Genomic DNA, 57,671 nt, shown 5'->3' on the forward strand with positions numbered 1-57,671 from the left:
GTTGTTGAAATGAAATATGGCGACAGCGAAAATCTTCCTTTTGAGGATGAGTCTTACGATGCTATCACAGTTGCCTTTGGCGTGAGAAACTTTGAAAATCTCGAAAAAGGATTGGCTGAAATGCATCGGGTTCTGACCAAAAAAGGGAAAACAGTAATCATCGAATTTTCTAAACCCCAGCATTTTCCCATCAAGCAACTCTACAATTTTTACTTCAAGTCTATTTTACCAAACCTGGGGAAATGGGTTTCTAAGGATCAACGCGCTTATACTTATTTGCCTGAATCAGTTGAAGCGTTTCCTTACGGACAAAAATTCCTCGATGTAATGGAAAGTGTGGGCTACACAAATACTAAGTGTATCCCGCTTACGTTTGGTATTGCGAGTATTTACACAGGTGAAAAATAATTCGTTATAGGTTGATAGTTAAGCTGTTAAAATACGGACTCCTTTTGTCTATTGCAATTCTTTTCAGCAGAGTTGTGCAGGCTCAACTGGAAAGACCCAAAAATTTGCGCTTTTTTGACGAAAAGAAAGTCCACTTTGGTTTTACACTCGGGATCAATACCATGGGCTACAACCTCAATACCGATCTCACCAAAAACGATACGCTCGTATCAGTTGAAACAAACAGGCAAAGCGGATTCAACATTGGGATTGTGAGTTCCTGGCACATCACTCGTAAATTCAGCTTGCGTTTTCTGCCCACACTCGCCTTTGGACAACGAAACCTCGACTACCTGTTTCAGGGTGAAAATGACAACTCCCTCGAAACGAAACAGGTTGAATCTACATACCTGCAATTTCCATTGAATTTCAAATACAGGTCAGAGCGCCTCAATAATTTCGCTGCATACGTTGTTGGTGGTGCCAACTACAGCCTCGATCTCGCCTCACAGTTCGATACCGATAATAAAGTCCCCGTTTCTGAACAAGTAATAAGGCTCAAACGACACAATGTTATGTATGAATTTGGAGTGGGCTTTGACTTTTTCCTCGAGTACTTCAAATTCTCACCGGAGATCAAAGTTTCACAGGGAATCAACGGAGTATTAATTCAGGACAACACATTATGGAGCGATCCCATTGAAAAGCTCACTCCAAGAATGGTTTCCATCTCACTTCACTTTGAGGGCTAAACCCAGTAACTCAAAATTATTCCGGTCGCTACAGCCACGTTCAGTGACTCAGCTCCTCCCCTTTTTTCAATGGTTACCGAGAAATCGAGTAGTTTTTGAATTTCAGAACTTATCCCGTGAGATTCGCTTCCCATAACCAAAACTGCTTTTTGAGGAATTACATCGCGGTTGAGTTTATCACCCCTCATCTCAGCGCCAACAATTGAGTAGCCCGTTTTCTTTAGTTTCTCAATTTTTTCGGTCAGATCCACTCTAGCTAACCGAGTTCGGAATATCGAGCCCATTGACGATTGAATGACTTTAGGATTGAACTCGTCAACAGTTTCTTCAGAGCACAAAACTGTTTCGATTCCAAACCAATCGGCAATACGGAGAATCGTGCCCAAATTTCCCGGATCGTTAATATTTTCTACAGCCAAAATTTTATCTGAAGAAATTTCAAATGATTCATCGGGAATTTTGACCAGTGCCATGATCCCGGGCGGATTTTTCATCGATGATATTTGCGACAACTCGTTCTGTGAAACCTCTTGTACAGCAAAGGAACCCGATATTGGCGGAATTTGGCTCTGACCGTGATAAACGGCTTCAACTTCAAAGTCACTATCAATCGCTTCCTGAACCAATTTTGTGCCTTCAACAAGGAATTCACCGTGTTCGTTCCTGAACTTTTTTTGACGCAAAGACCGCAAAAACTTTAATTCCCTTTTTGAAAGCATATCACCACGGTTTAATCATTAGTTTTGCAAATCTATCACATGGGCTTGAAATACTACGTAAAATATACCCTTTTGGCGATTGCTCTAACAATTGCGTTAGGAGCCTGTAACAGCACTAAGTACGTTCCTCAAGACAAGTATTTGCTCGTTAAAAACGAATTAAAGAACAATGCAAAAACACTTGATGAGGACGAAATAAAGGCTGTGATCAAACAAAAACCGAATAAAAAAATATTCGAGCTGTTTCGTTTCAACCTATTCGTTTACAATCTTTTTGATTCTGCCAAAATAGCTGAGCGAAATGAAAAGAAACGCGAAAGACTGAAAAACCGAAACGACAGAAGAGTTGAAAAAGGGAAGGAGCCCAAAGAGTTTAACCCGGTTATTACTCACCGTATTAAACATAAAATCGGTAATCCGCCCACAGTTTTCGATTCCATCCTTATGAACAAATCAGTTACGGATTTGAAACTCTTCCTCAAAAACAATGGCTATTTCAACAACCGCGTATCGGCAAAACCGGTTAGAGATACGAGTGACAGAAAAGTGAAAGTTGTTTATGAAATAAAAGCAGGCAGGCCTTACAAAATCAAAGAAGTTGCCTACTCGATAGACGATAAGGACTTGTTGCCGGCAATCAAAAAAGCAACAAAAGAAACGTCACTGCGAAACGGAGCTGTTTTTAGTTTGGAAGAAATTGATGACGAAAGGCAACGACTCACAAAATCAATGAAAGACCAGGGCTATTTCTACTTCAATCAAAATTTTGTCACCTATGAAGTTGATTCAACCTTGGGTGATCATCGTGTTTACATCAGGCAAAAAGTCAACAATCCCGTTACAGAGGAAACACTTCCATCAGGAGAAGATACTTTGGTAGAAAAAACGCATAAAAAATACCGGATAAAGGATGTTTACATCAACTCCAATTACTCTACAGAGTTTCAAACTGTAAGCAATGATACGGTCAGGTACGATGACGTCTATTTTATCAATACCAAAAAGAGCAACTACAATCCAAAAGTACTGGCTGATGCTATTTACATAGCTCCAAATGAGTTTTATTCGCAATCAAGGCAGGAATACACCTATGACCGACTCTCATCTTTGAAAAACTTTAGGTTCATCAATATACAATTTGAAGAAGCGAGCAATGATACAACCTTACTCAACTGTTACATTAATCTGACGCCTATTTTAAGGCAATCCGTTTCAGCTGAAGCTGAAGGGACAAATACAGGCGGCAACCTGGGTGTATCGGGTAATCTCGGCTACACGAACAGAAACCTATTTAAAGGAGCTGAGTTGTTTCGCATTAGGCTGAGAGGTGGTGTGGAAGCACAGCAAACGAACAACCCTATTGAAGGTGACCAGGAAACTCAAGGATCAAATTTAGAACGCATTTCGCCATTCAACACTACCGAATACGGTATAGAGACTTCACTCAACTTACCAGATCTACTGATACCCAAAAACGTTTATCGCTACGAACTGCCTAACTACAAGAACCCTAAAACCAATGTCAACCTCAACTTCAACTACCAAAGACGACCAGATTTTACACGTAATTTAATCAACACTTCATACGCTTATTTCTGGTCAGGTAACACCAAAAACAGCAATGATTACGCTTTTTATCCTCTCAACTTATCGATAATTAGAATTGACAAACGCGACTACTTTGATCAGCGACTGCGGGATCTTCAAAACCCGTTTTTGTTGAACACTTACAGTGACCACTTAATTGCCGGAAGCAAATTCAACTACACCTGGACAAATCAAAACCTGCGCAAAAATCAAAATGCTATTTGGAACCGCGTAACGGTAGAAACGGCAGGGAACTTACTTGCCCAGAGCAGTGATTGGCTCGGACTAAATAAAACAAACGGAGAATATTACGAGCTTTTTGGTATTCGATACGCACAATTTGTAAAACTTGCTAATGACTTTAGGGTCTATAACAACCTCACCAAGAACAGTAAAATGGCCTATCGTTTTCATGCCGGAGTTGGTGTACCTTATGGCAACCGGGATGTACTTCCATACGATAAGAGCTTTTTTGCAGGAGGCGCCAACGACATAAGAGCCTGGACAGCCCGTTCATTAGGACCCGGTTCAACACCAGATTCAGTAACAGCAGGCATTGATCAGGTCGGTGACATCCTGCTTGAAGCAAATGTCGAGTATCGAGCTCAATTGACCGACATGTTTGAAATTGCCTTCTTTGCTGACATGGGAAATATTTGGGTGATGGAAAGAGATCAACAGGTAGAATCTTCAATTTTTAGATTTGATCGTTTTTATAAAGAAATAGCGGTCGGAACCGGAGTTGGCTTTCGTTTCGATTTCAGCTTCCTGTTACTCCGCCTTGATTGGGGTGTTCAAATGCGAGACCCCGCTCTTGCTGAAGGAGAAAGATGGATCTTTCAATCCAAAGACCTCTACAACGAAGCCAATCAAAACGACTACAAAATGCGGAGTACATTTAACTTAGGAATTGGGTATCCTTTTTAGTCTGTTCCACATCTTTCTCATGATTTTAAATTTGCAAACACCTTAACAATTTATTTTTAGCTTTGTCGGCTCAAAGCAAATCAACAAAGATATACCTAACATATGTCAGCGATTAATAAAATTCAGGAGCTCCTTGGTGACAAGGCCGATAACCTTTTGAGCCACGTTTCAAAAACAATCTCAAAAGAACAACTTCACCTACCGGGAAGCGACTTTGTTGACCGCGTTTTTACAAACAGCGATCGCAATCCCCAAGTACTAAAAAGTCTTCAATCTCTATATAATCACGGTAGACTTGCAGGTACAGGCTACCTTTCTATTCTACCGGTAGATCAGGGTATTGAGCACTCAGCAGCCGCATCATTTGCGCCAAACCCAATTTACTTCGATCCCGAAAATATCGTGAAACTCGCAATTGAAGCAGACTGTAATGCAGTTGCCTCAACTTATGATGTGTTGGCATCTACAGCGAGAAAATACGCTCACAAAATACCGTACATAGTAAAAATCAACCACAACGAATTATTGACTTACCCGAGTACTTTCGATCAAATCCAGTTTGGTACAGTTGAGCGTGCCTGGGAGATGGGTGCAACAGCCGTTGGTGCCACGATCTATTTCGGATCTGAACAAAGTGATCGCCAAATTCAGGAAATCGCACTTGCATTTGAACGCGCACACGAACTTGGAATGGCCACTATACTTTGGTGCTACCTCCGCAACAGCGACTTCAAAAAAGATGGTACAGATTATCACACCTCAGCCGATCTAACTGGTCAGGCGAATCACATTGGTGTATCAATTGGTGCTGATATCATCAAGCAAAAGCTCGCGACAAACAACGGAGGCTACAAAGCGCTCAACTTTGGTAAAACACATGACAAAGTTTACAGCGAATTGACATCAGACAACCCAATTGACCTTTGCCGTTACCAGTTAGCAAACTGCTACATGGGGCGCAGAGGACTTATCAACTCCGGAGGTGCTTCAGGAGGCGACTCAGATTTAGCAAATGCTGTTGAAACTGCTGTTGTCAATAAAAGAGCCGGTGGATCAGGATTAATTCTCGGTCGTAAAGCTTTCCAAAAGCCGATGAAAGAAGGAGTTGAAATCATCCGCACTGTACAGGATGTTTACCTTGAAAGCGAAGTAACAATCGCGTAAAGAAATCATTTCGGTGATTCATGTATCACTTAAAATACACTCAAAATGAGTTGGTTTAAGCGAATAAAAAAGGGTATTACTACCCCGACAAAAGATAAAAAAGAAACACCTGACGGTCTTTGGTTCAAGTCACCAAAAGGACACATCATTGAAACGTCAGAACTCGAGAAGCACGCTTATGTTGTTCCGGCAGACGGTTACCACAAGCGAATAGGATCTGACGAGTATTTCAATCTCATTTTTGATGAGGGAACCATGAAAGAGATCAATAAATCGCTCTCTTCAGCTGATCCGCTCAAGTTTGAGGATACGAAGAAATACACTGACAGAGTTAAAGCCTCTCAGCAAAAGACAGGCCTTAAAGATGCTATCAGAACCGCACACGGAAAAGTTGACGGACAGCCGTTGATGATTGCCTGCATGGATTTTAAATTCATAGGTGGTTCAATGGGATCAGTAGTTGGTGAAAAGATTTCCCGAAGCATCGATTACTGCATCAAACACAAAACACCATTGATGATTATTTCAAAATCAGGTGGTGCTCGTATGATGGAAGCTGCATTTTCACTCATGCAAATGGCGAAAACATCAGCTAAACTGACGCTTTTGTCTCAACACAAAATTCCGTACATCAGCTATTTAACTGATCCAACAACCGGAGGTGTTACAGCGTCTTTTGCTATGTTGGGCGATATCAACATAGCTGAACCAGGTGCACTCATCGGCTTTGCCGGACCAAGAGTAATTAAGGAGACAATCGGTAAGGATTTACCTGAAGGTTTTCAAACATCTGAATTTTTGCTCGAACACGGCTTCCTCGACTTTATAGTGGACAGGCGTGAATTGCGTGATAAACTCTCTCAAACACTGAGATTGTTTAAAAATTAAGAAATCACAAAACAGTCGCTTTAAATTATCTATATTTGCAGCTTCGATTACGGTCGAAATACATAAAAATCATTTAAAATAATATTGGCATGTATTTAACAAGCGAAAAGAAAAAAGAAATTTTCAAAGAGTTCGGTGGCTCTGAAAGCAACACCGGTTCAGCTGAAGGTCAAATTGCGTTGTTCACTCACCGCATTGACCATTTGACAAAGCACCTTAAAGAAAACAAAAAAGATGCTTCAACTCGTAGAGCGCTTATCGCACTCGTTGGTAAAAGACGCTCACTTCTCGATTACCTAAAGGCGAAAGACATCGAAAGGTATCGTGCCATTATCAAGAAATTGAAGCTTCGTAAATAATTTTACAGGAAAGGCAATTGCAAAATTGCCTTTCTTTTTTAAAAGATACTACGCATAATGAAAATCGGATTAGAACATACCTTTACAACAGCAGGTCAGGAAATTACTATTGAAACGGGCAAATTAGCCAAACAGGCTGATGGCTCAGTTGTTATCAAGCAGGGGAACACCATGCTTTTAGCTACAGTTGTTTCGAGAAAAGAAGCTTCTGAGGGAATTGATTTTTTACCGCTTACAGTAGAGTACCGTGAAAAGTTTGCCTCTACCGGTAAGTTCCCTGGTGGTTTTATCAAGCGCGAAGCGAGACCAACAGAAAATGAAATTTTAACAGCTCGTTTAATCGACAGAGCTCTACGTCCATTATTCCCTGATGATTACCACGCTGAAACACAGGTATTTGTTCAATTGATCTCATCCGATAAAGATACAATGCCTGATGCACTTGCGTGTTTCGCAGCTTCATCGGCTATTGCGATGAGCGATCTTCCTTTCAACGGACCAGTTTCTGAAGTTCGTGTTGGTAGAATAGATGGAAACTTTGTGATCAATCCAAAACTTTCAGAACTCGAATCGAGCGACATCGACATGATGGTTGCCGGTACATCTGACAACATCGTGATGGTTGAAGGTGAAATGGAAGAGATCTCAGAGCAGGAAATGATCGAGGCAATCATGTTTGGTCACGATGGCATCAAAGAGCAATGCCAGGCACAAAAAGATTTAGCTTCTCAGGTTGAGAAATCTCACACCAAAAGAGAATACGAACACGAGACTCACGACAAAGATCTCGAAGAAAAAGTTAAAAACGACCTCTACGATAAAGCTCACGAAATTGCAAAAACGCCTACCTCCAAGCAGGAACGCAGCGAGCAGTTTGATAAGGTTCTGACCGAATACAAAGAGCAATTCTCAGAAGAAGAGCTCGAAGAAAAAGAAGGACTCATCAACACTTACTTTGGTAAGGTGAAAAAAGCAGCAGTACGTGCTGTGGTTCTCGATAACGGTATTCGCCTTGACGGTCGTAAAACGGATGAAATCCGCGATATTTGGACTGAAGTAGGATACCTACCCGGAACTCACGGAAGTTCGATCTTTACTCGTGGTGAAACGCAGTCTTTAACTACTGTAACACTCGGAACCAAACTTGACGAGCAAAGCATTGATGGCGCATTCCTTACAGATAGCCAACGTTTTATTCTGCATTACAACTTCCCTCCTTTCTCAACCGGTGAAGCAAGACCTGTTAGAGGTACTTCACGAAGAGAAGTTGGACACGGAAATCTCGCTATGCGTGCATTGAAAGACATGGTTCCTTCAGATTACAACTATACTGTTCGCGTAGTTTCTGACATCCTTGAATCGAATGGTTCTTCATCAATGGCAACTGTTTGCGCAGGTTCATTAGCTATGATGGATGCCGGTATTCCGGTTAAGAAACCTGTATCGGGAATTGCAATGGGATTGATCTCTGAAGGTGATCGTTACGCAGTACTTTCTGATATCCTTGGTGATGAAGATTTCCTCGGTGACATGGACTTTAAAGTTGCCGGTACAGTTGACGGAATTACTGCCTGTCAAATGGATATCAAAGTTGATGGATTGAACGAAGAGATTTTGACGAAGGCTCTAGAGCAGTCTAAAGAAGGCCGCTTGTACATTCTCAACAAAATGAATGAGACTATCAGCGAGCCTAACAAAGAACTCAAGCCAAATGCTCCGCGCATTGTTCAATTGACAATTCCGGGAGACCTTATTGGTGCCGTGATTGGACCAGGCGGTAAAATCATTCAGGAAATCCAGAAAGAAACTGAAACAACTATCGTTATCGAAGAAGTTGACGGTAAAGGTGTAATCGATGTAATGGCAACAAATGGCGACCAAATGGATCAGGCGTTGTCACGCATCAAGTCTATTACTCAGGTACCTGAAGTAGGTGACGAATTCATGGGCAAAGTAAAAGCTTTAGCTCCTTACGGTGCTTTCGTTGAAGTAACTCCCGGAAAAGATGGATTGCTTCACATCTCTGAAATCGACTGGAAGCGCATTGATAAAGTAGAAGATGTGTTGAAAGAAGGTGATGAAGTGAAAGTGAAAATCATCGATAAAGACAAAAAAACAGGAAAATTAAAACTTTCAAGAAAGGTACTTATCCCACGCCCAGAAAAGAAAGACTAAGGATTTTCCAAATACTTTTTCTTAATTTTTTGTAAAAAGCCCCAAACTTCTTTGGGGCTTTTTGCGTCTATTATAATGCGAGCCTTTCCCGGCTTTCTTACCCTGAAAGCCAGCTCAAAAGAATTAGCGTGAGTAAAAGGAAAGGATTATGAGACAGTTAAGGATTACAAAGCAAATCACGAACCGCGAGTCGGTTTCGCTTGATAAGTACCTACAGGAAATTTCAAAAGAAACCATGTTGAGTGCTGATCAGGAAGTTGAGTTAGCTCAACGCATTCAGAATGGTGACGCAACAGCACTCGAAAAACTCACGAAAGCAAATCTCAGGTTTGTCGTATCCGTTGCCAAGCAATACCAAAATCAGGGATTGACATTACCCGACTTGATCAACGAGGGAAACCTGGGACTCATTAAAGCTGCAAAACGTTTTGACCAAACAAGAGGCTTTAAGTTTATCTCTTATGCCGTTTGGTGGATCAGGCAATCAATCCTGAAAGCACTTGCTGAACAATCGAGAATGGTTCGCCTGCCCCTGAATAAAATAGGGTCAATAAGTAAAGTCAATAAGGCGTATTCAGAACTCGAGCAACTTCACCAAAGAAAACCTTCTACGAGTGAAATTGCTGATATGCTCGAAATATCAGAAGCTGAAGTAAAACAGTCACAACGAATCAACAATCGTCACATTTCAATGGATGCACCTATTTTAGGTGATGACAGTGATGATCGAGATATGTATGCCAGAATGGAAGCTAAAGATGGCAGCCCTGATAAACAACTCCTTGCCGATTCGCTGAAAGAAGAAGTTGCGTATTCTCTAAATTTCCTTGCAGCACGTGAATCTCAGGTCATTAAACTTTACTTTGGTATTGGGTATGAAGAATCTCTTACACTCGAGGAAGTGGGAGATAAATTAGCGCTTACCCGCGAACGTGTTCGTCAAATTAAAGAGCGAGCTTTAAGAAGATTGAAAGTGATGTCGAGAAATGCACACTTAAAATCGTTTTTGGGATAAGTAAATTAACCTTTGATCAACGTTACTATGACGATTAAGTATGAAATAAACCCAATGGAACTGTAGATAATTTTTGTCGCATTCATTTTAATTTTATCAGTCTTGTAAACGGCATAAAGACCAATTGGAAAAATTAAAAAAAGTAAGAGATCAACTAATATCTCATTATTGTACCATTCACTTTTTTCCATAAAGTATGATTCGTTTGACTGACTAAGTTAGTGATTTTTGAACTAATAAATCCGTTTTAAGTAATCTAACTTAAAATCGTTTTTAGGATAAGTTTTGCGGCAATGCGTATTTTTGCCGCAAAATTGACAACATGAAAACTCCAATCATTGCTCCTTCAATTCTCGCAGCCGATTTCGCTAATCTCCAGGACGCTGCTGAAATGCTCAATGAAAGCCAGGCCGACTGGTTTCACATTGACGTGATGGACGGAGTTTTTGTACCTAACATCTCTTTTGGGATGCCGGTGATGAAAGCCATTAAGAAGCACGCAAAAAAAACCTTTGATGTGCACTTGATGATCACTCAACCCGAGCGCTACATTGAAGATTTCAAAAATGCAGGAGCTGATATATTGACCGTACATTTAGAGGCCTCTCCTCACCTACACCGTACTGTCCAGGAAATCAAGAACCACGGTATGAAAGCCGGAGTTTCAATCAATCCGCATACTTCTGTAGAACTACTCCGCGACATTCTGCCCGAACTCGATTTGGTTCTCATCATGAGTGTAAACCCCGGTTTTGGAGGTCAACAATTCATTGAAAACACTTACAAAAAGGTGAGAACACTCAGAGCCATGGCCGGGGAACTCAACCCAAACCTCATCATTGAAATTGACGGAGGCGTGAACGATAAAAATGCACCTGACCTTGTAAAAGCAGGAGCTAATGCACTGGTTGCAGGGAGTTTTGTGTTCAAATCTGACAATCCAAAAGAAACCATTGCTAAACTGAAGAACCAGTAATTACAATATTTGAACAATACCTTCCGGCTCTCCGTTAGTACTGAAATTGTCACAATATCAATAGTTCAGTTTAATTCTTTATATTGAAGTTTAGAATTCTCACACATCATGAAACATATTATCTCCTTTTTCATCTTTTTTTCTTCAATCCTTTCTACATCAGTTGCCCAGGAACGTGTAGTAAAAGTCGATTTTGAATCTGGTTCTTTTGTCAATTCTCCATCAGTTCCATACGATAAGCCTTTTCTTGTAGAGGGAGAAGTTTTGCAAAACGTGGAATATGTTGAAGTTGCAATTTTCCCAACCGAATCAGAAACTGAGCTCCATCGCTATAGCTGGAATCGCTACGATCAGAACCAAACAGAGACATTCAGCATTAAAGTTCCGGCTGTGTTGAAATCAAACAGTAAATACGATTTTAAAGTCATCACATACAAGCGGTTAATGCCTACTCAAAAGGAAAAGCTTCGCAAAAACCTCAAAGATCGTGTCCGTTTTTACCTTGAAAACAATTACAAGTTTGATGGAAAACGAGTGAGCGTTGAAAAACCAAAGCACGTTTACCGTGGCCTTGAGAAGTTAATCGACAAGGCGCTCGAATATCACGTTTCTAAAAACGGTTTAAAATACAGTGCTCCAAGTAATCTTGTATTAAATGAGTTGGAAAACGACAGGGATTTCAAATTTCGCAAATTCCTGAGCAGAAAGAAAACAACTATGCGAGATAGCATAGCCAATAAGCTCATAGAAAAGAAAGTAAATCACCTCACTGATTTGGTGATGAGTGAAGTGAATCAATTTTTAAACTCAGATCTCGTGCAGCAGTACCGGACAGTTAAGGTAGAAGCCGTACCAACTGATAAAGAGCGTTTCAGTTTGCCCGTAAATGCAGGAATGTATGCCTGGAATAAATCTACAACCATTGACAATGCATCAGTCAACAACACCAACTTCACACCTGGAGTTGGGTTTACAATTCCATTTGCTGCTAAAACAACACTTGCTCAAAAAGCAAAACTGTTTGATTCATTTGGTTACTCAATGGGTGTGCTGTTTGACCCGGTGAGAGATGCCAGTGGAACAGAGTTCGTGACTCCGGGTGTTGACATTCCTGTTTATACCGGTTTTGGAGTAAGACTCTTTAAAGTTGTTCGATTCAATGTTGGCGGATTGATTCTCGCTGAAGATGGAATTCAGGATTTTCAAAAGATAACATTCCTGCCTACAGCAGGTTTAGCGCTTGAACTCAATTTATGGATGGGAGTGAAAAAGTGATGAACAGGTTTCTCGCATTTATCATATTATCAACGCTATTTATTGCTTGTGGTGTACAGAATACGGGGAAAGTATCGCTGTATGTCGATGATTCAGATTCAAAAGACTCAACTGGCTATAGTTCGGTTCTGACCGATGAAAAGCAACAATCAGCCACAGCACTTCAAGATTCAGCCAAAACTAAAAAAGGACCGATTGTCATTCTCACGCCTGATACGCAGCTCGCAAACTACAAGAGATTTGACAGTATTTCAAATCGAATTCAATCTGTAAGATCTACAATTTATCGCGATACTTCTGTTATGCGTAAAAGCGATTCAGCTAAGTACTTATCTGAGTCGTTCAGGATTAGAAATTTAGAGGCTCAACAACAACTCATGAGTAGCAAGTTAGATAGCCTGCTCAATAGAAAGGAAACTCCTGGTCATTATATTGTTGAAGAAACATCTCATGAAGATTCGCTTCTTGCTGAAATCGAGAATCTTCAATCCCAACTCAACAACGCATCTGGCAATCAAAAAACCATTATTAAAGAAGGGAGACAAAAGACTGTTACCCGAGTGAGAAATGGAGGAACTACGGTTATTCCGGTTCCTTTACCATCTGGAAAAACTCGTTATGATACGGTTATGCAAACTCAATTTGATACTATCTCGTCAGACTCTGGTTTGGTTGAAGAGCTCATTTTATTACACGATATAGCTTTGACGAGTGAGCCCATTGAAAATCTGGCTGCTGCCTGGGAGACTGAAAATGTGATAGATACTGCTAGTTACAAAGGATCTGACCGCGAAAACTATAAATCAAAAAAAGTTGTATCGCAGTTTCGCTATGACAGTTTACTACTCCAGTACAAAAAGAAAAGCATCAATTTTAACGATACTGTTTCGAGCCTGAACAAAGCGTTGAGAAATGCTGAAAAGCAGACAGTTGAGAAGGAAGTTAAGCAACCTAAACTGGTTAAAAAAGCTGAGCCAAAGGTTATTAAAAAACCCGCTTTTGATACAGTTCAAGTCGATTTACTTTACGATCCCGGGAAGAAAGAACCTCAAAACCTGTCAATATTAAAAGAAGCATTGAATGAACTATCAAAGCAAAATATTTATCGGATTTTCATCTCCAGCTACACTGATAGCTCAGGTAATTCCATGTTGAATTTATCGCTGTCTCAAAAGCGTGTACAGGAAATTAAAAATTATTTGACATCGGCAGGTGTTGACAACCGACTCATTTTCTCGCAGGCTTTTGGTGAACAATACGCATCTAATCCTATTTTAGACAGGGAAAGACGGGTGGAAGTTGAGATACTGGTAAAGCCCTAATTATTTCCCGTCAACGTAGTCTTGCAGATACCTGTATTTCTCGGTCAGATCACCATCTTTTGCAATTGTAGCGCGCTCGAGTATGTCATCTTTATCTCCACGGATAATGAGCGGTAGAATATGCTTCATCAGTTCTTCACCAAAATCCTGTGATGCATCCAATGGTAATTCACACGGCAAATTATCAACTGCCATAACTGCTATTGCGTTTGAAGCCCGGTAATCATCTTCTTCCTCAGTTTCGATGTTGTACCCGTAAATTGGATCTACAATTGTTGAAGGCCTAATTGTTGACGCAACCGGACCATCAATATCACAACTGATATCTGCCACTACTCTAATCCTAAAATCTTTGTCTTTAGCATCTTCGCGAGTGAAGAGATACGGTGAGCCTTCAGCATAAAAATGTCCTGCAATGAAAAAATCAGTTGAGCGGGCAAAGCGCATAAAATCACTTTCGTAGTCGCGGTAATTTTTGAAAAAATCTTTTCGTGAACGTTCTCCTCCATCTTTCCTCCTGTTATAGTGCTCCACACCGACTTGCGCGTAAACAGGTTCTGAAAAATCACGATTCAAATAATCAGTTGGATCAACTTTCCTGATCCCTATTTTATCGATAACTTCCATAGCTCCGTGAGCAACCCTACCTCTTCCGGTAAGTACTATTTTGATATTAGGAAGCTGAATTTTTTCGAGTTCCTGCTCCATCTCAGCCCTGTCTGCACATTCATGAGCCGGCTTCAAACTGTAGAGGCCATAACGAAGTCCATAAGTTCTAAAACCATTGTAAGCCCCAACAACTCCCGCATAGCGACCAAAACCAATAAGGCGTTTTCCATTGACATCAGTAAGGCACTCCCAGTCGATCAACGTGATTTTACGTTCGAGAATGGTTTTGAGTAAATCGCGGTTATATGGCTGCTCTTTGATCGTGTGAGAGAAAAAGAAATACGTCTTTTGCGGAATGAGCATTTCCAGTGGAACCTCTTTTACACCGAGTAGCACATCACGGTCGTGCATTTGATCCACAACGTCAAGTCCCTGACGTTCATAATCAAAATCAGTGAATTTGCGTACATCACTTTTTTGCACGGTCAGATCCACCTCATCGCCATAAGTATCGATAATACTTTTGCATTGATTAGGTGTAAGCGGAACACGCTTATCAGGTGGAACTTTCCCTTCCTTGATTACTCCAATTTTCACAGCGGCCATTATCTTCGATTTTGCCCAAAGATAGGAAACAAAGCCGGCTAACATTGCGTTTGAGTAAGAAGCAGATTTGTGTACATTTGCAGACTGCATTTACATGGGGCCGACTGGTTTTGACAGCAAGACGAATCGGTTATGTAAGCAAGCCTGGCGTTGAAGAAAAGCCAGTCAAAACGTTCTTCACACTTTTAAATGGCGAAAATAATTACGCTCTCGCTGCGTAATCTAGTCTAAGACTGATTACCTTCATCACACTCCAAAGAGGAGGTGACGAGATGTCCCGGGAAAGAGTTCTTCCAACACTTTTTCCAGTCGGGGCACCAATAAGTTTGGGATAGAAAGTAGAATGCCCGGTTTTGCTTTCGAAACTCAATTCGGGATAAGCTGTAGATAGGTTGTTTGTCACCGGCCTACAGACGAAAATTAATGACAAACTAAGCTTGTAGAAGGCATAGCTATTCCTTGTTTGGACGAGGGTTCGAATCCCTCCGGCTCCACTATTTTAAGTTTTTTCAATCGGTTAACTTATTGATTAGTAAAGTGTTGAGTTGTTTTATAAAGCATATTATTCCGAAATGGTATGTTTTTAGCAAAAAAAGCCGCCTCAGCTATTAATCCGGGATGTCTAAAAAAACTCAACCTCCATCATCACGATGTGAGGTTTTTTTATTTAATCAAATAACTCCATCATTTCTTCGTTTACAACTTCATGAAAAAGATATGGTTCCTTTCGTTCGCGATTATTGTATTGAGTTTTTCATGTTCAAAGGACGATGAAGATGATACACCTCAACAACCTGAGACGATTAACTACACACAAGCTGAAATTGACGAAAAACAACCTTTCATCGCTCTTCTCTCAAGACATGATTGTGGAGCGTGCGGGGCATACGGTCATCCACTATTCGATCAAAAAGCTAAAAATCAACGTATCAACGCAGTCAGCTTTTATTACAAAGAAGAAGATCCCAACTACACTCCAGAATCAAAAGATTTGGCAGAATTCCACCAAATCTTTGGCACTCCCACTTTCCTTCGCGGGTTAGACTACCTAAAAAGCGATACCACAAAATGGAAAAATTCAATTGATTCAACGTTGAATACAACTAGTGATGTGAATATCGTACTCAATGCACAAAGTATAGACGGTAGCTTTACTTACAATGCTACAATCACTGCAAAACAACCTATTACTGATGATATCAACTTTACAGTTTACGTAACTGAAGACAACGTAGTTAGCAGGCAGTACACTTACAACGGAAACAAGTGGGTTGATGAATACGAACACGATCATGTGTTAGGAATGGCTGCTGACGGTTTGTGGGGAAAGCCTATTGATTTGTCAAACTCATTATTTGAGACATCCGATACTCAGTTTTTTGTAGCAAAACATCAAGCTATTGACTTGAGTTTAGTTGGCGTGGTTTACCAAATGGAAAAAGGAAAACCTGTTAGAGTTCTAAACTCCAGGACGCTTGAGTTGAAAAAATAAAGGAGTCAACTCCTACGCTATTCTCTCATTTGCCCAATCCAAAGCTTTTTGTAGCTGTTCATCGGGTGTCAGATCCGTGTTGTCGAGGACGAGTGCGTCATCGGCTTGCCTGAGGGGATCAGAACTGCGGTGGGTATCTATATAATCGCGGTGTTCGAGGTTTTTCTTTACCTCTTCCATGCCGGCTTCCTTACCTTTAGATTTGAGTTCATCGTAACGTCTTTGCGCTCTGACCGATGGAGAAGCTGTCATGAAGATTTTCAACTCAGCATCTGGAAAAACAACAGTTCCTATGTCGCGGCCGTCCATCACAACTCCTTTTTCTTTTCCCATTTCTTGTTGTTGGGAAACGAGTTTCTTGCGGACTTCAGGAATGGCGGCTACTTCGCTCACGCGATCTGACACACGCATGGATCTGATCGATTCCTCTACGTTTTTGCCATTTAAAATAGTTTGTAAGCCGTTTTCATTTCGCTCAAATCTGATCGTAATTTGGTGGAGTGAATTGATGAGTTTTTCTTTATCAAAATCACTTTCAAAAAGCCCATTGTCCAGCGCAAACAAAGCCACACTGCGGTACATAGCTCCTGTATCTACGTAAATGTAATGAAGTTTTTTTGCGAGTTGCCTGGCAAGCGTGCTTTTGCCGCATGACGAATAGCCGTCAATGGCGATGTTGATTTTGGCCGGACTCATCCTTTGCTTTTAAATTCACTGAAATTGGTTGCAATAGTAATATGGTGAGAGAAACCAGCCAAATGATAGCCGGCAATACCGTAGCTCAGGCGAAATCGCTTGATTTGAAAACCGGTTCCGAATGAAAATCCTGCCAAACCGCTTCGCGTATCCTGTGGCGACAACTCCTGCTTCCGTAAATAGTTGAATCCAATGCGTAAATGAAAATTATCACTGGGCATAATTTCAGCCGCAATATTCATGTGACGCATAAAATTGTCAAAGCTGAAAGCTCCGTCCTCACTGTTTTGCGAAACCGTTCCGCCATTTGGAAGCAAATACGCCTTTTCGCTCTGCGGTTGGTTATAGGTCAGATCCCATGTCTCTAGCCGAGATGCCGTTAAGGTAAAACGAATTGGTGCTTTGGGTAGTTTGTACGATCCCGCTAATTGAAAGTTCACCGGTAAACTTTCCCGATTCCCCTCTACATAAGGCTTGATCTGATAACCGAGATTATCGATCACTAAGCCGGCAGAAAACAACTTATTCTTACTCAAGTATTGTGCTCCTAAATCAAATGCTACTCCAAAGCTATTATCACTGGAAAAGTTGCTGTAAATCGCTTTAAAAGTACCGCCAAAAGAGAAAAGTGAATCGGGTTGGTAGCCGTAAGAAACATCAAAAGCATATTCACCGGCCGAGAATTCACCATTTTTGATTCCGCGTTCATCAGCGCGAGTAAACGTACCGTAATTGATATATTGCATACCTGCACTGAAAGTCCCCACATTCTCAAAATGACGAGCATGGGTTACGTATCCAAAATTGACATCAGAAATATAATTGATATATGTGAGCGCAGCAGCGTTGTGAACTGTGCTATCTAAAACAGCGGGATTGTCTTTTACGAGATTGACATCTCCGTCTCTCACCGTGATTAAACTTCCGCCCAGTGAAGCCGAACGAGCCGATGCAGGCAAATCCAAAAACTTGTACACTCCATTACCTCCCGACTGCGCTATTGCAGCAATAGAAGAAAACAGTATTAAAATCGAGAATAAGCTATTCTTCATATTTGGCGGAAATAATTCCCCAATAATACGAAGAAGGCGGAGAATTATTTTAATCCTCCGCCTTCATTTATATCGATCTCAATAATTACTCAATCTTTTGTGGGTCTTTCACCTTTTCTTTGAGCAGTGCAATATCTGTTACCTCAATCATTTCTTTCACATAGTGGAACTTGAGGCCTTTCAAATAGCGCTCATCAATTTCCTCTACATCCTTCTTATTCTGTTCTGATAAAATGATCTCGTTGATATTTGCGCGTTTAGCTGCAAGGATTTTTTCCTTGATTCCGCCAACAGGTAATACGCGGCCTCTAAGCGTGATCTCACCTGTCATGGCAAGTCTGCTCTTGATCTTGCGCTGCGTAAAGGCAGATGCTAAAGAAGTGAGCATTGTAATTCCGGCCGATGGACCATCTTTTGGAATTGCACCCTCAGGCACGTGAATATGTACATTGTATTTATCGAAAACTTCAGGATCGAGATTCAGATGATCAGCATGTGAACGCATGTACTCCAATGCTACCATTGCCGATTCTTTCATCACATCACCGAGACTACCGGTTAAAGTAAGTTTTCCTTTTCCTTTCGTCACTGAAGTCTCAATAAAAAGAATATCACCACCAACAGCGGTCCAGGCCAAACCTGTAACAACTCCGGCATGCTCATTACCCTCGTAACGTTCTTTTTCATGACCGGGACCAAGATATTTGGTCAGATCCTCAGCCTTGATGTTCACATCGTACTCTTCTTCCATAGCGATCGCTTTGGCAATTTGACGCACCAGTTTTGCGATCTTTTTCTCAAGCGAACGAACACCACTTTCGCGAGTGTGTTCCTCAATTAGCTTTTCGAGCACTTTCTTCGAAATCTTGAACTGGTTTTTCTTTAAACCGTGTTCTTTGAGCTGTTTTGGAATAAGGTGACGCTTCGCAATTTCAATCTTCTCCTCAACCGTATAGCCGTTTACTTCAATAATCTCCAGTCTATCTCTCAGAGCCGGCTGGATCTGACCGAGATTATTTGCCGTAGCCACAAACATCACTTTTGATAGATCGTAGTCAACCTCGAGGAAGTTATCTGTGAAAGTGTCGTTTTGTTCCGGATCTAATACTTCGAGCAATGCTGAAGAAGGATCACCGTGCGGACCATGACCTACTTTGTCGATCTCATCCAAAATGAAAACCGGATTTGAAGAACCCGCTTTTTTCACACTTTGGATAATTCTACCCGGCATCGCTCCGATGTAGGTTTTTCTGTGTCCGCGAATTTCAGCTTCATCGCGCAAGCCACCGAGCGACATACGTTGATATTTACGACCCAGTGCCTCACCTATCGATTTACCAAGTGAAGTTTTACCAACACCGGGAGGTCCTGCAAGGCAAATAATAGGTGCTTTCATATCATTTTTGAGCTTGATCACTGCGAGGTGTTCAAGAATACGCTCTTTCACTTTTTCCAATCCGTAGTGATCGCGATCGAGAATCTTTTCTGCTCGTTTGAGGTCGAAATTATCAGTTGTGTACTCGTTCCATGGCAGGTCGAGCATTGTGTCGAGATAATTCGACTGAACAGAGTATTCAACTCCGGTTGGATTCATTCTTTCCAACTTGCTCAACTCTTTTTCGAAAACCTCTTTAACTTCTTTTCCCCACTTTTTCTTTTTCGCTCTTTCTTTAAACTCTGAAACTTCCTGATCGAGCGGATTACCACCCAACTCTTCCTGAATCTGCTTCATCTGTTGGTGAAGAAAGTACTCGCGCTGTTGCTTATCGATATCCGTCTTAACTTTTGACTGAATATCGTTTTTGAGTTCGAGCATTTGAAATTCTTCAGTGAGTAATTCCAGTACCCTTTGCGCTCGCTTGTTTACATCGAGTTCTTCCAAAAGTTCCTGTTTTACATCTACAGGTCTGGAAAGGTTAGAACTGATGAAGTTGATCAGGAAAGAAGGACTCTCGATATTCTTTATTGCTACTTGTGCATCAGAGGGAATATTTGGCGATTCCTGAATGATTTTCAGAGCCAATTCACGAATCGATGATACCAATGCATCAAAACGCTCATCATCTTCATCCGGCATCACTTCATCTATCGGCTTAATCTTCGCCTTAAAGAAAGGATCATCAGTCACGATCTCCTCAATTTCCATTCTGCGTTTTCCCTGGATGATCACCGTGATGCTGCCATCAGGCATTTGCAACTTTTTGATGATGCGGGCCACGGTTCCGACCTTGTTCAGGTGCTTGGCCTCAGGGTTTTCGATGCTGCCGTCTTTTTGGGCGACAACTCCTATTGCATTTTTCTCACTGTAAGCTTCATTCACCAACTTGATCGACTTATCGCGACCAACTGTAATGGGAATAACTACTCCCGGGTAAAGCACATTATTGCGAAGGGGTAGTAATGACAAACTTTCAGGTACCGCTTCGTTTTTCATTTGGTCTTCATCGTCCTTTGACAAAAGCGGTATAAACTCTGTATCGTCTCCAATCATATTATTCAATCCTAAAAAATCAAAATCCATATCAAATCCATTCATACTCAACAAGTATAAGGACCAGGCAAATTAAGTGCCCGGTGAGTAAATGTTGTAATTGACCAAAGAGGGGACAATAGATGTGCCAACAAGTAAAAACTGCAATTCTGTCTAACTATAAGACCTGTATTGATCAGTGCGATCGTATATTTCAGACAAGATGGCTTTATCGATATCGGTTAGTTCAATTCCTCTGCGTTCCATCATGCGCTGAGCTACTTCAAATGATTTTTCTAGCATGAACGTATCAAATCCTTTTGCTCCTCCCCAACTGTAACTGGGGATTAGTTTTGAAGGAAAATCACTTCCAAAGATATTTGCAGAAACACCTACTACGGTTCCGGTATTGAACATGGTATTGATCCCGCTTTTGGAATGATCACCCATAATTAAACCGCAAAATTGCTTATCTGTTGAGATGAAATCTTCTTCGAGGTAGCTCCATGCTTTTATGATTCCGTAATTGTTTTTGAGGTTTGAATTGTTGGTATCAGCTCCCAAGTTGCACCATTCTCCAATTACTGAATTGCCGAGGAATCCATCGTGCCCTTTGTTTGAATATCCAAAAATCACAGAGTTGTTAACCTCTCCTCCAACTTTCACATGCGGACCTAATGTTGTTGCTCCGTAAATTTTAGCGCCCATTTTCACAACACTGTTTTCGAGCATTGCCAATCCGCCACGAACGGTGGCACCTTCCATAATTTCAGCGTTCTGACCGATATAAACTGGAGCTTCAGATGCGTTGAGTACAGCCGCCTCCACCTTTGCTCCTTTTTCTACAAAGACTTTATCACCAATAATTGTATTCGTTGACGAAAGTTGCTGCGACTCTCTTCCATGAGTAATCAACTCAAAATCAGCATAGAGCTGTGACTGGTTCTGACTGTAAATGTCCCAGGGGTGTTCAATGATATCGAGATCGCCAGAAAACTGAATACTGTCGCCACTCAACGGGAGTGATTTTACCACACTCTCCGCTTCAAACTCTGATTTACTCACAACCGCAGCCAGCACTTTCTCATCCTTCTTGAGAATTTCCCCTGAACTGAGCGATTTAATCTTTTCAGTAAGAGCCGGAGTTGGACAAACCGACCCGTTGATCAACAGGTTTTCTTCCTCAGCGGTGAACCTGTACTTTTTAGCCAGATAAGGTTGCGTGAACCAACTGACTTTCGTGTTCAGGTGCCGTTCCCACTTTTGTGTGATGGTTAAAATCCCGATGCGTATTTCAGATACCGGCCGGGTAAAAGTCAAAGGCAACAGGCTTACGTGCGCGTGATCATCAAACAGAATTGTGTTCATAATGCGGTGAATTGGCGACTAATTTAACACAAAAAAAGCCTCGCTGTAAACGAGGCTTTCATCAATGTATATGAAAAGAAATTACTTCTTGTTCTTTTGAAACTTTCCGTATTTGTTTTTAAACTTATCAATACGACCAGCAGTATCAACGTACTGGATTTTTCCTGTGTAGTAAGGGTGAGATTTGTGTGAAATCTCGAGTTTTACAAGCGGGTATTCATTTCCATCTTCCCACTTAATAGTTTCCTTGGCCGGAGCACATGAACGGCTCATAAATGTGTAATCGTTTGAAGTATCTTTAAAAACGACTAATCTGTAATTATCTGGATGAATTCCTTTTTTCATAACGACTCTATTGTTTTGCTTCTCAAAATTCGGTTTGCAAAGGTAAGCAAACTATTTACAAAAGTTGAAATAATCTTGTATTAAAAGTTGAATTTTAGACAAAATTGCTGAAAGTCCACTAACATACAATTACCTTTGAAGCTTTTCGTTAAAATTACCATTAAACTGGAACATGAAGCAACAGCTTACATTACTATTCATTAGCATAGCAATTCTAGCGAGTTGGGGATGTCGTAAAGACACTCTTGACACGAGTAATGATGCGGTACTTCAGTTTTCAACTGACTCGGTTTACTTCGATACGGTTTTTACTGAAATAGGATCGGCAACGCAACGTTTCATGATTTACAACCCACAGTCAGATCCTGTGAAAATATCAAGCGTTCAGCTCGAGAACGGATCTGACAGTCAGTTCAGGTTTAATGTGGATGGCTATCCCGGCAGCAAGGCTGACGATATCACGATACAGGGAAAAGACAGTGCTTTTGTTTTTGTGGAGGTAACAGTTGATCCAACCGATCAAAACGCTCCTCTGCTGGTTTATGATAACCTGCTCTTTTCTACGAATGGAAATATCCAAAATGTAACACTCACAGCTTACGGTCAAGATGCTTATTATTACAGGGCGTCTCAATTTATACAGGGCTTCCCTCCTCTTTCATTTGTGAGCGAGTACGATGATTACTTCCCCATTGCTCAAAATATCACTCTCCCAAATGACAAGCCGCATGTTATATTTGGCTACCTGGTGATTGATTCTCTTATCAATTTGGAAGTACAGCCGGGCACCAGGTTACATTTTTACGATGGTGCCGGATTGTGGGCTTACAGAGGTAGTAATTTAAAGGTGAATGGTCAGCGTGATAACGAGGTGATCTTTGATGGATTTAGATCTGATGAATTTTACGGTGAGCTACCCGGTCAGTGGGATCGGATTATCTTAAACGAATCACCGTCAGATCACGAGTTTCATCATGCTGAAATCAAAGACGCTTTCATCGGAATATCAGCCGAGTACTTTTTCCTTGATACTGAACCTCAGGTTCCGACCAATAAATTAGTTCTTGAAAACACGAAAATTGATAATTGTAATGGCCTGGGGCTGTTTTCTCGGTTCTATAACATTGAGGCTAAAAACTGTTTATTCACAAATACTCGCAATCAGGTTGTAGCGGCTCAGGGAGGTGGAAACCTCAACTTCACTCACTGCACAATTGGAAATTACTGGGGATATGAAACGCGCAAGGAACCTAGTATGTTCTTGTCTAATGCACTCATACTAGGAGATGGAAATGGCGGAGAAGTGAGTTATGTGAGCGACTTTAACTTCACTTTTCAAAACAGTATTTTATACGGATCGAGTGAGGAAGAGCTCAATATTGACACGACTTATCAAAATGACGGTGTATTCAACATCAATTTTGATCACAGTATTATCAGAGCCAAAGAAATTACAGAGAATAAACCTGAATACTTTACAGATTGCCTGATCAACCCTGAAAATGGATTTGTAAATCCTGTTTTTAATATCGGTGAGGACGATGAGTTTTTCACGCTGTACGACAGCTCAGTTGCTGTAAATTACGGTGATCCATCTGTAGTTGGAATACCACCTAATGATCTGGCAGGAAATCCACGAGATAACTCACCAGATGCCGGTTGTTACGAATTATAAATGTTGATCGGCTTAAAGGAACCTGGTCAATGAACCGCGATTTCCTTTTTTGTAGTTCGCTTTGTAAATGATAGAAAATTCAGGACCGCCCATTCCGTTGTTCACGCGAGTTAGGTTTCCAACTGTAAAGTCGTAAGACATCCCTATTTCAAATCCGCCAGCACCAAGTTTCACCATTGGAACGAGTGCATCACCGGTTCTGTGATAAAGACCGAGTGCTAGAGACATTTCATTGAGAAAACCTGTAGAGCGTGTAGCCTGAGAGAGAATAAATTTAACGTCAGAACCGAGCATCACGCTGTTATTTGGTCCCTGGTGCATCCACATGAACTGAGGATGAATAGCAATAACATCATTTGAGGCTAAATAATAAAACCCACCGTCAAACATATATCGTGTATCGAGGCTTACATCACTTCCCATAAAATTAACGGAAGGCGTATTTAAGTGATAAGCTGCCGCTCCACCGTAAGCTTTGTAACGACCATCTTCACTCGCAAAGAAATATTTGATTCCCCCGCCAAAATCTATGTGAGAAACAGATTCTTCCATCGGAGCTTCTCCAGTTGGTAATGTTGGGTTAAAACCTGTATTTGTCCATTGATTGTCCCATGTTGTAGTTTCAGGAGCAATACTTCTTTGTCCAAAGCCAACTCGTGCTCCTAACGAAACATAGTGACGTGCTTCAGGATCCATTACTTTTATGTATCCGATGTTTAATCCGGCATTCAACATTTTAAAACCTGTCATGCCCGCCTGGTCCTGGTTTACATTCAAGCCAAGTGAAAAAATATCTCGCTTGAAGAGGTCTTTAGCGATTTGTCCATCAACAAACCCTCCAATAGACTGGAATGGAGTTGAAATGTTTTCCCATTGTCTGCGGTAATTAACTCCGGCTCTGATCGAACCCTGAAAAAGTCCTGTATTGGCCGGATTCACCTGAAGTGGAGCATTATCAAACTGAGAAAAATGAACATCAGCCTGACCTATCACCTGAAAGGAAGCAAAGAATAATATGATTGTTAGTAATCTTGTGCGCATATTCAATAGGGTTTAATTAGCGAACGAGTGTCACGTCACCTTTTAGAATTTCCTGATAACCGTTTATGTATGTAAGCCTGACCATGTAAGCAAAAACACCCGGATCGAGTTTAGTTCCTCTAAAGGTGCCATCCCAACCGCGATCTTGTGTGTAAGACTCAAACACCAACTCACCGTAGCGATTGTACACATAAAACTGCATATCAGTTATACCATTTCCTCTTACACGGAGCTCGTCATTTTGGCCGTCACCATTTGGCGAGAAAGCATCGGGAACTCCGGCATAATATTCTTTACGAACCAGTACTCGAATAGAATCAGTTGATGAGCAGCCGTTGCTGTTAGTATTGGTTACATAATAAATTGTATTCTCTTTAGGCGTCACCCTAACCTGACGACAATCAGTGCAATCGATTTCGTAATCAGGAGTCCACATAAAGTTGTTCGCAGTACCAAAGGCTTCCAATCTAACACTTCTACCGATGAGAACCTCCTGATCAGGTGATGCAACAACCTCAGGATAATTTTTCACTGAAATACGTTGTGTTTCAAGTGCTACGTCAGTTCCATACTCGTTATCAGCTCTAATTTGAACGTTGTAAGTACCTGTATCAGAATAACAAACAGTTGGATTTTGTCGAGTAGAGTTTTGATAAGGTGCATCAGCACCAAAGAAAGTCCAGGTCAATGAATCTTCTCTTTTACTTGTGCTTCTAAACTGGATACAGTTGCCTACACAAATACTATCAGCTTCAACAGAAAAACGAGCTTCAGGTGCTAAACAAGAATCTACTTCAATAAAACCTGCTATACTCTTGGAATCTGTTCCGTTGATGTTAGAAGCCTCAAGCGTAACAGTGTAAAGCCCTGGAGTTTGGTAGCAAATGTTTTGCGGGTTTTGAGTTGTTGAAGTTGCTGAGTCAGATCCGGGAAAACTCCAATTCCAGGTAGATCCTGCTCCGCTCATATTCGTACTTTGATCCACGAAGCTAATGCAGTCACCCGGGCATATTTTGCGGGCAGAAGCATCAAAGTCAGCAACCGGAGGTGGGCAGGCAATAACCTCAATGTAGTTCACAAAAGTATCTGCAGTAGTCCCATTGGCATCAGTTACCTCGAGAATTACATCATAAAATCCGGGAGTTGCATAGCTCACAAGCGGATTATTACTCGATGAAGTTCCGGGATTACCTCCGGGGAATGTCCATTGGATACCTGTAATTGGTTCTGACCCCGGTTGAGTATTATTTTGAAAAGTAACATTAGCTCCTTCACAAACCGTTGTTGGATTTGCATTGATCATAATATTTGGAGGGTTACACGGATTAACCGTAACATTCCATGTAAAATTATCTTGAGATACTCCATCAGTTACAATGAGTTCAAATGTGTAGTTCCCTGGAGTACCGGCTGTAAAGTTAACTGATGAACCATTTAAACTCTGCGGACCGGTATTTGCTCCATTGAAATTCCATTGATAAGCTCCTATTGAAGGATCTGTTTGTGCATCAAATGTCACCTGATCTCCCTGACAAAGTGATGTTGGGAGCGGGTTCGGAGAATCAACAACTGCCTGGACACTTGCCGGCTGAGTAATTGAAATATTGTCTAACGCAAATGAGGGCTGCGAACCACCCGGATCTGAAATAAATCGAAATCCTATGTAAACATCATTTAAGTTATTGAGTGCATTTCCTGTATAGGTAGTGAAAATCCAGTTATTTTGACTGGCAAGCGATTGAGTAAAGTCTCCATTATTGAGCTGAGTCCACGTTCCTGTTGGACCATCTTTCACATAAACCTCAGCTTCGTTAGCTGATGAACCGTTGAGCATCCAAAAATTTAGCTCGATACCGGTTTGTCCCATCGTACTAATACCGGTTTGAATCTCGGTAAAATAACTCTCTCCTACTGGAGCTGCCGGATTAAAGTGGGCATTCTCGATTGGAGGCGTTTGTGATTGCCCCAGAGTACTTGTAATATGCAAATAATTTTGGCTATTGGGAATGATAGCTGCCGGTTGAGCCGGAGTTGGAGGAACTGTCAACGGCCCTGCCGTTCCGCCTGCATAAGCAGAGTTAATCACCCAAAGGTTGTCGCCTGCTCCAGCTGCACCAGTGAGTGCTCCATTATTGAGAGCTACATTAACATTTGTACCTTCAAAATCAGTTGACCACAACTGCCCCTGTGCAACGGGGGAAAAGGCAATTAAAATCAAACTAGCCAAAATTGATAGCCCAATGGTTCGAGTCATACCACACTATTAAATTATAACGATTCGAGCAAAATAACGCCATTCTTAATAAAAAACAAATTCTGGCTCATTGTTATAACAATGTGACCAAAAATTTAAGAGTATTGACGTTATCAGCATACTCCCATAATTTTGGGATTTGTGTTTCCCCAAAGTTAATACCTTCTTTTCCAACAACGCATTGTATCAACTCACTTTTTTGCTTTATTTCTTTTTCTACATCTTCTCTTTCTTTGTAAAAGTCATAATACAACACGCCTACAGGTGATGACAGGGCTTCTTCATTTTTTCTCAAAATGAGAAAATTATTATCAAGTAACCCTTCTTCCTTATTCAATAGGTAAATTGTGCGATTGTACTCGTAGTTATTCATGTACTTTGTGTTTTGCTGAACGAATCCAAAATCAACAATACTCTCAAAGAACTCGTCAAAATTGAATCCTTCAGGAACATAGACTTTTGAAATATTTCGGCATCCCAGTCCGTAGTATTGAAAAACATCCCTACCCAGTCTTTCCAGTTCCTCCTTTGATTCATTGCCTTCTAGTACAGCAACAGAATTTCGGTTCTTACGAATGATGTTAGGATACTTTCCAAAATAATGTTCAAAATAACGAGCTGAGTTATCGCTCCCGGTAGCAATAATCGCATCGATTTGAGGAAGTCTGTCACCCGTAAAATGAATTCGCTCTTTAAATCGGGGTTCTATTTTAATGAGTAATTCACTCAGGTAAGGCAATAATAACTTGTCTTTATGCGATAACTTCCCTGCAAAAGAATGTCCTGCAATCAATACAGAAAGCCAGTCGTGAAAGCCAACCATCGGGATATTACCTGCCATGATAGTTCCCACTACACGCTCACCGTTGTAATTCAGCATGTCAGAATACTCAGTTGTCCACTGCTCTAACTTATCTTCATTCAACAAATCAGCATTGTGGGCAATAGCATCTCTTGTAAATCGTTCACTAAACCAGCCGTTTTGGTGATAGGCTCTGATCAATAAATCATTTAATGGATGCATACCATCACCTTCTGCTTTAGCGAGCTGTTTTTCCAACTCAGTCCCCAACTGGTCAAATGCCTTTATGCGCTCTTTTAAGTTCATTCAATATTTGGCTTTAATTTTGCAATTAAACGAAAAAACGAATAATGCGAATTACTCTTTTACTCTTTTTTCTTTTTGAAGCTTCACTGTTTTTCGGTCAGAGCCCAACCGAACTGGCCGCAAAGATAGCGCACTACAAATCAAAACAAGTTGAAGCTCAGTCTCAGTCGGGGACAATAAGTTACAACGATTCACTCGTTCGAGCTGTAAAACAGTTCCTCAATACTGAAGATAGCTATGAAGTAAAGATCGAAACCAAATTTTTGGGAGACCTGCGTTCGCCTGATGATGAATTTAGAATCATAACATGGAACATTCCTGAGAGGCAAGGCTCTTTCACCTATTTTGCTTTCATCCAATTTGAAGATGATCGGCCATGGGTTCAGCTACACGATGGATCTGACCAATACGAAAGCCGACCTCTTTACAAAACCATGAATGCTGAAAACTGGTACGGGGCACTCTACTATGAAATCATTCCATTTAAAAGTTCAGGCAAAGAATATTACGCCCTGTTGGGTTGGGATGGCAACAGCAATATGTCCAATAAAAAGGTAATTGAAATCGCTCATTTTGATAAAAAGGGCAAGCCCACTTTTGGAGCTCAGGTTTTTAGTGATGACAAACTCAAAAACAGAGTTGTATTTGAATTCAAAAAAGATGCTACACTATCATTGAGGTACCACGAGGATGATGAGCGCATTGTTTTCAACCACTTAGAACCACTAAATCCTGAGATGGAAGGCATTTACTCTTTCTATGTGCCAAATTTGAATTTTGATGCCTATCAATTGAAAAAAGGAAAATGGGAATTCGTTGAAAATGTGGAAGTCATCATGGAAACAAAAAGTATTTTCCACGACCCGAGAGGAAGAAAAGAACCGGTTAAAAAGCCCGGCAACCCAAAATAGTTTGGTCACTATATTAAGAAATGGGTAACATGTAGTCGAAAAAAGTTTGTTTATTTCGTAGTCACAAAAATAAATTCATTAAAAATGGCTAAAGTTCACAATTTCAGTGCAGGTCCCTGCATTTTACCACAAGAGGTTTTTAAAGAAGCATCACAAAGTGTCCTGGATTTTGACAACTTAGGACTCTCAATTCTCGAAATCAGCCATAGAAGTGAAAACTTCGTGCGAGTTATGGAAGAAGCGAGAGAGCTCGTAAAAGAGTTGCTCAACATCCCTAAAGGCTACACAGTTCTTTTCTTACAGGGTGGAGCGAGTACAGGATTTTTAATGGCTCCTTACAACTTGCTTACTGAAAATGGAACTGCCGGTTACATGAATACCGGAACCTGGTCAACAAAAGCGATCAAGGAAGCAAAAAAGATGGGCAATGTTGATGTCATAGTTTCCAGCGAAGATGAAAACTTCAAGTATATCCCAAAAGATATTCAGATCCCATCTGGCCTCGACTATGTTCACTACACGGCTAACAACACGATTTACGGAACTCAGTACAAGAAACTACCACAAACTGATAATTTCCTCGTTTGTGATATGAGTTCTGACATTTTTAGCCGACCTGTAACAATCAACGCTTACGATATTATTTATGCAGGCGCTCAAAAAAATATTGGTCCGGCCGGAACAACAATGTACATCGTTAACGAAGAAGTTTTCAATAAAAGTGGTCGTGATATTCCTTCAATGCTCGACTTTGAAGTACACCACAAAAAAGACAGCATGTTCAATACGCCATCAGTATTTGCTGTTTATGCAACAATGCTCAACTTGCGTTACATGAAAGCAAATGGCGGTGTTGAAGCGATGAAGAAGAAAGCTCAGGAGCGTTCTGAAATGATCTATAATGAAATCGATGAAAATCCACTGTTTGAAGGTTATGCAAACAAGGAAGATCGCTCGAGCATGAACGCTACTTTCACATTGACTGATGAGAGTTACAAAGAGAAATTTGACAAGCTTTGGAAAGAAGCAAACATCAACGGTATCAAAGGGCATAGATCAGTTGGTGGTTACCGTGCTTCTATGTACAACGCACTTCCAATTGAAAGTGTTGAAGCTCTTGTCAATGTGATGAAAAAACTTAGAAGTTAATAACTCAAAACCCTTAATTGTATTACACATGAAAGTACTTGCTAATGACGGCATTTCGCCATCAGGACTGGAAAAGTTAGAACAAAACGGTTTTGAAGTAGATACGAATAAGCGCGAACAAGATGATCTTGTCGAAGCTATCAACAACGACAACTTTGGCGCTCTACTCGTTCGTAGCGCGACTAAAGTGCGCAAAGAACACATTGATGCATGTCCAAATTTAAAAGCCATCATCCGAGGTGGTGTGGGTATGGACAACATTGATGTTGAGTATGCCCGTGAAAAAGGAATATTCGTTTCCAATACACCGGCTGCTTCTTCGCAGGCAGTTGCTGAACTCACAATGGCTCACCTCTACTCTATCGCTCGCGGATTATTTGACAGTAACCGCAATATGCCTAAAACCGGAGGATCTGACTTTAAAAAGCTCAAGAAAAAATACGCTAAAGGTGTTGAGTTGAGAGGTAAAACAATTGGTATTCTCGGTTTTGGTCGTATCGGTCAATATACTGCTAAATACGCTCTGGGAAATGGAATGAATGTAGTTGCTTTCAACCGTACTCCTAAAGAAGTAGAAATCGATCTCGAATTACCAGGTATTGAAGCAAAGAAAACGATCAAAACAGTTTCGAAGGAGGAAGTTTTGAAACAGGCAGACTTCATCACGCTTCACGTTCCCGCTCAATCTGACGGGAACGCAGTGATTGGAAAAGCAGAATTTGACATGATGAAAGATGGCGCCTTTATCGTGAATACTGCAAGAGGCGGTGTTGTTGATGAAGATGCTTTGATGAGTGCAATCGATAGCGGAAAAATAAAATATGCCGGTGTCGATGTGTTTGTCAACGAACCAACTCCCAGCGATAAAATACTCGCTCACGAAGGAATCAGTTTGAGTCCGCACATTGGTGCAGCTACAGTTGAAGCTCAAGACAGGATCGGAATAGAAATCGCTGATCTGCTTATTGGCGAGTTTAAATAATCGTAAAATACTAATTGAAAAGGGGATTGATAATTTTATTGATCCCCTTATTCTATTTTAACTACTGCAAAAAACTACCTTTGCAAAATATTGCAAAAAGCAGTCATAAAAATCAAAAAAGTATCACATGAAATTCTTCATTGACACAGCAAATCTTGATCAAATCAAAGAAGCACACGAACTGGGGGTACTCGATGGTGTAACGACAAACCCTTCGCTGATGGCGAAAGAAGGCATTACCGGAGAGCAGAATATCATCGATCATTACGTGAAAATTTGCGAAATGGTTGACGGCCCCGTAAGTGCTGAAGTAATTTCTACAGACTTTGATGGCATCGTAAAGGAAGGAGAACGACTCGCTGAACTACATGATAATATTGTGGTTAAGGTTCCCATGATCAAAGAAGGAATTAAAGCGATCAAGTATTTTTCAGAAAAAGGGATCAAGACAAATTGCACACTTGTTTTTTCTGCGGGTCAGGCACTGCTAGCCGCTAAAGCAGGAGCAACTTTTGTTTCGCCATTCATTGGAAGAATTGACGATATTTCATCTGACGGAATTGAATTGATCCACAAGATCAGATTGATTTACGATAACTACATGTTTGATACTGAAATTCTGGCTGCCAGTGTTCGTCACACAATGCACGTAATCGAGTGTGCTGAGGCCGGGTCTGATATCATGACAGGGCCGCTTTCATCGATTACAGGCTTGTTAAAGCATCCATTAACCGATATCGGTCTGGAAAAATTCCTGGCTGATTACCGAAAAGGAAACAGCTAAACAATAGTTATATTTTTAGCGAAAAGCTTAATTTCACAGCAAAATAATTGATGATGAAATCGTTTTCAATTACTGTGATATTGAGCTTTTTGCTTTTTGCAGCTTTTGGTCAGAACCAAAATAACACACCATTTATCGAAGATCCGGGTTATCATCCTGTTTATATCCTTAGCGACACGCATCGAATTAAGGGTGACACGATTAATGATCCCAATAATGCTCTCCACAGCTCATTGATTGAAAATGATACTGCTTTTCACGTAGTTTATCATTACGGCCGTTATCCGGGCATGATCTTTTTCAAAAAAAGACCGCAATACATCGATCAAAAATGTGAGCTGGAAATTTATAAGTTCAATGGAGGAAGGCACGTGGGAATTACCCGTCAACTCAAGTATCAAAAAAACGATTCCATTGATATTGAAACCACAGCCTTTTATGTCCTGGATCCACACAACATGAAAATTGGAGGCTACTTTCCATATTCATACAAAGAAATTAGAAAGAAGGATTCAACAATTATTTACAGCGAAGAAAGAGAAGTCTCCCATATCACAAAATATGCGCTTTTAAACGTCAGTGAAATCAAGTATCACCCGGCAAACAACAACGAAAGTTCTCCCGTATTTATCACTACAGGAAAACCCGGAAAATATTCCTATGCAAGAGGAAAATTCATGATATCAAAAAGATTCAAGTAATGGCTGCTGAAAAAATTCGCATCAATCCTGATAACGTCAATGCAAGTGAGATTGACCGCGTTGTATCCATTCTAAAAAATGGAGGTGTCATAGTTTATCCTACAGATACAGTTTACGGAATAGGCTGTGACATTACCAATAAAAAAGCTGTAGAAAAAGTAGCACGCCTAAAGGGTGTAAAAGCCAAAGAAGCTAAATTCGCGATGATCTTCCACGACCTCAGTCATCTTTCAGAATACACCAAGCCACTTGACAACACAACCTTCAGGTTGATGAAGAAAGCTCTGCCGGGACCTTTCACCTTTATACTTGAAGCAAACAATCAGGTTCCGAAGATTTTCGCAAACAAGAAAAAGGAAGTTGGTATTCGAATACCCGATCATGAAATTCCAAGAGAAATTGTTCGCGTACTGGGAAACCCAATTGTGACAACATCAGTTCACGATGATGATGAAATAGTTGAATATACTACAGATCCCGATGATGTTTACGAACAATTCAAAAACCTTGTTGATGCAGTTGTAGATGGCGGATTTGGAAATAATATTCCGTCTACAATAGTTGACTGCACCGGTGATAGTTTAGAAATTATTAGACAGGGAATGGGCGAAATCGAGGATTTGAATTAACCCCTCTTATTCGAATCGAGCATCAATTTTGACATTGCCGATTCCTCAGGTAACTTGATGTCATAAGACTTACCTGCTCTATTTCTCAAATAGCTCTGTCTCAACCACGGATTCAAATTTTTTAAAACCTTGTAGTTGATACCCTTATCTTTTGCGAAAGCTGCAAAATCATCAACTGACGTGTCAATTTTTACAATTTCGGTTTTAATAGGTTCCCACAAATGCTCATCCCTGTATTGAAAACCGTATTTACTGGGATGATCCAATATTTCTTTGGCAGCTAAAATTCTGAATACATAGCGAGCAGTTTCAGTATTGAGCAACAAATCGTAATAGTTTGAGGCTTTTTGTCTTTCTAATTGATGCTCCAATCCGTTTTGCCCCATATTGTAAGAAGCTGCTGCCAATGTCCATGTACCAAACTTTTCTTTCGCTTCTTTCAGGTATTTACAAGCTGCTTCAGTCGCTTTTTCAACATGATAACGCTCATCAACTTCATCGTTTATTTCCAACCCGTACTCACGACCAGAACCTTCCATGAATTGCCAAAAACCTGTTGCTCCGGCCGGTGATACAACCTGTGTAAGTCCGCTCTCGATCAGAGCCAGATATTTAAAATCCTCAGGCACACCGTTTTCTTTGAGAATTGGTTCAATAACAGGGAACCACTTATTTGAGCGTTTCAGATAAAGAAGTGTATTCGACTGCCAGTACGTATTGACGTGTAATTCACGATCGAGCTTTTCACTCACATCACTCAACTGCAATGGAACTACTTCTCCGGCAAAACTCAGGTTCTGAGGGAGGTTAAGCGAGTAAATTTTATAGTCGCGATTGAAGTAGTCCTGGTAAGTTCGTTCATTTTCAGCTTTGCTATCGGTTTTAGCAGATGTAAAAAACTCAGCTACTCCGGCACCAACAATAATCAACGAAAAAATAGCTATTAAACTTGCGTTACTTCTTTTCATATTCAAACGGACTCTCAAATAATTTAAAATCTTCATTCTTTTTATCCTTCTCTGATAAAATGGGGTTTTCAACTTTCCAGTCGATGTTTAAGTCAGGATCGTTATACATGATTCCCCCTTCATGGCTCGGACTGTAATAATCAGAACACTTATAAGCAAAAACCGTGTTATCCTCTAACGTTACAAACCCATGTGCAAAACCAACAGGAATGTATAGCTGATACTGATTTGTAGCATTTAATTCTACACCAAAAGTTTTTCCATAAGTGGGAGATCCTACACGAATATCGAGAGCCACATCATAAACAGCTCCTGAAATTACTCTAACCAATTTTGCCTGAGCAAATTCACCTGTTTGAAAGTGTAATCCTCTAAGCACATTTTTTTGCGATAGGCTTTGGTTGTCCTGAACAAACTCATCCTTTATTCCTACGCTCTCAAAAGTCTTTTTGTTATAAGACTCAAAAAAATAGCCTCTGTGATCACCAAAAATTTTTGGCTTGAGTAATTTTAACCCTTCAATTGGCTCATCTATAATTTCCATTGACTAAACTTGCAGTAAATTTTGCCGAAGATAAAACATCGACCTTTCCTCAAGAATAATGAAATCAGATTTTGTAAATAGCAGTTTGTGGAAAGCAATTAAAAAGAACGCCCACCTGATACTGGTACTGGGAGTTGTCATTTTAATCTTTTCAGAACACAACCTGGAAAACGAATTCCATCGTTTACCTCAAGGTCCGCATGCATGGCGACAAGCAGATTGCCTGAGCTTTGCGAATAGGTTCTACCACGACAACAACTCTATTTTTGAGCCGGCTGTAATGAATCTTGGTGAACCCGGTACAGGAAAGGTAGCCGGTGAGTTTCCTATTCTCAATTACACTGCAGCTCAAATTTGGAAAATTACCGGTGTTGAAGAAGGCTACTACCGAATAATGAATTTCTCTATCTTTTTGCTTGGACTCTTTTTTCTCGCAGACTTAGTAAAAAAACTAACAAGCAACTTTTTGGCGGGTCCGGCAATGGGGCTTCTTTTAGCCTGCTCCCCCATCATCATTTACTATGGTTTTAATTTTCTTGCTGATGTCCCGGCATTAGGGTTGCAACTCATAACACTGTGGGCCGGATGGCACTATTTTAAATTCAGGAAACGAAAACACCTCGTTATCTTTTTGATAGTGGGTTTGCTGGTCGGACTCATCAAAGCGAGCGGAATGATGGCTTTTTTGGCAGTACTGGGAGCTTTCTTTTTTTCGAATCTCAGCACCGTCAAATGGAACGTAAAAAACTGGCTAAAACCGATGTGGCTCTATATTGGGCTTCTGACCGTAATTGCAATTCAAGCTTCCTGGTATATTTATGCAGATGCCTACAGTAGAGCTGAACCTCTTCATGAAGCAGAGTTTTTCCTCGTTGGTCTTCTTCCTATTTGGGAAATGGATGCCGAATGGATTAACCGAAACATCGATACTGCGATAACTCTTTGGGGAAAGCACTACTACAATATTTGGGTACTTTACGTTTCGGCATTTTTGTTAGTGATGAATTTCATTTTCATTAAAAGAGTCCCACTTTTTTGGCGATATGTTCAATCGTTTGTGCTCCTTGGAGTCATTGCTTTTTTCATCCTTTTCTTCCAGCCATTAGCACATCATGATTATTATTTACTCAACTGCTATATTCTCTTTCCAGTTACCTGGATTACGAGTTTACTCATTTTAAAGAGTTTTGGTGTTTACGAAAAACCCGCTGTATGGACCGGAGCAATCGCACTAACGATTTTTGCAATGGGTAATATCGAATATGCCAAAGAGCAGTATAATAGCAGGTACATGTTTTGGCGAAACGCTAAATACAGAGATCAATTCAGCAGGCTTGAAGGATTAGAACCAATCCTAAGAGAAAAGGGAATCAAGAGAACTGACCCTTTTATCGTTCCAAATGACATGAGCATTCAAATCAGTTTGTATTATTTGAACCAACTCGGTTACCAGGGTTTTCAAATCAAAAAAGATCCTGAGAATATGCGCTACTGGATTGAGAAAGGTGCTCAATACGCTGTAGCCATGAGTGAAGAAGAAGTGAAAAGCGATTACTTTGTTCCATTCACCAAAGACACTGTGCTTGTCAAAAACAATGTTTATATTGTTGAACTTATTGATAAAAATGAGCTCTGACTATGAAGAAACTACTCACTTTTTTCGCACTTTCTATTTTCGCTTTTGTTGGTTGTGATGATGATGAAGATCAGCCAGAACCACAAAGCAAAACGAACTACGGGAACCTCTACCTCGTCATGGATGCACCCGCAACGGCTGTTGTTTATGATGAAATTACAGGCGATACCATTGACTTTGGATTTATGCGTAGGAATCATCAACGCAGATTGAAGAAGACATCGGGTGATTCACTCCATTACCGCGTAGAAGCTGATACGAGTTTCACTTTCATTTTGGAATTCAACACTTTCGTTTGGGAGAGCCGTTACGTCAACGATACAACTTACACCTACAAAAACGAACTCAAGGTATCGAACCCTCCGCAGTATTAGTGATCTGACCGTGAAAAACGGTTGAAAAATGTAGCTTTGCCCAAAATTTCAAGGGTATGAAGAAGACACTGATCAAGCACATCAAAACACTTTACCAGGTTGAGTCAGAACCGCGCGAAAAAGTAGCCGGGAAAGATATGGCAACCCTGCCACTTATCGAAGATGCTTACCTGGCCATTGAAGGTGACACTATCGTTGATTTTGGTCCTATGACAGACCTTCACGGTGTAACAGACTGGAATGATCTCGATGTTATTGACGCTGACGGAAAAATGGTTCTTCCGGCCTGGTGCGACTCGCATACCCATATCGTTTTTGCCAGGACGCGAGAAGGCGAATTCGTTGATCGCATCAAAGGCCTGAGTTATCAGGATATTGCAGCCAAAGGAGGCGGAATTTTAAACTCGGCAAAAAGGTTGCGCGATACATCTGAAGAAGACTTATTCCAAAGCGCTATGCAGCGAGTAAAGGAAATGGTCAGAACCGGAACCGGGGCGATTGAAGTAAAGAGTGGTTATGGCCTCACAGTTGAGTCTGAGTTGAAAATGCTACGCGTAGCAAAAAGACTCAAAGAAGAAGCCCCAGTCGCTATAAAATCGACTTTTCTTGGAGCTCATGCCATTCCGGCCGAGTATAAAGACAACAGAAAAGGCTATATCGACCTTATCGTCAATGAAATGATTCCGGCTGTTGCTGAGGAAGGCCTGGCCGAATACATCGATATTTTTTGCGAACAGGGTTACTTCACCAATGAAGAGACTGACCGCGTACTCGAAGCCGGTGCAAAATACGGTATGATCCCAAAGATTCACGTCAATCAATTTTCGAATACCGGAGGCGTCCAAACCGGAATAAAACACAACGCAAGAACAGTTGATCATTTAGAGGAAATGGGAAAAGATGAGATTGATGCCCTGCTGAAAAGCAATACAATGCCCGTTTCACTTCCTTCGTGTTCTTTCTTTCTCAGCATTCCATATACTCCGGCCAGAGAAATCATCGATGCCGGATTACCCTTAGCTATTGCTACAGATTACAATCCGGGTTCAACTCCATCAGGAAATATTCCGTTTTTACTTTCGTTAGCTTGTATCAAACAAAAGCTCACGCCAGAAGAAGCGATAAACGCTGTCACCCTAAACGGTGCTTACGCGATGGGACTTGAAAAAACGCACGGCTCAATTGCAGTTGGTAAAAAAGCTAATTTAATCATCACGAAAGAAATGGATGATATTGCATTGATTCCGTACGCATTTGGTAGTGAACATATCGATCAAACAATATTAAATGGTCAAATTCAGTAACTTTTTACTCCTTTCGATTTTCAGTTTCGCTCTATTCGGATTTCAAACGGGATCTCGATGTGATCTGACCGTGAAATTCCCACAACTCGAAAACCTGGAAGGTAAAATCCTAATCAAGCTTCTCAATGAAGATGAAGAATTGGTTGATCGTGCAATTGTCAATGTTAAGCGTGGAGTTCCGCAATATACTTTCATGAAGCTGAAAGCGGGAAGTTATGCTGTTGTTGCGTTTCAGGATTTGAATGGAAATAAGGATATCGACAAGGGCTTTTTTGGTCAGCCCACTGAGCCTTACGGATTTTCAAATAACGTAAGAGGAACATTTGGTCCTCCTTCATTTGAGAAGCAGCTCTTTACGCTGAGTGGAAATAAGGTGATTGAAGTTATTTTAGATTAAAATTCAAGCAATATGCATCCGGTCTTGAGGAATGTTTTAATTGTCATTGGTGGCTTGATCATCGGTAGTTTTGTCAACATGGGAATAATCATGATTAGCGGATCTATCATTCCGCCTCCTGAAGGTGTTGACCCTAGCAACATGGAGAGTTTAAAAAATGGAATGGATCAATTTGAGGCTAAACACTTTTTATTTCCCTTTTTAGCTCATGCCCTGGCACTTTGGTGGGAGCAATTTTTGCGGGGAAGTTCTCAGCGAATCGCAAACAAGCTATGTCGCTCATTATAGGAGTTTTCTTTCTTATTGGAGGCATCATGAATGTTTACATGCTTCCTTCTCCCATGTGGTTTAGCATAGTTGATCTTGTGTTTGCCTACATTCCGATGGCGGTTCTCGGTTATAGAATTGGGAAATAAAAAAGCCGCTTTGTTTTCAAAGCGGCTTCATCAAATCACTCTACTCCAGGTTATTCCGTGTATCCGATGTATGTAACCTCACCTTCAAAACTAATTGAGTCAGACTCATCACTTGTGTAGGCCATGGCTTCAAAAACAGCTGAAACTCTATTTTTGCTGGTATCAAACTCTGTTACCTCCATAGAGCCATAAGTAGATTTAGAATTAGAACTAAAAATGGTAGTTGTACCATTTGATTCTGTCCTCACATAACTGAAAGAAAAACGCTCACATATATTAGTATTGTTTCCTACTTCAATGCAGTTGTTACCTTCTACAGTATAATTTTTCTCCTCGATCGTGGGATCATCATTTGTTACCTCATACGGATTATGTGCAGTAATAGTAATGACATCCTGATTTTGATCAATCATTGTTACTTCAATTGTATTATCCTTGACGGAACTGGAAAAAATAGTAGTTTCACTTCTGTAACGTGCATTAATGGCATTTGAATCTGGAATTGCAAACTCATCACTGCCAAGGGTTACTGAATATTCAACTTCTCTTGGCTCTGGTTTTGGCTGAGGATCGTCATCATCGTCATCTTTACAAGATGAAAACACTAACAATGCAGACAATACTATCCAGCCAAGACTTTTAAAGTTTTTCATAAAATTAAATTTTAGGTTGAATTTCAATAATACAAATTTAACTCTGAAGTAATATAAAAAAGTTCGTATTAATTGTAAAGACAGTGTAGAGGATAGAAGCTGAATACAAAGCAGCCTTTAAATTGTTATGTAAAACTAGTTACCTCAATAAATACCCTAATTTAAAATCAAAATTTAGCCAACCTCCAACCCCACTTTTATCAATGTATGGAGCATCAGCATACATCAATGACGGGCCAGCCAATAGCTCTAATGTCAGGTTTCCCGTCTTATCTTTATCCCAAAACACTTTAAAACCAGCGTTTGCAGAGAGTGATGTTCTGTAGCCAAATTCTAATACTGCCGTTTCGTTGTAGGCGAGCTTAGATTGCGTAATGATATTATCCCATTCAGTACTGACGAAAAATCCGCTGTGCGGTTTTAACTCCTCAGATTTGAAATATTTACGCATCTCACTCGTCAACCGTATTCCACGTAATTGATCAACAGTTTCACCACCAAAAATTGAACTATTCCCAGAGACATCTACCAAGTATCCTACTTCCTGCCCAAAACTCCACCCTTTTTCACCTACCATTTCTAAGCCTATTGAAGCCCCCATTGAGTTAGTGAAGAAATCTCCTATCAAGGGGCTAACCGGCAACTTCAAATGAATCTCACTTTTCTTATCCACTAAAGCGCTATCAGATTGAGCATTGAGTTGTGAGAATAAAAACAGAAAAGCCGATATAATCAGAGCCGTTAGTACCTTTTTCATAAATGTAGTGGTTTATTTGATTTCTATTCCTTGTAATAGTCAACTAAGACAGATTACAGCATTTAAAATTGCACAAGATACAGCCACAATCTCTCTTTCAACAAAAAGGGTAAACCCAAATATTATACATTTTCACACCTTTTTTTAAGTGTATTTAGAACTAATATACCCAAAATTCTGTGAGCAAAGTCAAAAATTCAGCAAATGAAAGCCAACTAATCGCTGCCTTGAGACCAAAAACACCAATATAATAATTTTAAATGAGGGTACGCGTCAAGCTTAGACATCTACACCTTTCTTTTTGTTTCAATAAAAGTAGGCTGCAAGTCATCAAACCATTTTCACTTTACAATTATAACTGATTATCAACGAACTGTATTATTTTGTACGATACACAGTTATTAATGGCCATTAAACGATAAAAGAGGAAATACATGTTTAAACGTGTTTAAACATACCTAATCGAACGGTTATAACTAATATCGAGATATAACTCAAAAATACGAGCAATCATAATTGATTAATAAAAATATGATCAAGCACAGTACATTTAATCAAGAAGAGCTTATTGAAATTTGTAAACTAATTTATCCTAATACTGAATGGAGATTCTGTGCAAAAATTGATCAAAATGATAATTTACATAAAGATATAAAAGCTGAAATAAATTTAAAGAAGTATAAATACCTGGGTGGGGATGATTCAATAATAATTATTGAAATAAATGAAGGTAAATTTATTGGTTTAAAATTTTATTATAAAGGAAATTTAAATGGGGAAATTTATGATGTATATTATATATGGTGAAAGTAGTAGTTATATCACATTTTTTATTTAATATTTTCATAAATAAAATCGAGAGGAAATATGGACGAATACAAATACCAAGGACAAATAAATCAGAACCCGCTTAGCAAGAATGTTGAGCATCAGTTTATTTTTGTGAAAATTGGGAATAAACTCAAACGCATTGAGACTAACAAAATTGAGTTTATTGAAGTCGAAGAAAAATATTGCTCAATTTTTACTGAAACCAGTCAAATTCACGTGAAAATTGCTCTAAAAGATTTCATCAAGAAACTCCCCGAGTCAACTTTTATACGTGTTCACCGCAATTACATAATTAACACTGAATATGTAAACAAAATTAAGTTATATGATAATATTATTAGCGTAAATGATCGCAATATCCCATTCAGTAGAACTTATAAGAAAAACCTAATTGATACCTTGAATGTGATTTAAAACCTAATATAAAATGAATAGTGAAATCAACTTTTAATTAAAGTAGAGAACATAAAATGAATTATTCCAAATAAACAAAAAAATGAAAATGTTGAACAAGTTACTTTCCTTATTTTTATTAGGACTTCTTACAATAAGTTGTGGTGGGGAAAATCAAACAAACAATTCCTCTACAAGGGTTGATGAAATAAAAAAGACGGGGTCTGTTAGTGGAATGTACGAATATGAAGATAACGAAACTACGATAACAGTAAATATATCAGGAGATGCATATTCATCTACAGTTAAAATTAACGGAAGAACTTTTAGCACAGGAAGTGGGGCGGTTATTGGAAGAGGTTTGTACGATGAGTCAGGAAATATTAAAATTGGAGATATTAGAGAAGGCTTTATTAGAATGTCGTTTGCCAGTCATGGGCAAATAAGACTTAACAAAAGAGATTGATGAGTTTTTAAGCATGTTCAGGCTTATCTACAACCAAATTAATTGTAAATAAAGTCTATATGACATACTGGTTGACATTTTTTGCCAGTTGCTAATGAATACGGAAATACTGTGTTTTATGTCTAATGAAAATAATGTAACAAGCTTAACCCAGACGCTAGCTTTCCATTTGAAAGGAAGTCATTGATAAAAAATGGCGATCAAGTGCCACTTTAAACAGCATCATTCGATTTTCACTTGATTACCTTAATTTCAAGATTCACCGTAGAGTTTTACTTTGACTGATTTTTCACTATTTTTGAAATTTTATATTAAAAGATAAATGTTTTCTTAAATGAAGATAATCAAGTCAGTAATTTACTCACTGTAAAGCTTGCTAACGTATTGTTACCCATTTTAGAATTAAGTTCCAATGAGAAAGCTTTCCAGCATAATATATGTCTTTTTTGAAAACTAATACACTATGAAGCAATTGTTGATTTGTCTTCTCTGTTTTTCTTTCAACATTCACAGCTACGCAAGCTATGAAGATAGCGCTATCATCAAGCCAAAATGGTACAAAGGACGAATATCTAAAACGAAGTCAGAGTACTTGAGTAAAAATACATTTTTCAAGGATCTCAAAATCAACCAATTGACATCAAACCATGAGTCTCTTCATGACCATATGATAGAGATCCATTTCCTGGTAAATCGAGGAGATACTTTTGCCTTGTTCTCTGGCTTTTTTGATGTATGGAAATTAACTAATGGTGAGTGGAAAAACTTGTACAAGGGATCATTTAAGGGGTTCAACTACAGTAATAATGTATTTTTTCGAAACGATACCCTCTTCTCTCTGGGAGGTGAAGGATTTTGGACCAATCACATGCATCTCATATACTTTTCTCAAGACCGAGGTGAGTGGGAATATTACATGACTCAAAATAGACCTTTGGGACTCTCAACCAACCAAACTATGATTGTGGGCGATACCATTTATGCACTGTTTTGTAAAACACATGAAGCCAACTCCAAACCTCCCAAAAAAAGGCACTTTATATTCAGTTTCAACTCAAAGAAATGGTTGCCTTTCAGCCTTGATTACACAAATGAGGGTTCCACTCAAATTGCGAGTAATTACGTTTTCAGTTATCAGCTTCAAAATAAGCTTTACTTGATTAGCGGTGGTAACAGGACTGTATTTAATCCTGCACTGCGTAAAATGTTTCTTTATGAAGATCCATCTTACAATATCCCACATGCATATTTTATCAATGATTCAAGTGGTCATTTTGTTTACCATCGAACAGGTAAAGTTACCTCAACAGTTAGTGAGATCCCGCCCGATAAAGAAGGAGCTTTAGTCGCTACTTTCGATTTAAAAAACAATATAAAGCCTACCGAGAATTTGTACAGTTGGTATTTGGCAATATTTGTACCTGCAATATTAATTGGACTGTGGTTTTGGTTTAAAAAAGGACGTCATTTTATCTCGCGCTCAAAATTGGATAACACAAGTGCAGATAAACCATTTGAAAGTGCACTCATTAAAATTCGAGAATCGGGAAAAAAAACTTTGTCATCATCAGAACTAGATAGAATAATTGAAATAGATAATGAAAGCCCAGAGGCTGCTCGTATCAAACGATCTAACTGGATTAAAGAAGTAAATTTATTTTATCGAATACAAAGAGATAAAAACTTGATAACCAGAGAACGCGACCCAAAAGACAGGCGCTTCTATGTTTACAAGTTTCATTTTGATTGAGGAAATTATTCAGGTTCCTCGAATCTCATTATTTTACAGATCATCTCAAAATCCAAATGGATCAATTTCAATCATCTTAAAAAAATTGAAAAATAGTATTAGGTATTCAATACAATACAAAACAATGACTGCTGAAAATTAAAGCTTGATTAAACTGAAATAGGAATGATAAAAAAAACAGCTTTCCATCCCACCACATCAATCAACATAAGGCCTTACGTTCTGATTGTAAACATCACCGTTGACGCGTTTTCCGTTTAGGTAGTAGAACTCCTGCCCCCACGGGTAAACGAGGCGAATTAGCTTGCGTCCTCTTCCATCTTCAACAATGACACTTTTCTCTACCTGGCGATAGCCCTGATCTATTGTTTCGTGTGAATATCCACTCGGATATTTTTCAGCTAAATATTCCGGAGAGTTTTCTTTTATGCGCTGTAGTCTGGCTTCTCTTTCCTTTTCCTGTTTTTCACGCTCAGCTTTTCTTCGTGCAAGTTCCTCTTTTTGTTTTTCTGCCGCTCTCTTTTGGGCATCTTCCGCGGCCTGGTCTCTCTTAGCTCTCGCAGTAGCTAGCTTTTCCTGAGCTACCGGATCATTTGATTTAACTGATAATGCCTGTTGATAATTGGAAACCGCTTCACCGTACTTTTCACTCTGCATAGCTTCATTTCCCTTGCTGATGAAATTGGAGTATTTATCGTCTTTAGCCTGCTCGGCTGCTCTTTTTTCGGCCTTGCGTTTTAAGTCATCAATTTTGTCGATTTGGTTCTGAGGATAGTTGTCCTCACTATTCATGCTTATTGCTTGCTTGTAAAGTGTTTTAGCAGTGGCCCAGTTTTCATTTTGAAGTGCTTCATCAGCCTGTTTCACGAGCGAATTATATTCATCTTCTTTTTGCTCTTTTCTTCGCTGTTCCGCTTCACGTTTTCTTTTTTCAGCCTGCTCCATTTCAATCATTCTCTCCACTTCAGCAATTCGCTCCTTTGGTCCTGAAGATGCGGGCTTCAAAGTCTGTGCCTGCCTGAAAAAAGATTTTGCCTGTGTCCAGTCTTTATCCAAAATAGCCTGTTCTCCCTTGATCATCAAACTGCTGAATTCCTTATCGCGCTCCTCGAGTCTTTTCTCTTCTTCTTTCTTACGTTGTTTAGCAGCCTCTTCAGCCTCTTTCATGGCCTCGTTAGCACTTTCAATTTTACCTGCCACCACATCGTTATCGGGCATTAAATTATCGGCTTGTTTGTAAAGCCCGATAGATTGTGAAAACTCTCCGTTTTCTAAAGCATCATCACCCTGTTGAATGAGGTCATCGAATTGTTGTTTGAGCTTTTCCTTTTCTTTTTCCTTTTGAGCCTGACGTTCAGCTTCAGCCTCAGCCATTTTTATTTTGTTGTTTACTTCCTCTATTTTCTTGGTCGGAACCTCAGCACCTGGTTTTAATTCTGCTGCTTGCTTGAAGTAAGATTTAGCTGCCTCCCACTCCTTGCGCTCCATCGCATTTTCACCTTCTGTCAACAGTCCCTTGTAGCGTTCTTCAAGCTCTGCAGCTTGCTGCGCTGCCTCTTCTTTAGCAGCTTGTTTTTTCGCAGCTTGTTCAGCTTTCAGTTCCTTTACTTTTTGAATTTGATTCTTTGGGTACTCTTTTTCGGGAAGAAGTTCAGCTGCTTGCTGATAGTTTGCAGTAGCATTAGCCCAGTCTTTTTCTTCAATTGACTTGTCACCTTTTTCAATCAACTCGTTATACTGATTTTCAAGTGCAGCTTGCTGGCGTTCTTCTTTTGCTTTTTGCTTTTCGAGTTCTTCCTGTTTTTTGAGACCACTCTCGGCCTGGGTCATCATGCTTTTGAGTCGCTCACTTTCAGGGAAGAGAGAGCTGGCTTCATTTAGTTTATCCAGTGCAGACTGCCATTCTTCATTGTCAATTTTCGCTTGAGCATCAGTGAGCATTTGATCGAACTGAGCCTTTTTTTCTTCCTGTTTTTCACTGGCAGCAATGGCTTCGTTGGCTTTTGTGATTTGCTGATTTGGATAATCCTTATCGGGTAAAACTGTAGCGGCCTCTTCGTATTTTGAAATCGCTTCCTGCCATTTTTCAGCATTCATCAACTCATCAGCCTGTTTTACCAGGCCATCATACTCCTCTTGTTTTGCAGCCTGTTCTGCGGCTTTTTCTTTTGCAGCTATCGCCTCATTCGCTTTTGTGATCTGCTCATCAGGATATGATTCCGATTCTTTAACCGATTTAGCTTCCTCGTATTTTGAAATCGCGTTTTTGTACTGCTCCTCTCCCATTAATCGATCAGCTTCTTTCACGATTTTTTGATATTGAGCATCGATCTCTGCCTGCTGTTCTTTCTCTTTTTCCTCCTGCTTGAGGTTTTTCGCTTTTTGGATCTGACTGTTAGGATAATCTTCATCAGGTTTTACCTCTGCTGCCTCTTCGTATTTGGCTACAGCTTCATCCCACATTTTATTGCCCAAAAGCTTATCCGCTTCCTGGATAATCTTGTCGTATTTTTCGGTCAGAGCCTGTTGTTTCTCGCGTTCGGCCTGTTCCTTTTTGAGTTTTTCAGCTTCAGCAATTTTATCTTTGGGGAGTTGTTCGTCTGGCTTTACCTTGCCGGCTTCCTGATATTTGGAAATCGCTTTGTCCCATTGTTTGTTTGACAAAAAATCGTTCGCTTCCTGAATAATCTTGTCGTATTTTTCATTCAGAGCCTGCTGTTTTTTGCGTTCAGCTTCTTCCTTTTTCAGTTTTTCAGCTTCGGCAATTTTGTCTTTTGGAAGTTGTTCGCCAGGCTTTACTTTACTGGCTTCCTGGTATTTTGAAATCGCCTGATCCCACTGACTATTAGACAACAAGTCATTGGCTTCATCAATGATGTTGTTGTACTTTTCATTCAGAGCCTCTTTACGCTTGCGTTCGGCTGCAGCTTTTTTGGCTTGTTTGGCTTGATCGAGTCCCTGTTTTGCGGGAGGTGCATCGGGTTTGAGCTTGATGGCTTCCTGATATTTTGAAATTGCTTCGTCCCACTTTTCCTTGTCTCTGAGTTTATCGGCATCAGCTACAATCTCATTGTACTGTTCGTCCAGTTTTTCAAGACGGAGCTGCTCTTTCTTTTGTTCTACGAGCCGTAGTTGCCTGCCCGCATAATCACGATCGGGGAAAAGCTCCTGCATTTGTTTGTACAGGTTTGTTGCCTCATCGAACTTTTCTTTGTCGAGAGCTTTATCTGCATCAGATTTTAAATCATCGTACTTCTCTTCTTTCTCCTCGAGTTTTTTCTCTTTTTCTTCTTCGGCTTCCAGTTCATCACCTATGCTTTCGAGTAATTCTTCTTCAGATTGTGCATAAGAACCGGAATTCGACAATAAAATAACAGAAAACGTTAAGGACAGTAAAAAGAATGAACGAAGTAGAACCTTGTTAATTTTAGAATTAATTTCCCTCTTGATCACTCCTCGTTTTTCTTTAAGGCCCGCTAATTTATAAAAAGCTGGACAAGTAGGGTGTTAATTTTTAACATGATATTCTGTAGCGTTTATCTTTGCCAAATTATTTATTGCACAATTGAAATTACAACAGCAACTCAAAGCTCCTGAGCAATTACTCGATAGGGGGCTGGCAAATAACCTTGCAACAAAAGGCTATGCTTTAATCGACTCGTTTCTATCTGAGGAAATGACGTTGGAGATAAGAGAGTATATCGATCGGTTGAGGATCAGTGAAGATTTGAAGAAGGCAGGAATTGGTACAGCTCATCTTCATCAGGTCGATAACAGGGTTCGTGGAGACTATATCAGATGGATTTCTCGAGAATCGAAAATTGATGCGATAAGGCATTATCAAAATCAATTACAATTTCTCGTTCAGTATTTGAACCGGTATTGTTTCCTCGGTATCAAGGATTATGAAATGCACACGACTTATTATCCGGTGGGAACGCATTATGAAAAACACATCGACCAGTTACAGGTCAATGGCAAGCGTGTTATTTCATTTATTCTGTACCTCAACGATGACTGGCAAACGGAAGATGGCGGTGAAATTAGGGTTTATCCACTCGATGGATCTGACCATGAAGATTTGGCTCCTCATAACGGCCGACTCGTAATGATGTTGAGCAACGAAACGCCACATGAGGTTCTGACCGTAAACAAACCGCGATACAGTGTTACCGGCTGGATGCTCAATCAATTTGTTGATACCACTTTCGTTGGAGCATAAAAAAAGGGACCGGTAAACCGATCCCTTTTAGTCAATTTATGAATCGACATTTTATTTTTTGCGCTCAGCGTTATTTTGTGACTTTGGAGCTTCCTTCACTTCTTTGATTGAAGGTTGGGCTGCTTTGTGAGTCTCTTCTTTGCTTTTCACAATTGTCATTTGTTTGAGCAAATGTGAAGCGCCTGCATATTTATCGATTACGAAAAGGATGTAACGGATATCAGCAACGATTGTACGCTGGATTTCATCTTCAAAAAAGATGTCTCCGCTCATCGCTTCCCAGTTTCCGTCAAATGCACAACCGATCAATTCTCCCTTGCCGTTGATAACCGGTGAACCTGAGTTACCTCCTGTAATATCGTTGTTGGTAAGAAAGTTAACACGCATTGTGCCGTCACTGGCAGCGTAGCGGCCGTAGTTTTTGTTTTCGTAAAGATTCACCAATTTGTCTGGAACGATGAACTCGTCATCAGTTGGATCTTTCTTTTCCATTACACCTTCAAGAGTTGTGTAGTAGTTGTAGTAAACGGCATCTCTCGGGTAATAGTCTAGCACCTGACCGTAAGTCAAACGCATTGTAGAATTTGCGTTAGGATAATACTTTATATCAGGGTTCATTTCACGTAAACCGGCAATGAAAAGTCTATTACCGCGGTCGATCTTCGCGTTAATTTGACGTGTCTTAGCAGATATTTCATTTCTGTATTTTGCGAGGAATGCTCCAGCTAAACGAACTGCAGGATCTCTATCGAGTTTTCTGGCCTTTGGTTTATTGAGGAAGTCACGTAGCTCATTCGTATCAGAAAGCATTGATTTGCGGAAGATATAATCTGCAACATCGTGAAAGTTTGGCCCTTTGCGTTTCACGATTTTTTTGAAATACTCAGGCATGATATCTTTATCGATATCGTTGTAATAAATCTTGAGCAGCTCGGCTGTTACATCTTTATCGGTTGCAACATCGTAATCTTTATAAAAATCTTCTGCTTTCTTTTTTACTCGTTGAATTTGAGCATTTAGCTGTTTAGGATCAGGATCTTTTTGTTCCAAAATTCCGCGCATTGGCGACATGTAATATCCCATCAACAAAATTTCAGAACCAAAAATGGCCTCGCCAAAATATGTTTTGGGGAGTATGTATTCTTCTAACTCTTCATATCCTTCATTGATGAGTTTGAGAGCATCACCGTATTTCGCTTTACGAGCAGGCTTTTTGTTTACCCATTGTTGGAACTCATCCTCAAGTTGTTTTTTCTTATCTATAACATCGTTATTCTTGATCTGCTCAGTTTGACCGATGAAATACTTGTAGTAATTCGATACACCGGCATATTTTGATGCGTACTGAATATCAACTTTTTTATCAGCATCCATGTGTTCTTTCATCACGTCAAGACGCTTACCGCGAATTTTAACACGAGCTGGCTGATCTTTGGTAATCGCCATTTCAACTCCTGTAGAGGTGAGGTAGCGATCAGTGCTTCCCGGATATCCCATGATCATCGCAAAGTCACCTTTTTCAACACCGTCAACTGAAAGTGGAAGGTGATATTTTGGCTCTAATGGAACATTCTTTTGATCGTAATCTGCCGGTTCACCTTCCTGGTCAGAGTAAATTCTCAAAAGCGAGAAATCGCCTGTATGACGTGGCCACATCCAGTTGTCAGTGTTTCCGCCAAACTTACCAATGCTCGATGGTGGAGCACCAACCAGGCGAACATCTCGATATGTTTTGTAAACGAATAGATAAAATTCATTGCCACCAAAGAAACTCTTAACGCTGGCATTGTATTCTGTGCCTTCAGTAGCTTCCTTTTTTATAGTTTGAGAAAGTTGACGAATCACCTGGCTTCTCTCAGCCTCGCTCATCGTATCCTGAAGTGCTTCGTTAATCTTTTCACTCACATCTTCCATTCGAACGAGGAATGAAGCTGTCATGCCATCAGCTTTGAGCTCTTCACCGTAATTTCCGGCCCAAAAACCATCTTCAAGATAGTTATGCTCTTCTGTTGAGTTTTGCTGAATAACACCGTAAGCACAGTGATGGTTGGTCAACAACATACCATCTTTTGAGATCACTTCAGCTGTACATGAACCTCCGTTCAACATTACAATAGCATCCTTCATTGAAGAATGATTCACACTGTAAATTTCTTCAGGGGTTAGCTTGAGCCCCAATTTCTGCATGTCTTCATAGTTCAGTCTTTCAATGAACATCGGTAGCCACATACCTTCATTGGCACGCGATGCAATTTGAAAACCAAACATTAAAACCAGTACTAATCCTACTATCCGTTTCATGTTTAAATAATTTACGATTAAAGTAACCGAAAGTCCACAGCCAAAATGCTGTTTGATTTCAATTTTTCAAAAAATTTTGCAATGAAATGCAAGGGTAATAAATTTTCTAAAAACGGCTGCACAAAATGTGCTGAGCGGTACATTTACTCATTGTGTTGTTTTTTGTAATGGTCAGATCCAAATCATGTCAACTGATCCCACTTTTTCAACCGGTTGAGGCCGAATGAAAGTCCTATTGCACCACCTGCAGCCAATACAGCATAGAGTTGCCACTCATTACCATGCAGCAAAAATGATCCCATTGCGAAAAGTGTACAATACGTGAGCAAGATGCCGCAAACCCAGCACCAAAGTCTCCAACGAAGCGATTGCTTGTTTTTGGTCCTAACCAGTGGATCAGCGAACCTTCCCCATGCGCCTTCGGGTTTTACACGGTCATAAAAAGATTTGATTTTCTCATCCGGCTCGGCAGATGTCACATAAGTTGTCACCAACCAGGCGATTGTAGTAAAGAGAACGGTAAACAAATACGGCCCTTTGTTCTCTACAAACTCTGCTCCCAGTTGTTCACCAAGGATCTGACCGATAAAATAACCGATAAACGGAGCCACCATCGCAGCGATTTCACTCCAGGCATTGATGCGCCACCAGTACCAACGCAGAATCAAGACAGCCCCCAATCCGGCACCGGCTTCAATAATAAATTCCCAAACTCCGGCAATTGTGTCGATCACCGAAGTAACCAAAATACCAACGAGCATCAACAAAAGCGTGGCAATTCTACCCGACAAAACCTGATTTTTGGAACTGTCTTTCGCGATAAACGGCATGTAGAGATCGTTGACCAAAAAACTGGCACCCATGTTCAATTGCGTGGAAATGGTGCTCAAATAGGCCGCTAAAAAAGCTACGAGCAATAATCCGCGCAAGCCATCAGGCAGGTAATCACGCATGGCAAATACGTAACCCAATTGAGGCTGAAAACTGTATTTGACCTGTTTTTCAATTTCTTGTTGTTGGTCAGATCCAAATTGAGCCATCACCTCACCCTCAGTCATTCCAGCTTCTTTGTAGGTCTCAATTTGTTGAGCGACTTCAGGTGACAGACTGTAGTGCGGATCGTAGAGCAAAATAGCCGCCAATCCCACTAAAATCCAGGGCCAGGGGCGAACACAGTAATGCGCGATCTGAAAGAAAAGTGTAGCCTTTTGAGCATCCTGTTCGGTTTTGGCACTCATCATCCGCTGCGCGATGTAACCACCTCCACCCGGTTCTGACCCGGGATACCAACTGGCCCACCATTGAACCGTAACGTAAGTGAGAAATGCTCCAATCGACAAACTCAAGACCTGTAATCCGCCAGCGTCTCCAACTCGGGGAAATAAGTGAAAGTAGCTTTTTGGCAATTCAGATTTAAGATTATCAATTCCGCCAACTTCAGGAGATGAGAGCACTAGCCACGCCAGTATTATGGTTCCTACCATGGCGATGAAAAACTGGACAGTATCTGTAATGGCAACTCCTAAAAGTCCTGATAGAGAACTATAGGCTGCTGCAAAAATCATAGCCGCAAAAACGTACCAAAGAACGGTTGAGCTATCGATACCGAAAAAAGTTTCGAGGAGTGCCGCAAAAGCCAGGTTTACCCAGCCGATGATCATTCCGTTCATGAAAACACCTAAGTAAATGGCTTTGAAACCGCGAAGTAGTTTAGCAGGTTTCCCCGAATAGCGAATATCGATAAACTCGAGCTCTGTCACGATGTTAGCTCTTCGCCAAAGCCTGGCAAAAAAGAACACGGTTAACATTCCGCCCGACAAAAAACTCCACCATAGCCAGTTTTTGGAAACTCCGTTTTGGGCAACCATTTCAGAAACCGCTAAAGGAGTATCGGCAGCAAATGTGGTTGCCACCATCGACAATCCGGCAACGTACCACGGCAGGTTACGACCACCCAGGAAAAAGTCACTGATGGTTCCGCCTTTTTTGGTTTTAAACCGCCACCCGATGTAGAGTGTGAGCAGCAAAAAACCTACAATTATGATCCAATCGATAAGAGCCAGGTGCATAACCGCAATAATACGATTATCACGTGAAATTTAATTGGATTGTTGAGGTGCTTTTTTACAAAAGCGATGTGATATCATCAACTCCGGGAGTGCGAGCAGCTATAAACCCTTCAGCATATTTCGCATTGATACTGCGGCCGTATTGTGCAGCTCTACCTTCTAAAAAATCGATAAATGATTGCGATGAGATTGGTGTTTCCGGTTCTTTTGAATCTGATTTTTCTGAAAAGAATTGACTACTAAACGCTGCTATCGCTTTGAGTTTCGTATCCCATTCTGCAGAAATATCAACTACAAAATCTGGTTGTAAGTAACGATCCTGGATGTAGTGATACACAGCTTTTGGCCGCCATGGCTCAAGCGGTTCTCCATCCCACTCCATTTTGATTTTCCTCAAGCCGGAATAAAAACAAGCATCAGCGATGAGTTTTGCCGCTCTGCCGTGATCAGGATGGCGATCTTCAGGTGTGTTGATAAGCGCTACCTCAGGTTGAAAACGCCTGATTTGTGTGGCAATTTTGATAATGTTTTCCTTGTTGTACTGAAAAAAGCCATCATCCATACTGAGGTTCTCACGGTAACTAACTCCCATTATTTCAGAAGCCTTTTCAGCTTCCTCCATTCTAAGCTCAGGAGTTCCGCGCGTGCCAAGTTCACCTTTTGTGAGATCGACAACTGCAGCTTTTTTGCCCTGCTTTACATGTTTGATAATCGTTCCTGAACAACTCAACTCAACATCATCAGGATGAGCTGCAATGGCCAAAATATCTACTTTTTCCTTCGTCACTTTTCAATGATTTTAAATTCGGTGCGTCTATTTTGGGCACGTCCTTCTTCCGTATCATTTGATGCAATGGGTTCACTAAAGTTGTACCCTTTAAAGGTCAATCTTTCTGCATTTATTCCGGCATCAATTAAGTACGTGTAAACAGACTTCGCTCTATTCTCTGATAATTGCTGGTTGTAATTTTTGCTTCCAACATTATCAGTGTGCCCGCCTATTTCAATCTTCAAAGTGGGGTTATTGTTCAAAAATTCTACAAGTTTTGTCAACTCGGCTTTTGATTGGGGCTTGAGTTTGTATTTATCCGTTTCAAAAAAGATATTTTTCAATACAACTGTTTCGCCTTTCTCAATAGGCTTCATGGGAACATCAAAAGCGTAATTATTAACGTCTTTCCCTTTTTCTCCCGAGAGCTCAAAGTTTTCTGAGAAAAATAAATATCCTTCAACCGAGGCGTTGAGCATGTAATTTTTTTCGGTCGGAACCACAACCAGGAACTCTCCGTTTTCAGGATCTGAATATGATTCCACTACTCGTTCCTGTGTTTCCAAATCAATGAGCTCGAATTTAGCTCTCAGCGGCTTATCGGTTTTCTTGTCGTACACTTTTCCTCTCGCGTAAGTTACCGGAGTTGGACGTGCATATTCGGGCAACTCAAAGCTGTAGAGATCCCATTTCCCAAAACCTCCCGGCATTCCACTCGCATAATAAGCTTTCTTTCCATCAGCTCCCACAGACAGGCTCACTTCATCATCTAGCGTATTGATAGGGTAACCGAGATTTTTCGGCTCTCCAAATGAATCTGCTGAGATTTTTTCAACGACAAACATATCGCGCATGCCCATTCCCGGGTAACCATCGCTGGAAAAGTAAAATGTTTTGTTATCTGGGTGAGCGTAAGGAGAAAGATCATCTCCCGGGGTATTGAAAGATACAGGTTTTGGATCTGACCATTTACCATCATCACCGATTTGAGTCATCCAAATGTCTTTTTTTCCTGGTCCGCCCGGGCGGTTACTCACAAAATACAAGGTGCGCCCGTCACTCGAAAATGATGGTTGAGAATCCCAATGACGCGTATTTACTGCTTTCCCGAGGTTTCTCGGATTCACCCACTGCTCGCCTTTTCTGCTCGCGATGTATAAATCGCAGCTTCCCAGTCCTTCTCTTCTTCCGCAAGAAGTGAAAAAGATGTAATTGCCATCAGGAGAGATGCAGGCTGCACCTTCACGAAAAGGCGAATTGATCGATTTGCTCAATCTCTCTGCCTTTGCCCAGGTGCCGTCTCCTTTTTTGCGAGACATGTAAATATCTTCATCGAACTCACTTCTAGAGGATGACATAGCACCAACTCGTGGCTGGTTTTTAGTGAAATAAATAAGTTTTCCGTCAGCACGTAGAGTTGGCGAATGCTCGAAAAAACGATTGTTTACACCCGGACCAAGGTTCTGAGGATCAAAATCAACAGGGTTCTCAATTAACTCTTTTCGCGTTTTAGTGGTTTCTTTGATTTCCTCTGCTTTACCGTCCCAGTAATCGTCTTCTTTAAATCGATGATACGCTTTAATTGTTTCTAAAGCTTCATCGAGCTTTAAGGCTTTGCTTTGTACATGAGCTAATTCGAGATACACCCGCGGATTGAAAGTTGAATCAATTGAAATTCCTTTCTTGTAGTAATTAATACTTTGTTCGAGATCGTCAATTTCAACTAAAAGCTGAGCTTTCAACACATAGGCATCAATGAATTCTTCGTCTTTTTCAATTGCCTTATCAATAGTATTTAAAGCGTCCTCAATGTAACGAAGGCGGAAATATTTATTGGCCTGTTCAAAGTATTCTTTTGCTTTTCGGCTATTGGTTGCCAGCTCTTTTGGCTGAGCTTTACAAGCAGTAATTGAAAGAAATGACAGGGCTGCTAAAACGACAGATTTGATAAAAAACTTCATTGTTTTGCGATTATGATAATGGTCGCTACAAGGTTAAGGAATATTCATGTATTTATGCGTTTGCAATGAAATCTTCCATTTTGGATTTTCCTTGACGTAGTCGATAATTTTAGGTAGTAGCTTCTCCTCTCTTGACCACTCTGGCTGCAGATATAGCTCACAATCAGCCCCCACTTTTTGAGCGTGAGACTCTGCCCATTTAAAGTCATTCCGGTTTGCGATAACCACTTTCAACTCGTGTGCTTTGTCGTAAGCTTCACCGAGAGGTTTTTTGAACTTTTTGGGCGAAAAACAAATCCAGTCCCAGCTTCCTGTAATAGGGTGAGCACCGCTGGTTTCCATCCAAACTTTTAAATCTTTTTGCTTGAGTTTTTCAGTCAGAACCGAAAGATCATACATTGCCGGTTCACCTCCTGTGATCACGATATTTGGAGAATTCGTGGCAACCGCTCCTTCAACAATTTCATCAACTGACAATACCGGATGCTCATCAGCGTCCCAACTCTCTTTTACGTCACACCACACACAACCCACATCGCAACCTGCAAGCCTGATAAAATAAGCAGCTTCACCGTTATTTCTACCTTCACCCTGAATTGTGTAAAAATGCTCCATCACGGGCAAAGCCAGCCCATTGTCTATCTTCTGTTGTACTTCCTTCATAAATTAGAATCTCAATGAAAGTGCAGCACCAGTATTTACGGAGCGCAAATTGTATTCAACCTCTCTTGTTTCTGCAGTGGAAGTGTTATTTTTCATAGAAGCTATATCGAGATCGACCAAATGGTCAGATCCAGAAAACTCAGTATAAAAACGAAGCTCCAGGAACGACAAAACAGCATAATTAAATGAAACCCCGGGGCTTAAAAACAAGCTTGGGTCAACTACAGCGTTTGTGTTAAACCTTTCAACTACTTCACCGGCATTGTTTTGTACAACATAATCTTTCTCAGCATTCTTGAACAAATTAACGCCTGCCATAACATAAGGCTGAACATCAAATTTATTTTTGACAAGAGGCTGGTTAAATGAAGCTCCCCCTGCTACATACAAACTTTGATATGGAGTATGAGACAGCTCTACATTTTCGGGATTTGCCGGATACGCGTCTCTTTTAATCGCTTCATCATCAACCTCAAAAAGATTGTATCCAAACCTCAAAAGAGTTGACCATTTCTTTGATAAGAACACTTCACCTTGAAACCCTACATCTATTCCAGAGGAGGCATGCCCTTTCATGAAGTCATCTTCAATTGTTGAGTTAAATGGTTTAACTGGAGTTGATACGCCCATATTGGCAGAGAGCCTAAATCCGTTGTACTTTTGAGCAAATACTCCAATACTAAAAAGAGAAAATATCATTACCAATGCGTGTTTCATAACAGATTGCAAAATTACGCAACTAAACACATTTTGTGCCATTTGCTAACCTTTTTTAACGGAAAAACGGATTGAATTTATTTTTGGTTCTGACCACTAGTGATGCAAACAGAACCTGCATTTTAACGATTTCAAAGCTTTTTTTAGGTTTTTTTCAGTTGATTTTAATTTACTTTGACCGCGTTTACCGAAACACTTTACATTTCATAAGAAATCAAACGAGCATTATGGATTTTAAGAAACTGAATATTATTGGTGGCTGGGTAACATTTGCAATTGCATTTGTAGTTTATGCCATGACAATTGAACCAACCACGAGTTTTTGGGACTGTGGTGAGTATATTGCTACCTCTTATAAATTAGAAGTTGGTCACCCTCCCGGAGCTCCTACTTTTATGATACTGGGTAGAATTTTCACTCTACTTGTAGATCCTCAAAATGTTGCCGTGGCTATCAATATTATGAGTGCTCTCTCCAGTGCCCTCACCATATTATTCATGTTTTGGTCACTAACTTATTTGGCTGGTAAATTTGTTAGAAATGAAGAACTCAGTGGCGCAAATGGCATTGCTATTATTGGTAGTGCTATTGTAGGTTCTTTAGCTTTTACATTTAGTGATACATTTTGGTTCTCTGCCGTTGAAGGTGAGGTTTACGGTATGTCATCATTTTGTACGGCACTCGTTTTTTGGGCAATTTTAAAATGGGAGTCCATAGCCGACCAACCTCATTCTACTAAGTGGCTCATTCTTATTTTCTACATAATTGGTCTATCAATTGGCGTTCACTTATTGAATTTACTTGCTATACCGGCTATTTTATTCGTTTATTATTTCAAAAGATTTGAGCCTACTCGCAAAGGGATGATAATCACATTTATCCTATCTGTTGTTCTTCTGGGTTTTATCCAAATGATTTTAATTCCGCAGGTAGTAAACATCTCAGCAAAATTTGAGCTCTTGTTTGCTAATGGACTGGGAACACCTTTCCATGTTGGATCAGCAGTATTTGGAATACTCCTGATTGCTGCAATTGCATTCGGACTGTGGTATACGCAAAAGC

53 protein-coding genes and 1 other RNA gene (1 of these 54 running past the window's edge) are annotated in these 57,671 nt (G+C 40.3%); 32 read left to right on the plus strand and 22 right to left on the minus strand.

All coding sequences use genetic code 11. The annotated features are described in order from the left end of the window. On the plus strand, positions 1–408 hold a 408-nt coding region (locus tag RI557_RS04080), incomplete at its 5' end, for a class I SAM-dependent methyltransferase (RefSeq protein ID WP_310682316.1). Between the two features lie 11 nt (positions 409–419). Continuing rightward, a complete protein-coding gene (locus RI557_RS04085; protein ID WP_310682318.1) occupies positions 420–1,139 on the plus strand; it encodes a porin family protein in 720 nt (239 codons plus the stop codon). Here RI557_RS04085 and RI557_RS04090 read toward each other — a convergent pair. After that, positions 1,136–1,858, minus strand: coding sequence for an RNA methyltransferase (locus tag RI557_RS04090; protein ID WP_310667073.1), 723 nt, complete (start codon positions 1,856–1,858; stop codon positions 1,136–1,138). The genes RI557_RS04085 and RI557_RS04090 overlap by 4 nt on opposite strands. A gap of 72 nt (positions 1,859–1,930) precedes the next feature. Here RI557_RS04090 and RI557_RS04095 point away from each other — a divergent pair, with 72 nt between their 5' ends. The 6 genes from RI557_RS04095 (at position 1,931) to RI557_RS04120 (ending at position 9,973) form a co-directional block, all read left to right on the plus strand. Further along, positions 1,931–4,372, plus strand: a complete 2,442-nt coding sequence (locus RI557_RS04095; RefSeq protein ID WP_310682320.1) for a BamA/TamA family outer membrane protein — start codon at positions 1,931–1,933, stop codon at positions 4,370–4,372. A 102-nt stretch (positions 4,373–4,474) separates the two neighbouring features. Beyond that, a complete protein-coding gene (locus RI557_RS04100) occupies positions 4,475–5,536 on the plus strand; it encodes a class I fructose-bisphosphate aldolase (protein WP_310667071.1) in 1,062 nt (353 codons plus the stop codon). A 45-nt stretch (positions 5,537–5,581) separates the two neighbouring features. Continuing rightward, positions 5,582–6,424, plus strand: coding sequence for an acetyl-CoA carboxylase, carboxyltransferase subunit beta (accD, locus tag RI557_RS04105; RefSeq protein ID WP_310667070.1), 843 nt, complete (start codon positions 5,582–5,584; stop codon positions 6,422–6,424). 89 nt (positions 6,425–6,513) lie between these two features. Then, the gene (gene rpsO / locus RI557_RS04110; RefSeq protein ID WP_310667069.1) at positions 6,514–6,783 is read left to right on the plus strand and encodes a 30S ribosomal protein S15; all 270 of its coding nucleotides are present in this window, start codon (positions 6,514–6,516) and stop codon (positions 6,781–6,783) included. 57 nt (positions 6,784–6,840) lie between these two features. Beyond that, positions 6,841–8,958, plus strand: coding sequence for a polyribonucleotide nucleotidyltransferase (locus RI557_RS04115; protein ID WP_310682323.1), 2,118 nt, complete (start codon positions 6,841–6,843; stop codon positions 8,956–8,958). A gap of 148 nt (positions 8,959–9,106) precedes the next feature. Next, positions 9,107–9,973: an RNA polymerase sigma factor RpoD/SigA gene (locus RI557_RS04120; protein WP_310667067.1), complete on the plus strand. Its 867-nt coding sequence runs from the start codon at positions 9,107–9,109 to the stop codon at positions 9,971–9,973. Between the two features lie 5 nt (positions 9,974–9,978). On the opposite strand, the gene RI557_RS04125 is transcribed toward RI557_RS04120, so the two are convergent. Beyond that, complete coding sequence (locus RI557_RS04125; protein ID WP_310682325.1) at positions 9,979–10,164, minus strand: hypothetical protein; 186 nt, start codon at positions 10,162–10,164, stop codon at positions 9,979–9,981. Between the two features lie 131 nt (positions 10,165–10,295). Between RI557_RS04125 and rpe the strand changes: the two genes are divergently transcribed. The 3 genes from rpe to RI557_RS04140 all read left to right on the plus strand — a co-directional run bounded on the left by rpe (position 10,296) and on the right by RI557_RS04140 (position 13,546). Beyond that, positions 10,296–10,949: a ribulose-phosphate 3-epimerase gene (rpe, locus tag RI557_RS04130; protein WP_310667066.1), complete on the plus strand. Its 654-nt coding sequence runs from the start codon at positions 10,296–10,298 to the stop codon at positions 10,947–10,949. Between the two features lie 108 nt (positions 10,950–11,057). Then, positions 11,058–12,224 carry a hypothetical protein gene (locus RI557_RS04135; RefSeq protein ID WP_310682327.1) on the plus strand — a complete coding sequence of 389 codons (1,167 nt, stop codon included), beginning with the start codon at positions 11,058–11,060 and terminating at the stop codon, positions 12,222–12,224. Beyond that, positions 12,203–13,546 (plus strand): OmpA family protein, encoded by a 1,344-nt coding sequence (locus RI557_RS04140; protein WP_310682329.1) that lies wholly within the window; start codon positions 12,203–12,205, stop codon positions 13,544–13,546. The genes RI557_RS04135 and RI557_RS04140 overlap by 22 nt, the downstream gene beginning before the upstream one ends. Here RI557_RS04140 and RI557_RS04145 read toward each other — a convergent pair whose 3' ends face one another. After that, the gene (locus tag RI557_RS04145) at positions 13,547–14,761 is read right to left on the minus strand and encodes an NAD(P)-dependent oxidoreductase (RefSeq protein ID WP_310682331.1); all 1,215 of its coding nucleotides are present in this window, start codon (positions 14,759–14,761) and stop codon (positions 13,547–13,549) included. It abuts the gene before it with no gap. Positions 14,762–14,857: 96 nt separating this feature from the next. On the opposite strand from RI557_RS04145, the gene ssrA reads away from it, so the two are divergent. Together ssrA and RI557_RS04155 are read left to right on the plus strand one after the other, a co-directional pair. Beyond that, positions 14,858–15,258, plus strand: a transfer-messenger RNA (tmRNA) gene (gene ssrA / locus RI557_RS04150). Between the two features lie 209 nt (positions 15,259–15,467). Continuing rightward, positions 15,468–16,253: an Omp28-related outer membrane protein gene (locus tag RI557_RS04155; protein ID WP_310667061.1), complete on the plus strand. Its 786-nt coding sequence runs from the start codon at positions 15,468–15,470 to the stop codon at positions 16,251–16,253. A 12-nt stretch (positions 16,254–16,265) separates the two neighbouring features. Here RI557_RS04155 and cmk read toward each other — a convergent pair whose 3' ends face one another. The 5 genes from cmk to RI557_RS04180 form a co-directional block, all read right to left on the minus strand. Further along, positions 16,266–16,949, minus strand: a complete 684-nt coding sequence (cmk, locus tag RI557_RS04160; RefSeq protein ID WP_310682333.1) for a (d)CMP kinase — start codon at positions 16,947–16,949, stop codon at positions 16,266–16,268. Continuing rightward, positions 16,946–18,001 (minus strand): type IX secretion system protein PorQ, encoded by a 1,056-nt coding sequence (gene porQ, locus RI557_RS04165; protein ID WP_310667059.1) that lies wholly within the window; start codon positions 17,999–18,001, stop codon positions 16,946–16,948. Before porQ ends, cmk begins: the two co-directional genes overlap by 4 nt. Before the next feature lie 85 nt (positions 18,002–18,086). Next, the gene (gene lon, locus RI557_RS04170; RefSeq protein WP_310682336.1) at positions 18,087–20,522 is read right to left on the minus strand and encodes an endopeptidase La; all 2,436 of its coding nucleotides are present in this window, start codon (positions 20,520–20,522) and stop codon (positions 18,087–18,089) included. Positions 20,523–20,645: 123 nt separating this feature from the next. After that, a complete protein-coding gene (locus RI557_RS04175; protein WP_310682338.1) occupies positions 20,646–21,839 on the minus strand; it encodes a GlmU family protein in 1,194 nt (397 codons plus the stop codon). Positions 21,840–21,920: 81 nt separating this feature from the next. After that, positions 21,921–22,184, minus strand: coding sequence for a type B 50S ribosomal protein L31 (locus tag RI557_RS04180; protein ID WP_310667056.1), 264 nt, complete (start codon positions 22,182–22,184; stop codon positions 21,921–21,923). A 172-nt stretch (positions 22,185–22,356) separates the two neighbouring features. Here RI557_RS04180 and RI557_RS04185 point away from each other — a divergent pair, with 172 nt between their 5' ends. Further along, positions 22,357–23,859 carry a right-handed parallel beta-helix repeat-containing protein gene (locus RI557_RS04185; protein WP_310682340.1) on the plus strand — a complete coding sequence of 501 codons (1,503 nt, stop codon included), beginning with the start codon at positions 22,357–22,359 and terminating at the stop codon, positions 23,857–23,859. Between the two features lie 12 nt (positions 23,860–23,871). Here the strand turns inward: RI557_RS04185 and RI557_RS04190 are convergent, their stop codons facing one another. The 3 genes from RI557_RS04190 to RI557_RS04200 form a co-directional block, all read right to left on the minus strand. Then, complete coding sequence (locus RI557_RS04190) at positions 23,872–24,900, minus strand: PorP/SprF family type IX secretion system membrane protein (RefSeq protein WP_310682354.1); 1,029 nt, start codon at positions 24,898–24,900, stop codon at positions 23,872–23,874. A 16-nt stretch (positions 24,901–24,916) separates the two neighbouring features. Continuing rightward, on the minus strand, positions 24,917–27,127 hold the full coding sequence (locus RI557_RS04195) for a PKD domain-containing protein (RefSeq protein ID WP_310682356.1): 2,211 nt from the start codon (positions 27,125–27,127) through the stop codon (positions 24,917–24,919). 100 nt (positions 27,128–27,227) lie between these two features. Next, positions 27,228–28,262: an acyl-CoA reductase gene (locus tag RI557_RS04200; RefSeq protein WP_310682358.1), complete on the minus strand. Its 1,035-nt coding sequence runs from the start codon at positions 28,260–28,262 to the stop codon at positions 27,228–27,230. A gap of 44 nt (positions 28,263–28,306) precedes the next feature. Between RI557_RS04200 and RI557_RS04205 the strand changes: the two genes are divergently transcribed. From RI557_RS04205 to RI557_RS04230, 6 genes are all read left to right on the plus strand, one after another. Next, a complete protein-coding gene (locus tag RI557_RS04205; RefSeq protein ID WP_310682361.1) occupies positions 28,307–29,173 on the plus strand; it encodes a hypothetical protein in 867 nt (288 codons plus the stop codon). Positions 29,174–29,257: 84 nt separating this feature from the next. Continuing rightward, a complete protein-coding gene (gene serC, locus RI557_RS04210; RefSeq protein ID WP_310682363.1) occupies positions 29,258–30,322 on the plus strand; it encodes a 3-phosphoserine/phosphohydroxythreonine transaminase in 1,065 nt (354 codons plus the stop codon). A gap of 28 nt (positions 30,323–30,350) precedes the next feature. After that, the gene (locus RI557_RS04215; RefSeq protein ID WP_310682365.1) at positions 30,351–31,304 is read left to right on the plus strand and encodes a D-2-hydroxyacid dehydrogenase; all 954 of its coding nucleotides are present in this window, start codon (positions 30,351–30,353) and stop codon (positions 31,302–31,304) included. A 127-nt stretch (positions 31,305–31,431) separates the two neighbouring features. Then, complete coding sequence (gene fsa, locus RI557_RS04220) at positions 31,432–32,088, plus strand: fructose-6-phosphate aldolase (RefSeq protein WP_310667048.1); 657 nt, start codon at positions 31,432–31,434, stop codon at positions 32,086–32,088. Between the two features lie 50 nt (positions 32,089–32,138). Continuing rightward, positions 32,139–32,789 (plus strand): hypothetical protein, encoded by a 651-nt coding sequence (locus RI557_RS04225; protein WP_310667047.1) that lies wholly within the window; start codon positions 32,139–32,141, stop codon positions 32,787–32,789. Beyond that, positions 32,789–33,418 carry an L-threonylcarbamoyladenylate synthase gene (locus tag RI557_RS04230; RefSeq protein ID WP_310667046.1) on the plus strand — a complete coding sequence of 210 codons (630 nt, stop codon included), beginning with the start codon at positions 32,789–32,791 and terminating at the stop codon, positions 33,416–33,418. Before RI557_RS04225 ends, RI557_RS04230 begins: the two co-directional genes overlap by 1 nt. Here the strand turns inward: RI557_RS04230 and RI557_RS04235 are convergent. Together RI557_RS04235 and rfbC are read right to left on the minus strand one after the other, a co-directional pair. Then, entirely contained in the window at positions 33,415–34,386 is a 972-nt protein-coding gene (locus tag RI557_RS04235) for a lytic transglycosylase domain-containing protein (RefSeq protein ID WP_310682367.1), read from the minus strand. The two genes, RI557_RS04230 and RI557_RS04235, sit on opposite strands and share 4 nt — an antisense overlap. Further along, positions 34,373–34,930 carry a dTDP-4-dehydrorhamnose 3,5-epimerase gene (gene rfbC, locus RI557_RS04240; RefSeq protein WP_310667044.1) on the minus strand — a complete coding sequence of 186 codons (558 nt, stop codon included), beginning with the start codon at positions 34,928–34,930 and terminating at the stop codon, positions 34,373–34,375. The genes RI557_RS04235 and rfbC overlap by 14 nt, the downstream gene beginning before the upstream one ends. Positions 34,931–34,988: 58 nt before the next feature. On the opposite strand from rfbC, the gene RI557_RS04245 reads away from it, so the two are divergent. Genes RI557_RS04245 through RI557_RS04270 form a run of 6 tightly spaced genes read left to right on the plus strand, consistent with a single transcriptional unit; the run spans position 34,989 to position 39,057 of the window. After that, positions 34,989–36,566 carry a glycosyltransferase family 39 protein gene (locus RI557_RS04245; protein ID WP_310667043.1) on the plus strand — a complete coding sequence of 526 codons (1,578 nt, stop codon included), beginning with the start codon at positions 34,989–34,991 and terminating at the stop codon, positions 36,564–36,566. Between the two features lie 2 nt (positions 36,567–36,568). Beyond that, entirely contained in the window at positions 36,569–36,940 is a 372-nt protein-coding gene (locus RI557_RS04250; protein WP_310667042.1) for a hypothetical protein, read from the plus strand. Between the two features lie 56 nt (positions 36,941–36,996). Next, a complete protein-coding gene (gene hutI, locus RI557_RS04255) occupies positions 36,997–38,244 on the plus strand; it encodes an imidazolonepropionase (protein WP_310667041.1) in 1,248 nt (415 codons plus the stop codon). Beyond that, on the plus strand, positions 38,228–38,641 hold the full coding sequence (locus RI557_RS04260) for a DUF2141 domain-containing protein (protein ID WP_310667040.1): 414 nt from the start codon (positions 38,228–38,230) through the stop codon (positions 38,639–38,641). The genes hutI and RI557_RS04260 overlap by 17 nt, the downstream gene beginning before the upstream one ends. A 12-nt stretch (positions 38,642–38,653) precedes the next feature. Next, a complete protein-coding gene (locus RI557_RS04265; RefSeq protein ID WP_310667039.1) occupies positions 38,654–38,929 on the plus strand; it encodes a hypothetical protein in 276 nt (91 codons plus the stop codon). Then, on the plus strand, positions 38,914–39,057 hold the full coding sequence (locus RI557_RS04270) for a hypothetical protein (protein ID WP_310667038.1): 144 nt from the start codon (positions 38,914–38,916) through the stop codon (positions 39,055–39,057). Before RI557_RS04265 ends, RI557_RS04270 begins: the two co-directional genes overlap by 16 nt. A gap of 50 nt (positions 39,058–39,107) precedes the next feature. On the opposite strand, the gene RI557_RS04275 is transcribed toward RI557_RS04270, so the two are convergent. Then, entirely contained in the window at positions 39,108–39,710 is a 603-nt protein-coding gene (locus RI557_RS04275) for a hypothetical protein (RefSeq protein WP_310682369.1), read from the minus strand. Between the two features lie 139 nt (positions 39,711–39,849). After that, positions 39,850–40,467 (minus strand): hypothetical protein, encoded by a 618-nt coding sequence (locus RI557_RS04280; RefSeq protein ID WP_310667036.1) that lies wholly within the window; start codon positions 40,465–40,467, stop codon positions 39,850–39,852. 531 nt (positions 40,468–40,998) lie between these two features. On the opposite strand from RI557_RS04280, the gene RI557_RS04285 reads away from it, so the two are divergent. The 4 genes from RI557_RS04285 (at position 40,999) to RI557_RS04300 (ending at position 43,907) form a co-directional block, all read left to right on the plus strand. Continuing rightward, a complete protein-coding gene (locus RI557_RS04285; protein WP_310667035.1) occupies positions 40,999–41,274 on the plus strand; it encodes a hypothetical protein in 276 nt (91 codons plus the stop codon). A gap of 60 nt (positions 41,275–41,334) precedes the next feature. Then, positions 41,335–41,712 carry a LytTR family DNA-binding domain-containing protein gene (locus RI557_RS04290; protein ID WP_310682371.1) on the plus strand — a complete coding sequence of 126 codons (378 nt, stop codon included), beginning with the start codon at positions 41,335–41,337 and terminating at the stop codon, positions 41,710–41,712. Positions 41,713–41,800: 88 nt separating this feature from the next. Next, positions 41,801–42,157, plus strand: a complete 357-nt coding sequence (locus RI557_RS04295; protein WP_310667033.1) for a hypothetical protein — start codon at positions 41,801–41,803, stop codon at positions 42,155–42,157. Between the two features lie 463 nt (positions 42,158–42,620). After that, positions 42,621–43,907 (plus strand): hypothetical protein, encoded by a 1,287-nt coding sequence (locus RI557_RS04300; protein ID WP_310682376.1) that lies wholly within the window; start codon positions 42,621–42,623, stop codon positions 43,905–43,907. Positions 43,908–44,105: 198 nt separating this feature from the next. Here the strand turns inward: RI557_RS04300 and RI557_RS04305 are convergent, their stop codons facing one another. Next, the gene (locus RI557_RS04305) at positions 44,106–47,273 is read right to left on the minus strand and encodes a hypothetical protein (protein ID WP_310682378.1); all 3,168 of its coding nucleotides are present in this window, start codon (positions 47,271–47,273) and stop codon (positions 44,106–44,108) included. 199 nt (positions 47,274–47,472) lie between these two features. On the opposite strand from RI557_RS04305, the gene RI557_RS04310 reads away from it, so the two are divergent. Then, complete coding sequence (locus tag RI557_RS04310) at positions 47,473–48,129, plus strand: 2OG-Fe(II) oxygenase (protein ID WP_310667029.1); 657 nt, start codon at positions 47,473–47,475, stop codon at positions 48,127–48,129. Between the two features lie 51 nt (positions 48,130–48,180). Here the strand turns inward: RI557_RS04310 and RI557_RS04315 are convergent, their stop codons facing one another. From RI557_RS04315 to RI557_RS04340, 6 genes are all read right to left on the minus strand, one after another. Further along, complete coding sequence (locus RI557_RS04315) at positions 48,181–50,430, minus strand: S46 family peptidase (RefSeq protein ID WP_310682380.1); 2,250 nt, start codon at positions 50,428–50,430, stop codon at positions 48,181–48,183. Between the two features lie 182 nt (positions 50,431–50,612). Then, complete coding sequence (locus RI557_RS04320; RefSeq protein WP_310667027.1) at positions 50,613–52,499, minus strand: sodium:solute symporter family protein; 1,887 nt, start codon at positions 52,497–52,499, stop codon at positions 50,613–50,615. A gap of 55 nt (positions 52,500–52,554) precedes the next feature. Continuing rightward, on the minus strand, positions 52,555–53,286 hold the full coding sequence (gene bshB1 / locus RI557_RS04325; RefSeq protein ID WP_310682382.1) for a bacillithiol biosynthesis deacetylase BshB1: 732 nt from the start codon (positions 53,284–53,286) through the stop codon (positions 52,555–52,557). Then, positions 53,283–55,229, minus strand: coding sequence for an OmpA family protein (locus RI557_RS04330; RefSeq protein ID WP_310682384.1), 1,947 nt, complete (start codon positions 55,227–55,229; stop codon positions 53,283–53,285). Before RI557_RS04330 ends, bshB1 begins: the two co-directional genes overlap by 4 nt. Before the next feature lie 33 nt (positions 55,230–55,262). Beyond that, on the minus strand, positions 55,263–55,892 hold the full coding sequence (locus tag RI557_RS04335) for a 7-carboxy-7-deazaguanine synthase QueE (RefSeq protein ID WP_310667024.1): 630 nt from the start codon (positions 55,890–55,892) through the stop codon (positions 55,263–55,265). Between the two features lie 3 nt (positions 55,893–55,895). Then, on the minus strand, positions 55,896–56,609 hold the full coding sequence (locus tag RI557_RS04340; protein WP_310667023.1) for a hypothetical protein: 714 nt from the start codon (positions 56,607–56,609) through the stop codon (positions 55,896–55,898). 227 nt (positions 56,610–56,836) lie between these two features. On the opposite strand from RI557_RS04340, the gene RI557_RS04345 reads away from it, so the two are divergent. Next, positions 56,837–57,671, plus strand: partial view of a protein O-mannosyl-transferase family gene (locus RI557_RS04345; RefSeq protein ID WP_310682386.1) — the 5' portion only. It continues 2,267 nt past the right edge of the window; only the first 835 of its 3,102 coding nucleotides appear in the window; the start codon lies at positions 56,837–56,839; its stop codon lies off the right edge, out of view.

This window comes from Salibacter sp. (genome assembly GCF_031581065.1).
Taxonomy (GTDB): Bacteria; Bacteroidota; Bacteroidia; order Flavobacteriales_G; family Salibacteraceae; genus Salibacter.

What these genes read in the sequence shown, in the direction of transcription:
- RI557_RS04190 (WP_310682354.1), bottom strand. Translation starts at nt 24,900, where the DNA reads ATGCGCACAAGATTACTAACAATCATATTATTCTTTGCTTCCTTTCAG.
- RI557_RS04230 (WP_310667046.1), top strand. Translation starts at nt 32,789, where the DNA reads ATGGCTGCTGAAAAAATTCGCATCAATCCTGATAACGTCAATGCAAGT.
- RI557_RS04295 (WP_310667033.1), top strand. Translation starts at nt 41,801, where the DNA reads ATGTTGAACAAGTTACTTTCCTTATTTTTATTAGGACTTCTTACAATA.
- RI557_RS04290 (WP_310682371.1), top strand. Translation starts at nt 41,335, where the DNA reads ATGGACGAATACAAATACCAAGGACAAATAAATCAGAACCCGCTTAGC.
- RI557_RS04135 (WP_310682327.1), top strand. Translation starts at nt 11,058, where the DNA reads ATGAAACATATTATCTCCTTTTTCATCTTTTTTTCTTCAATCCTTTCT.
- RI557_RS04125 (WP_310682325.1), bottom strand. Translation starts at nt 10,164, where the DNA reads ATGGAAAAAAGTGAATGGTACAATAATGAGATATTAGTTGATCTCTTA.
- RI557_RS04300 (WP_310682376.1), top strand. Translation starts at nt 42,621, where the DNA reads ATGAAGCAATTGTTGATTTGTCTTCTCTGTTTTTCTTTCAACATTCAC.
- RI557_RS04115 (WP_310682323.1), top strand. Translation starts at nt 6,841, where the DNA reads ATGAAAATCGGATTAGAACATACCTTTACAACAGCAGGTCAGGAAATT.
- rpsO (WP_310667069.1), top strand. Translation starts at nt 6,514, where the DNA reads ATGTATTTAACAAGCGAAAAGAAAAAAGAAATTTTCAAAGAGTTCGGT.
- RI557_RS04225 (WP_310667047.1), top strand. Translation starts at nt 32,139, where the DNA reads ATGATGAAATCGTTTTCAATTACTGTGATATTGAGCTTTTTGCTTTTT.
- RI557_RS04280 (WP_310667036.1), bottom strand. Translation starts at nt 40,467, where the DNA reads ATGAAAAAGGTACTAACGGCTCTGATTATATCGGCTTTTCTGTTTTTA.
- RI557_RS04120 (WP_310667067.1), top strand. Translation starts at nt 9,107, where the DNA reads ATGAGACAGTTAAGGATTACAAAGCAAATCACGAACCGCGAGTCGGTT.
- RI557_RS04100 (WP_310667071.1), top strand. Translation starts at nt 4,475, where the DNA reads ATGTCAGCGATTAATAAAATTCAGGAGCTCCTTGGTGACAAGGCCGAT.
- RI557_RS04315 (WP_310682380.1), bottom strand. Translation starts at nt 50,430, where the DNA reads ATGAAACGGATAGTAGGATTAGTACTGGTTTTAATGTTTGGTTTTCAA.
- RI557_RS04175 (WP_310682338.1), bottom strand. Translation starts at nt 21,839, where the DNA reads ATGAACACAATTCTGTTTGATGATCACGCGCACGTAAGCCTGTTGCCT.
- rpe (WP_310667066.1), top strand. Translation starts at nt 10,296, where the DNA reads ATGAAAACTCCAATCATTGCTCCTTCAATTCTCGCAGCCGATTTCGCT.
- RI557_RS04270 (WP_310667038.1), top strand. Translation starts at nt 38,914, where the DNA reads ATGTCGCTCATTATAGGAGTTTTCTTTCTTATTGGAGGCATCATGAAT.
- RI557_RS04245 (WP_310667043.1), top strand. Translation starts at nt 34,989, where the DNA reads ATGAAATCAGATTTTGTAAATAGCAGTTTGTGGAAAGCAATTAAAAAG.
- RI557_RS04340 (WP_310667023.1), bottom strand. Translation starts at nt 56,609, where the DNA reads ATGAAACACGCATTGGTAATGATATTTTCTCTTTTTAGTATTGGAGTA.
- RI557_RS04335 (WP_310667024.1), bottom strand. Translation starts at nt 55,892, where the DNA reads ATGAAGGAAGTACAACAGAAGATAGACAATGGGCTGGCTTTGCCCGTG.
- RI557_RS04155 (WP_310667061.1), top strand. Translation starts at nt 15,468, where the DNA reads ATGAAAAAGATATGGTTCCTTTCGTTCGCGATTATTGTATTGAGTTTT.
- RI557_RS04260 (WP_310667040.1), top strand. Translation starts at nt 38,228, where the DNA reads ATGGTCAAATTCAGTAACTTTTTACTCCTTTCGATTTTCAGTTTCGCT.
- RI557_RS04320 (WP_310667027.1), bottom strand. Translation starts at nt 52,499, where the DNA reads ATGCACCTGGCTCTTATCGATTGGATCATAATTGTAGGTTTTTTGCTG.
- RI557_RS04250 (WP_310667042.1), top strand. Translation starts at nt 36,569, where the DNA reads ATGAAGAAACTACTCACTTTTTTCGCACTTTCTATTTTCGCTTTTGTT.
- RI557_RS04285 (WP_310667035.1), top strand. Translation starts at nt 40,999, where the DNA reads ATGATCAAGCACAGTACATTTAATCAAGAAGAGCTTATTGAAATTTGT.
- accD (WP_310667070.1), top strand. Translation starts at nt 5,582, where the DNA reads ATGAGTTGGTTTAAGCGAATAAAAAAGGGTATTACTACCCCGACAAAA.
- hutI (WP_310667041.1), top strand. Translation starts at nt 36,997, where the DNA reads ATGAAGAAGACACTGATCAAGCACATCAAAACACTTTACCAGGTTGAG.
- RI557_RS04090 (WP_310667073.1), bottom strand. Translation starts at nt 1,858, where the DNA reads ATGCTTTCAAAAAGGGAATTAAAGTTTTTGCGGTCTTTGCGTCAAAAA.
- RI557_RS04185 (WP_310682340.1), top strand. Translation starts at nt 22,357, where the DNA reads ATGAAGCAACAGCTTACATTACTATTCATTAGCATAGCAATTCTAGCG.
- RI557_RS04205 (WP_310682361.1), top strand. Translation starts at nt 28,307, where the DNA reads ATGCGAATTACTCTTTTACTCTTTTTTCTTTTTGAAGCTTCACTGTTT.
- RI557_RS04180 (WP_310667056.1), bottom strand. Translation starts at nt 22,184, where the DNA reads ATGAAAAAAGGAATTCATCCAGATAATTACAGATTAGTCGTTTTTAAA.
- RI557_RS04200 (WP_310682358.1), bottom strand. Translation starts at nt 28,262, where the DNA reads ATGAACTTAAAAGAGCGCATAAAGGCATTTGACCAGTTGGGGACTGAG.
- RI557_RS04265 (WP_310667039.1), top strand. Translation starts at nt 38,654, where the DNA reads ATGCATCCGGTCTTGAGGAATGTTTTAATTGTCATTGGTGGCTTGATC.
- RI557_RS04215 (WP_310682365.1), top strand. Translation starts at nt 30,351, where the DNA reads ATGAAAGTACTTGCTAATGACGGCATTTCGCCATCAGGACTGGAAAAG.
- lon (WP_310682336.1), bottom strand. Translation starts at nt 20,522, where the DNA reads ATGGATTTTGATTTTTTAGGATTGAATAATATGATTGGAGACGATACA.
- porQ (WP_310667059.1), bottom strand. Translation starts at nt 18,001, where the DNA reads ATGAAGAATAGCTTATTCTCGATTTTAATACTGTTTTCTTCTATTGCT.
- RI557_RS04330 (WP_310682384.1), bottom strand. Translation starts at nt 55,229, where the DNA reads ATGAAGTTTTTTATCAAATCTGTCGTTTTAGCAGCCCTGTCATTTCTT.
- RI557_RS04235 (WP_310682367.1), bottom strand. Translation starts at nt 34,386, where the DNA reads ATGAAAAGAAGTAACGCAAGTTTAATAGCTATTTTTTCGTTGATTATT.
- RI557_RS04275 (WP_310682369.1), bottom strand. Translation starts at nt 39,710, where the DNA reads ATGAAAAACTTTAAAAGTCTTGGCTGGATAGTATTGTCTGCATTGTTA.
- rfbC (WP_310667044.1), bottom strand. Translation starts at nt 34,930, where the DNA reads ATGGAAATTATAGATGAGCCAATTGAAGGGTTAAAATTACTCAAGCCA.
- RI557_RS04140 (WP_310682329.1), top strand. Translation starts at nt 12,203, where the DNA reads ATGGATGGGAGTGAAAAAGTGATGAACAGGTTTCTCGCATTTATCATA.
- RI557_RS04145 (WP_310682331.1), bottom strand. Translation starts at nt 14,761, where the DNA reads ATGGCCGCTGTGAAAATTGGAGTAATCAAGGAAGGGAAAGTTCCACCT.
- fsa (WP_310667048.1), top strand. Translation starts at nt 31,432, where the DNA reads ATGAAATTCTTCATTGACACAGCAAATCTTGATCAAATCAAAGAAGCA.
- cmk (WP_310682333.1), bottom strand. Translation starts at nt 16,949, where the DNA reads ATGAGTCCGGCCAAAATCAACATCGCCATTGACGGCTATTCGTCATGC.
- serC (WP_310682363.1), top strand. Translation starts at nt 29,258, where the DNA reads ATGGCTAAAGTTCACAATTTCAGTGCAGGTCCCTGCATTTTACCACAA.